Origin of the sequence: Photobacterium iliopiscarium, from assembly GCF_003026395.1 — a bacterium.
GTDB classification, from domain to species: domain Bacteria; phylum Pseudomonadota; class Gammaproteobacteria; order Enterobacterales; family Vibrionaceae; genus Photobacterium; species Photobacterium iliopiscarium.
On the sequence record NZ_PYOO01000015.1, the window covers coordinates 1 to 57,671 of the forward strand.

Genomic DNA, 57,671 nt, shown 5'->3' on the forward strand with positions numbered 1-57,671 from the left:
CTGACGGCGGCGTTGACTACTCATTTGAGTGTATCGGTAACGTTAATGTTATGCGTTCAGCACTTGAGTGTTGTCACAAAGGTTGGGGCGAGTCAGTGATCATCGGTGTTGCTGGTGCAGGTCAAGAAATCTCTACCCGTCCATTCCAACTAGTGACTGGTCGTGTATGGCGTGGTTCTGCATTCGGTGGTGTTAAAGGCCGTTCAGAGCTTCCAGGTATCGTTGACCGTTACATGGCGGGTGAATTCAAGCTTGATGATTTCATCTCATTTAACATGGGCCTAGAAGACATCAACAAGTCTTTTGACCTATTACACGAAGGTAAGAGTATCCGTACGGTTATTCACTTCGATAAGTAAGCTTTCCTAAAATAAGCTTTATTATAATAACGTCATAAAAAAATGCGCAGAGCGCCTACACTCTGCGCAGCTTTAACGAGAGACTAAATCCAATGCCTTTAGAAAATATTAGTTGTAACAAAAGCGCTGGCGGCTGGCATAAGCAATATACGCACCGTTCAGAAGTCCTAAATTGTGATATGCGTTTTGCTATTTACCTGCCACCACAATGTGCAGCAGGACAAAAAGTACCCGTTATTTACTGGTTATCAGGCCTAACATGTACTGATGAAAACTTTATGCAAAAAGCAGGTGTACAACGTATGGCTGCTGAGTTAGGTGTCGCTATTGTTGCTCCAGATACTAGCCCTCGTGGCGAAGGTGTTGCTGACGATCCACAAGGCGCTTATGACTTTGGTCTTGGTGCTGGTTTCTATGTTAATGCAACAGAAGCTCCCTGGAACCGTCATTACCATATGTATGATTACATTGTGAATGAATTACCAACATTGATTGAAGCACACTTCCCAGTGACAGCTCAGCGTGCAATCAGTGGTCACTCAATGGGTGGACACGGTGCATTAATGATTGCTTTACGTAATCCTGAACGTTATAGCTCAGCGTCAGCATTTAGTCCTATATCGAATCCAATGAATAGTGCTTGGGGCCAAAAAGCGCTTACTGGTTATCTTGGTAGTAATACTAAAAACTGGAAGCAATATGATTCAAGTGAATTGATGCGTATTGCTGAAGTTAAATTACCAATGTTGGTTGATCAAGGCACGCACGATAACTTCTATAATGATGGTCAGCTTCGTACTGAAACCCTTGTTGCAGCAGCGGAAGCAAATAGCTACCCACTAGAAGTGCGTATGCAAGATGGTTATGACCATAGCTACTACTTTATGGCATCATTTATTGAAGATCATTTACGTTTCCACGTTGATAACTTTAATAAATAACCGCTAATTTATTAAACTCCTTTTTTGCAGACAGGGTTTAATAAGACACAAAAAGCCTCAAACAGTTTACCTGTTCGAGGCTTTTTTTCGTTAACGATAATTATTTATTAATACTCACTATCGTTATTCAGCTCTAATTATTTACATACTGTAAGTGTAAGGCGCTTGAACACCTAGAGGAATGCCTAGGGTCCAGAATACTAATAGGAAGATAGTCCAACCAATTAACATTGCAATTGAGTACGGCATCATCATTGACGCTAAGGTACCAATACCTGAACTCTTAACATAACGTTGCATGTAAACCACCACTAATGGGAAGAACACCATCATTGGTGAAATAATGTTAGAGACAGAGTCACCAACACGGTAAGCCGCTTGAGTTAATTCAGGTGAAATACCTACAGCCATTAACATTGGTACCATGATAGGACCAATCAATGCCCACTTAGCAGACGCTGAGCCCACCAATAAGTTAACACTGGCTGTTAGTAAAATCATACCAACGATGGTGACTTGACCCGGTAAGTTCATTTGTTGCAATAATTGCGCACCAGAAAGTGCTAATAGCGTACCTAAGTTTGATTGCGTAAACGCCACCAAGAACTGAGCAATAAAGAACACCATTACCATAAAGCCAGCCATACCCGCCATGGTAGTCGACATCGCTTTAATCACATCACCGCTTTGCTTAAATGTACCTGCAACTTTACCGTAGATAATACCGGGAATAACAAACAGAATAAAAATCAACGGTACAATAGATTGCATTACTGGTGCATTAAAGGCAGCAACTTCACCCGTTGGCGAACGTAATGGCGATGTTTCAGGCCATAGAGCAGCAACTAATAGCATGATACCCACAACCATTGTCCAACCAGCGTATGAGAATGCTTTACTTTCTAATGGAGTAAAAGAACCCATATCAGGTGCTTCTTCTGCATCTTCATCAATCGCTGTTTTTTGTAAACGAGGCTCAATTACTTTATCGGTGATGTACCAGCCAATACCCACAATAATGAACGATGATAGACCAGTGAACATTAGGTTTGCTAACGGGTTAACAATGTAAGTTGGATCCATGATGCGTGCAGCTTCTTGGGTAAAGCCCGCTAATAATGGGTCGATACCAGAAGGAATAAAGTTAGCAGAAAAACCACCAGAAACACCAGCAAACGCCGCTGCAATACCCGCAAGAGGATGACGACCAGCAGCGTGGAAAATGATACCACCAAGAGGAATAACCAACACATAACCTGCATCAGCAGCAGTGTGCGATACAATTGCCACTAAAATAAGCATCGGCGTAAGTAGCTTAGCTGGCGTAACATTTAGCATCTTTTTTAGGCCAGTATTAATAAAGCCTGACGCTTCAGCAACACCAACACCTAACATAGCAACTAATACAATACCTAATGGCGCAAACCCAGTGAAGTTTTTCACCATGTTCGCCAAGAAACTTGCCATCGCATCGCCAGTCAGCAAGTTATTAACGTGTACCACATCTTTCGTCACTGGGTGCACAAGACCAAAATCAAACTGTGATAACACAGCCGAAAGAATCCAAACAGTTACTAACCCCCAAAAGAACAGTAATGCGGGATCAGGTATTTTATTACCTGCACGCTCAATACCATTTAAAAACTTGTCCATCGCACTCGTAGATGGAGGTGGTGCTTGCTTCAGTGTTTTTTCGTTCATGGTAATTCCATGTCCTTATGCTGGTTATGTTTGCTATGCGGATCTACTTACATATAGTCGATCTCATTTTTTGTCCAAATCAAATATGAATATTCGCTGAACGATCGTAATGAAATTACCACAACAAACAGTGTTATAAACCTACTAATAACACCTACTAACCACTACATATTGTAACCAATCATTAATACGACACTTACAAAAAACATAATTCAAACAAATGAGTAACAACTAACAAATAGAAAGATAAATCTTACTTTAATAGCATTAAATAGCAGCCATAAAAAAAGCACCCGTAGGTGCTTTTTATTATTCAATTAGTACTAATAAACCTGTAATTATTCCCACTCAATCGTTGCGGGTGGCTTACCAGAAATATCGTAAACAACACGTGAAATACCATTGACTTCATTGATGATACGGTTCGATACTTTACCTAAGAAATCATAAGGTAAATGTGCCCAATGCGCGGTCATAAAGTCGATAGTTTCTACCGCACGTAGCGATACAACCCAATCATACTTACGGCCATCGCCCATCACGCCCACTGAACGTACAGGTAAGAACACAGTAAATGCTTGTGATACTTTATTGTAAAGATCAGCGTTATGTAGCTCTTCAATGAAGATTGCATCTGCGCGACGTAGTAAGTCACAGTATTCTTTCTTTACTTCGCCTAATACACGGACACCTAAACCAGGCCCAGGGAATGGGTGGCGGTATAACATGTTATAAGGCAAACCAAGTTCTAGACCGATCTTACGTACTTCATCTTTAAATAATTCACGCAATGGCTCAACTAAGCCCATTTCCATATCATCTGGCAAACCGCCAACGTTATGGTGTGATTTAATCACGTGCGCTTTACCTGTTTTAGATGCTGCTGATTCGATCACATCAGGATAAATCGTACCCTGTGCTAGCCACTTAGCATTTTTTAATTTCTTTGATTCTTCATCAAAGATATCAACGAACACATGACCGATGATCTTACGTTTAGCTTCAGGCTCATCAATACCTGCAAGTGCATCTAAGAAACGATCTTCAGCTTTAACATGGATGATTTTCAGACCAAAGTCATCACCAAACATGTCCATAACTTGTTGGCCTTCGTTAAGACGAAGTAAACCGTTATCAACAAATACACATGTTAGCTTATCGCCAATCGCGCGGTGAATAAGCATTGCAACCACTGATGAATCAACACCACCAGACAGACCAAGGATAACTTCATCGTCACCGACTTGCTCTTTGATACGTACAATTGCATCTTCAATAATATTGGCTGAAGTCCATAGCTTTTCACAGCCACACACATTCATCACGAAGTTTTCAATTAACTTCATACCTTGACGCGTATGCGTTACTTCTGGGTGGAATTGCACCCCGTAGAAGCGTTTTTCTTCATTTGCCATCGCAGCAAATGGACAGGTATCTGTTTCAGCAACTTTAATGAAATCCGCTGGAATTTCGACAACTTTATCGCCGTGGCTCATCCATACATCAAGTAATGGCGTACCATCAGCAGCAACCGCATCTTGAATATCGTTTAAGAAAGCAGTCTGCTCAACAATCTTAACTTGCGCATAACCAAATTCACGCTCATCAGAACCTGCAACTTTACCACCCAGTTGTTCTGCCATAGTCTGCATGCCGTAACATACACCAAACACAGGAACACCCGCTTCAAATACATACTGTGGTGCGCGAGGAGAACCCGCTTCAGTTACGCTTTCAGGACCACCAGAAAGAATAATACCGTTTGGATTGAAATCACGGATATCAGCTTCATCAACATCCCAGCTCCAAAGTTCACAATAAACGCCGATTTCACGGATACGACGGGCAATTAACTGAGTGTATTGCGAACCAAAATCCAAAATAAGAATACGTTGGTCATGAATATTTGCGGTAGTGGTCATTATAGAACTATCTCAAAAATTGAATGTATTGGGGGCTATATCTAGCCCCGATTTTATCTAACTTCGCAACTTAGGCAATCGTTTTCGTTCAACGAATACTGACTGCTTGATAATTAAGCTGTACGGTAGTTAGGCGCTTCTTTTGTGATCATCACATCATGTACGTGTGACTCTTTCATGCCTGCGCCTGAAATCCGTACAAATTCAGCTTTAGTGCGTAAGTCTTCAATTGTTGCAGAGCCTGTTAGACCCATGCTTGAACGTAAACCACCCATTTGCTGGTGAACGATTTCTTTCATCAAACCTTTGTAAGCAACACGGCCTTCAATACCTTCAGGTACAAGCTTATCTGCTGCGTTATCTGATTGGAAATAACGGTCTGAAGAGCCTTTTGACATTGCGCCAAGTGAGCCCATACCACGGTATGATTTATAAGAACGGCCTTGATACAGTTCAACTTCACCCGGTGCTTCTTCAGTACCTGCGAACATTGAGCCAACCATTACACATGATGCACCCGCAGCAATCGCTTTACATAAATCGCCAGAATAACGAATACCGCCATCAGCAATAACCGGAATACCGTATTGATCAGCCACTGATGCAGCTTCTGAAATCGCAGTAATTTGTGGAACACCCACACCAGTAACAATACGTGTAGTACAGATTGAACCAGGGCCGATACCCACTTTAACAGCACTTACGCCAGCTTCAATTAATGAGCGAGCACCGTCTGCGGTTGCAACGTTACCGCCAACAATAGGAAGATTAGGAAAAGCGGCACGTGTTTCACGAATACGTTGTAAAACGCCTTCTGAATGTCCGTGAGATGAATCGATAAGTAATACGTCAACACCCGCTTCAACCAATGCCGCAACGCGTTCTTCATTACCCGCGCCAGCACCAACAGCAGCACCAACACGTAAACTGCCACGCTCATCTTTACACGCGTTTGGTTTACGTTCTGCTTTTTGGAAGTCTTTCGCAGTGATCATGCCTTTTAGACGGAAATTATCGTCAACTAACAGTACTTTTTCAACACGGTACTGTTGCATAATCGCTTCAACTTCTTCGCGAGATGCACCTTCTTTTGCTGAAGCTAACTTCTCTTTAGAAGTCATTACTTCTTCAACTTTAATTGAAAGGTCAGTAACAAAACGAACATCACGGCCAGTAATAATACCAACTAATTCATTGTTATCTGCAACCACAGGATAACCTGCAAAACCATTTTCTAAGGTCAGACGTTTAACATCTGCGATAGTGTTATTTGGTTTAACTGTAACAGGTTCTGCAACAACGCCTGCTTCGAACTTTTTAACCATGCGAACTTCAGCCGCTTGTTGTTCGATAGACATATTCTTGTGGATAAAACCAATGCCGCCCTCTTGAGCAAGTGCAATGGCTAGGCGACCTTCAGTCACTGTGTCCATAGATGCTGATAGCATAGGAATGTTAAGAGCAATCTCTTTCGTGAGACGAGTGCGCAGATCGGCAGTGTTAGGTAGGACTGTAGAATGAGCAGGAACTAGTAATACATCATCAAACGTCAACGCTTCTTTTTTAATTCGTAACATGCAATATCTCACACCAATTTAAAGGTTTACAAAGAAGATTAAAATATTGCGAACGGATTATACGTATGAAGCAATCGTTTGGCTAGAATTATTTTATTTTTTTTAATTGACAAAAAACATTTGCTGAGTAGTATATTTCGGTTAACTATCCGGTGATGCGGTCGACGAAATACGGCCAAGATCTGTCCATTGATCTGCGTGGGCGTTTTTCGTTCTATTTGATAGTTTTTTGACCGCCTGCCGCCATTCATTCGTTAGCAGGTACTTCCTTCGTGACTCTATTCGCTTCTCAAAGCCAATCCAACGATCGTATCTACACCGTTTCCAGTCTCAATGCACAAGTCCGTCTAATCCTTGAAAATGAAATGGGGATAGTATGGCTCGTCGGTGAATTATCAAATTTTTCGATGCCGGTTTCTGGTCATTGGTACTTCACCCTTAAAGATTCTCGCGCTCAAGTAAAATGTGCGATGTTTAAAGGTTCTAACCGCCATGTCACCTTTAAGCCCGGCAATGGCAATCAAGTTTTAGTTAAAGCGCGCTTATCTATTTATGAGCCTCGCGGTGACTATCAGTTGATCATTGAAAGCATGCAACCTGAAGGTGATGGGCGTTTACAGCAACAATTTGAACAACTCAAAATGAGCCTTGCTGCTGAAGGTTTATTTGCTCAATCATTGAAAAAACCATTACCACAACAACCCCAACGTGTCGGTATTATTACCTCTAAGACCGGTGCCGCTTTGCACGATATTCTGCACGTATTAAAACGTCGCGACCCAAGTTTAGCCGTGGTTATTTATCCTACAATGGTGCAAGGTGATGGTGCCGCCATATCAATAGCTCAAGCGATTGGACGGGCAAATTCACGCCAAGAATGTGATATTTTAATTGTTGGTCGAGGGGGCGGTTCATTAGAAGATTTATGGGCATTTAACGAAGAAATTGTTGCACGAACCATTGCAGCAAGTCAGATTCCAATCGTCAGTGCTGTTGGTCATGAAGTCGATGTCACTATTGCTGATTTTGTTGCAGATATGCGCGCGCCAACACCATCCGCTGCGGCTGAATTGGTCAGTCGGGATAACAGCAGTCAAACGGATAAAATTAAACATAAACAGCAACAATTACACCATGCTATTCAATTTTATTTAGCCGAAAAAAAACAGTATATTAATCAGCTTAATCATCGTTTAGACCGCCAACATCCACAGCTACGTTTAAATCAACAGCAACAACACTTAGATGATATAACTCGTCGCCTACAGCAGATTATGCTGAAAAAGATTCAAATACAGCAACAACGTATTACTCAAAACCAATATAAATTGTCACTTCATTCACCACAGCAACGTCTGCAACACAACACAACCACACTTATTAATACTAAGCGACGTTTATTGGATGCAATGGATCGTAACCTGTTAAATGCTCAGCATAAATTATCGCTAGCTGCCGAAAAATTAGATACCGTAAGCCCATTAGCAACACTTAATCGTGGTTATTCGATTACGCGTGATGATAAAGGCAATCTCATTCGCCATTGCGATCAGGTTAAAGCGGGCGATCAACTGATCACAACCGTTACTGATGGTAAAATCTATGCCACTGTAAACAACGGCTAATAACTCGAAGTTAATGATATTTCCACGCCGCAATATTATTTTATTGCGGCGTTACGGCATCAAAGCCTAATCTGTGACTTTGTTAAATACGATTTTTACACGTGATTTTGATTTTAACTCATTACAATAATTGCAAAAATAACTCGCAGACCCACATGCTTGTAACTTCTCTAATTGTTCAGAACAATCAGGACAAAATGCTGTTTTAGTCACTGCTTGTTGGCAATAATCACAAAAATATTTCTGATCTTTCCAACTTAATTCACTCTCACATTGTGGACAAGTATTTTTAATCACTCTTTTTAACTCCTAAATGAATTTGTTCTAGCATGCAAAATTATTGCGTTAGATGCTACTAAAATTAAATATCACTTTTTAAATATTTAGCACAATCCATAACTAATACTTCGCTATTTTCTCGATTAGTCTTTGTCATAATAGCACCATGATCCCTAATATGATCACCACCCTTATGGGTGATCATTGTGTTTATTAAACTTGATCAGCGATCAGCTCTCAAAAGAATATTTATCAATACACATCCCGAAAGCATAAGTTACATATTCTGCATATGGATTTTAAACAGCATAATAAACTAGTTAATCTGGATTAATTCGTAACGATCCAATATTTAATAAAATGAGATCAGACGGGAAAATAGGTGAATATACTAATTTTAAAATACCTTTTTAATCAGTTATATCATAATACTTCTCATTATAGTGTAGAACGCCAGATAACAATCTTTCCCTTAACAATCTAAAAAATAAGATATTACACCTATAAAAAAATCGCCCGTAGACGATTTAAATATCATGAACACATTGTTCTTTATGCCACAACGGCCGTCGTTATCATCACTAATTGTTGATCAGAGATAACTTCAAACTTTACCGTTAACGCAAGATATTCTGCTAATGAGGTCGCATGCGTTCCACCACAGGGAATTTCAATGATTCCCTCATCACCAAGATCACATTGCCAATAACGAGAATCTGTTAATGCATCACCTTCACGACGCATCACTATTGGTGTCGCTAAAGCTATCCATAATGCCAATTGTTGGTTAATTTTAACGGTTATTTGTTCAATATCCGCGATCATTTCAGCACTATTAAGTCCACGCTTACGCAAAGTTTTACCTAATCGATAATGATCAGTATTACAATTTTCACTCGCAATGCTCTTTTCTTGCGCGTAACTATGGAAATCGTAATAGCCAAGCTCATCACGTCGACTTGAATCTTTCCGCCAAAAATCACTATGTAGCACTTTATTTAATGCTAATGATGATAAATGACCACCACTGTGACCACGGCTTAACCCCTGTTGATACGCTTTATCAACCACCAGTGTTACCTCTTCAGCAACACAAAGAGCAAACGGTAATGCTAGATGATGAACCACAACAAACACCCAACCATCAGTATCACGTTTAACCGGAATATCACTCGCGATATATAATTGCTGCGTGGCTATTTCTATCGCACCTACAACACAATCTGTCACAGTATAATGCAGGGATTGATAAATTAATTCACCACGATCAGCGGGATGATCTGGCCAAATATGGCTTACAGGATGAAAGGGGGTTTGCTCAACAACGATCCACGTGCCGCCATTTTTAGCAGCAACAGCACAAACAACGGCACTGTTTACTTGCCAGACATTTTGAGTAAAAAGTACTTTTGTTGGCGTAATAATCGTTGGCATAACAATTGTTGGTGCAACAGCAACCATGCTATTTTCCTTATAAAAAAGCCCAACACAATGGCTGGGCTTTTACATCAAGAGACAATACACTCTATCGCTAAATTACTTACGACGATCGTGTAGAGCACTGGTTAAGCGCTTACGCTGACGTTCTTGAGAAACAGTCAACTTTTGCTTTGTTGTTTCAAATGGGTTCTCACTATTCTGGAATTGAATTCGAATAGGTGTACCCATCATTTCTAATGACTTACGGTAGTAGTTCATCAGGTAACGTTTGTAAGAACTAGGAAGATCATTTACTTGGTTACCGTGAATTACAATAATTGGTGGGTTATAACCACCAGCATGGGCATATTTTAGTTTCACACGACGGCCACGAATCATTGGTGGCTGGTGATCATCTTGTGCCATTTGCATAATACGGGTTAGCAAAGATGTACTGATACGTTTAGTTGCTGACTTATATGCTTCAATAACTGATTCATATAAATGGCCAACACCGGTACCGTGTAGTGCAGAAATAAAGTGAATACGCGCAAAGTCAACAAAACCAAGACGACGATCAAGTTCAGATTTAACACGCTCTTTAACGTCGTTATCTAAACCATCCCACTTATTAACAGCAATCACTAATGAGCGACCAGAGTTCAGTACAAAACCAAGTAAACTTAAGTCTTGATCTGAAATATTTTCGCGGGCATCAATCACTAACAACACAACGTTAGCATCTTCGATAGCTTTCAATGTTTGAATAACAGAAAACTTCTCAACCGCCATACTCATGTTCTTACGGCGACGAACACCTGCGGTATCAATCAATACATACTCTTGACCATCACGTTCCATTGGAATGTAAATAGAGTCACGAGTGGTTCCCGGCATGTCGTAAACAACAACGCGTTCTTCACCTAAAATACGGTTAGTCAACGTTGATTTACCTACGTTAGGACGACCAATGATAGCCATCTTAATAGGTTGTTCTTGTAGACGTTTATACGCAGCTTCAGCATCTTCTTCAGAAAGGTTTGCTTTCTCGATGTCTGCAACTGAGGTTAAGTCTTCAATACTCAACTCACCATCTTCTTCGCCATTTGCAGCCGCTAACTCTGCATTTAACTTATCAGAGAATGGTGCTAATGCACGTTCCATTAGCGCGGTTACGCCACGGTTTTGGGTTGCTGCAATTTGGAACATCGCATCAACGCCTAAACGCCAAAATTCAGCACACGCCGTATCAGGGTCGATACCATCTACTTTGTTAACCACTAAAAATGTTGGTTTTTCACGGCTACGAAGGTGTTTTGCAATTGCTTCATCAGAAGATGTTAATCCAGCACGACCATCAACAAGAAACAGTACAACATCCGCTTCTTCGATTGCCGCTAATGACTGCTCAGCCATTTTAGTTTCAACACCTTCCTCAGTGCCATCAATACCACCGGTATCAATAACAATAAATTCGTGCTCTTCTAACTCAGCTCTACCGTATTTACGATCCCTAGTTAAACCAGGAAAGTCTGCAACAAGTGCATCCCTCGTGCGGGTAAGACGATTGAACAACGTCGATTTACCCACGTTAGGGCGCCCGACAAGGGCAACAACAGGAATCATAACTACCTCTTATTTTTCATAGTCTTAATTGACATTTCACCGTTTATTTTTGTCTCAAATAAGCATATTTACTTATCTTCATCCGACAATAATATACACAACGGATATAACAACAACGGCTCCAACTGCATAAGACAGCTGGAGCCGACAAATTAATCTAGTGACAGTATACCGACTTATTTCGATATTTGCATTTTGTTGATTTCGCCATCACGAGTAACAACAATAAAGCCGTTATCGTCAAGTGCTACAGGCGGAACAGCAATACCGCTACCATCAATCGATTCTTGTGAAACAAATTCACCTGATTGAGTATCCAACCAATGTAGATACCCTTCAGCATCACCCATCACTAAATAGCCATCAATAACAGCTGGCGCACTCAGTTGACGGTATTGAAGATCTTTATTTTGCCATAGCTCAGTACCACTACGGGCATCAACTGCGACGATATGATCTTTTGCTGTTACTAAGAACAACTCATTGCCATCAACCACAAAATTTGTTGCTGATGAATAATTACGTTTCCACGCAATTTGACCACTGCGAAGATCAATTGATACTAATGAACCATTATAGCCGATAGCATATAAACGATCGCCAGAAATCACAGGGGCGGCATCCACATCCACTAAACGATCAATTTCAGTTGAACCTTTAGGTGTTGAAATGGTTTGCTGCCAAAGTACACGGCCATCATTTAAGATTGCACCTTCTAAACGACCATTTGATAGTCCCCAGAAAACACCACCCGAAATTGCAACCGGAGAACTGGTACCACGTAATGTTAACGTTGGTATCTCATTGCTAATTTGCCATTTACTCTTACCGGTATCAGCGTTAAGCGCCTCTAGCATACCACTGCTGGTATTAACAACCACAATACCACTATCAACTAATGGCTTTGACAAGACTTCGCCAGCAACTTTAGCACGCCAAACTTCTTTACCCGTTTCAGCATCTAATGCAATAACATCAGCATTTTCTGTACCGATAAAGATTTTTCCTTCCGCTAAAACTAAGCCTCCAGAAATTTTAACGCTGGTCTCTTTTTCTAAATCATTTTTCCATAACACTTTACCGTTGCTAGGATCTAAAGCTTCAACCAAACCATTACGATCGGCGACAAACACTTTATTCTGTCCAACAACTGGCGTTAGTTTTGAATAGTAACCAGAAACACCATCACCAACGCTACGACTCCAATCTGTTTTTGGCGTAAAAGTATTGTCTACTTTAGGCAATGGCGCCATATGAATAGAGTCAACTTCACTCGCACAACCAGATAACACACTCACCGCAATTGCTACGGCTAAAGCTCGTTTTAACACCTTATGCATTATGTTCGCCTTATTGAGCTAAGTCATTAAGCTTCATCTGCAATGCTGGTGATGAACCATCTTGCTGAGCTTCTATGTATGCGTCACGTGCTGCTTGAATATCGCCTTTTTGCAGCAAAATATCACCACGTAATTCAGCAATATTTTCATTCCAGCTAGGGATCGTTACTTTTTTCAACTCAACTAAAGCTTCATCAAATTTTTGCTGTTCTGCGTAAATACGTGCTAAACGCGTTACGGCTAATGGCAAAATAGCATTATCTTTAGTGTTATTGATCACCCAATTTAGTTGCTCAATCGCACCATCAAGATGATTATTTTCAACTTGAACTTTCGCTAATTGTAATGCAGCAAGAACAGCATATTGACTGTCTTTGTTCGCTTCAATGAACGTTTGCGCTTCAGTGACAGCAGTTTTACTATTATTGTCGAGAGCTGTAACTACTTGAGTATAGGAGTCTGATGCTAAATGCTTAGCAGTATGGACTTCAGACTGGTAATAACGCCAACCTAATAGACCCCCTAAACCAATTACGGCGCCTAGAACAACGGCTTTGCCGTTATCTTGCCACCACGATTTTATCGCTTCAACCTGTTGTTCTTCTGTGGCGTAGTCGTTCACTTCCTGTCCTCTCTTAAATCAATGCTGCCAGCTTTGCGGCAACCTCATCCTGTGCCATGGTTGTTTGTTCACCGCCATGTAGATCTTTAACCACAACGGTGTTTTCTGCCATTTCATTTTCACCAAGAACCAATGCAATTGCTGCACCTACGTTATCAGCACGTTTAAATTGCTTTTTAAAATTACCACCACCAAAGTTAGACATAATGCGTAACTGAGGTAGTTGATTACGTAATTTTTCTGCCAGCATCATACCAGCTGCTAATGTTCCTTCACCTGCTGTTACCATGTAAACATCAACAGAACGACGTACATCGTCTTGCTCTAATGCTTCCATTAGCAATACCAGACGTTCAAGTCCCATTGCAAAACCCACTGATGAGGTTGCTTTACCACCTAGTTGTTCAACTAGGCCGTCATAACGACCACCACCACATACTGTACCTTGTGCACCTAAGCTATCAGTGATCCACTCAAATACAGTACGGTTATAATAATCTAAACCACGTACAAGACGTTCATTTACTTGATATTTGATGCCAGCAGCGTCTAATAGTTCACATAAACCAGTAAAATGTTGCTGTGATTCTGGATCTAAGTACGCAGAAAGCATTGGCGCATCAACAAGAATTTCTTGAATTGCAGGATTTTTAGTATCTAAAACACGTAATGGATTAGTGTACATGCGACGCTTAGCATCTTCGTCTAATACGTCCATATGCTGCTCAAGGAACGCAATCAATGCAACACGATATTCTGCACGCGCTTGCAGTGAACCAATAGAGTTTAACTCTAGACGAACATGATCATTAATACCAAGCTCACGCCATAAACGCGCCGTCATCATTATAAGTTCAGCATCAACATCAGGACCATCAATACCGAACACTTCTACACCTACTTGGTGGAATTGGCGGTAACGGCCTTTTTGTGGACGCTCATGACGGAACATTGGACCCATGTACCATAGGCGTTGTTCTTGGTTATAAAGTAGACCATTTTCAATGCCAGCACGGACACAACTTGCAGTCCCTTCTGGACGTAATGTTAAGCTATCACCATTACGATCTTCAAAAGTGTACATTTCTTTTTCAACGACATCAGTGACTTCACCGATCGCACGTTTAAACAAATGTGTCGACTCAACAATTGGCATACGTATTTCATTGTAACCATATGCACTGATCACTTGTTTAACAGTACCTTCGACTTTTTGCCAAAGTGGAGTTTGTGTTGGAAGGCAATCGTTCATGCCTCGAATTGCTTGAATTTGTTTCGCCACGATTATTCTCAGTTTTCGATGGGGATTTAAATCGAATATATAATTTATTGCAGAAATAGTGAACCACACTGTCACAATAACAGCATGGTTTTTGCTATTTTATCTTATTGAGTAATATCAATACGGTTTTTTAGGTCTAACATTGAGGCTTTTGCACGGATTTTCGCCTCAAGTTGATCAATGACGTTATCGTTATCAAAACGCTCTTTTTGACGAATACCATCTTCATAGAAAGCACTCTTACGATTACCGCCAGCAATACCTAGGTGTGATGCTTCTGCTTCACCAGGACCATTAACCACACAGCCAATGATAGAAACATCCATCGGAGTAACAATATCTTCTAGACGTTGCTCTAATGCATTAACGGTTGCGATAACATCAAATTCTTGACGAGAACAGGTTGGACACGCAATAAAATTAATGCCGCGTGAACGAATACGTAATGATTTTAAAATATCAAAACCGACTTTAATCTCTTCAATAGGATCTGCGGCTAATGAAATACGTAAGGTATCACCAATGCCTTCGGCAAGTAGCATACCTAAACCTACCGCAGATTTAACAGAACCAGCACGTGCACCGCCCGCTTCAGTAATACCTAAATGCAATGGCTGTATAATTTGCTTCGCTAACTGACGATAAGATTCAACCGCTAAAAACACATCAGAAGCTTTCACGCTCACTTTAAATTGGTCAAAGTTAAGTCGATCTAAAATTTCAACATGGCGCAACGCTGATTCAACCAATGCAGCAGGAGTGGGTTCACCATATTTTTGTTGAATTTCTTTTTCTAACGAGCCGCCATTAACGCCAATACGAATAGGGATATTATTATCACGTGCACATTCAACGACCGAACGAATACGATCTTCACGACCAATATTGCCGGGGTTAATACGCAAACAGTCAACGCCGTATTCAGCTACTTTTAGTGCAATGCGATAATCAAAATGGATATCAGCAACCAATGGTACATTGACTTGTTGTTTGATCAACTTAAACGCTTCAGCAGCATCCATTGTCGGTACGGAAACACGAACAATATCGGCCCCTACTTTTTCCAATGCACGAATTTGAGCGACCGTTGCATCAACATCAGTCGTTAATGTGTTAGTCATTGATTGAACGGCAATTGGAGCGCCATCGCCAATAGGGACATTACCGACATAAATTCGGCTTGATTGGCGACGTATAATGGGTGATTCGTTATGCATGTATTATCATTCTCTATTACTGCGGCAACGTTAACGTTATAGGTCGACCCGCTGGATAACGACTAAGATCGAAAGGTTGCCCTTTAAGTTCTATTTTAACGGCACTTGGTGCGCCAAGTCGAACTCGAAATGGTGCCTTGCCATTAATATCAAGTGTTTGACCTGAGGTCTTAATACCACTTTCGAGACGCTTACCATTAGCGTCACGAATATCAATCCAACAATCAGCCACAAAAGTTAACTGTAATGCAGGCGCAGCTTCAACATCGGTTGTTATCGCTGGCGTTACTGCCTCGGATACCGTTGTTTCAGCGACTGTTGCTGTAGTTGCAGCAACAGGCTTAACCGTTGTTGTAGCAACATCGGTTATCACGGCTGGCGCTGGTAAAGCATCAGGATTAACTGGCGCTGTAATAGCAGCAGAAGCCGTTGATGGCGTACCATCCGTTACCGTTGTAGTGGCTGTATCAACAACCGTTGGTGATACTACCGTTGCCGCCGATGCAATAGTGTCAGTTGAAGGGGTTATTCCTTCAACCTTAGCAACATCAACGACTGGCGTTATATCTTGCTCTAAATGGCTATTTTGCCACCACCATACAGCGGTCACACCAACAAAAATCACCGCTAGAATCCATGTTAACCCCATTATACGGCTATCATGTGCTTCACGGTTAGTACGACGTGAGAAACTTTGCATTTCTTGAGCTTTAGGTTTCGAATGACCGTAGTCATCTAATAAAGCGACAACAGCAACGTCATCGAGCCCAACATACTTTGCATACGATCTCACATACCCTCGAGTAAACGTGGATATTTTTTCACTATCAAAACAGTTACTCTCAATATCATTAATCACCGACAAACGTAATCGTAGTCGATTGGCGATATCTAATTGCGAGTACCCAAGTTGCTCACGAGCTTGACGAAGCATATCGCCAGGTCGTGCAACATTATCTGGTTGTGGTGAATCGTTATGTTCAGTATTCATTGGCTAGATAATTCTGATATTGCTTAGAATTAGGGAATTGTTCTTTTAATAAGTTAGCGTATTTATTGACCAAAGTTAACCGTCCATTTTGGTTTTCTAACTGAATCAGTAACAGCAAACTGTTTGCTGTATATCCATATCGCTTATTAAATTTAAACAACCGTACGCGAGCATCTTTATAATTATTAGCCTCTAATTCTAGCTGCGCCAGTTGTAACATTGATTTTGGACGATATGGATCATGTGAAAGTGCTTTTTCAAAATAATCTATCGCTTGTACATCATCGCCTTGTTTACGGCTACATAAACCTGCGTTTTCATAACTTGCTGAAATAAGATAATAGTAAGGTTGATTAATCGCTTTAACAAACGTACTAATAGCTTCATCATAACGCCCTTCGCTACATAAAAAGGCCCCATAATTATTAAGAACATCACCATTTTTAGGTGCGTCTCTTAACGCTCTTTTATACATCTTTTCTGCCGATTCTTGTTCACCAACCTTTTGATAATAATAGGCCATCGCATTTTGGACGCGGTAATAATCTGGCGCATAAGCTAATGCTTGCTCCAAATTTTCCCGCGCACGTTGCCATTGGCCTACTTGTAAATAATTTAACCCTAATGTCATTCGAGCTTCAGCAGCCTCAATGGCATTAAATTGTTCAGCGTTATCTTCTACCGTCACAGTGGCACACCCGGCCAACAATAAACAAGAAAATAATGGATACTTTATCCATCCTATCATTTTACTCACCTTAACATCCGTGTTAAACCGCGAAGTGGTTATAACTGCTAATCTAATTAAAGGGTTTTAACGGCAATAGACTCACCCATTGGTAACTTAGCCTGAGTGCGTTTAGTACGATCAATAACATCACCGACTAATTGGCCACATGCAGCATCAATATCATCACCACGTGTTTTACGTACAGTTACCGTATAATCATACTCCATTAGAGTTTTCATAAAGCGATCTATACGTGAATTACTAGGTTTTTTATACGGTGAGCCAGGATATGGATTAAATGGAATCAAGTTGATTTTAGCTGGAGTATCTTTTAATAAACGACCTAGCTGACGCGCATGTTCCATATCATCATTAACATGATCAAGTAACACATATTCAATCGTTACACGACCACGATTAGCGTTAGTTGAATCAACATAACGACGCACAGCATCAAGGAAAGTTTCAATATTCCAACGATCATTGATCGGCATAATTTGCGAACGTAGTTCATCTGTTGGTGCATGCAGTGAAATAGCAAGAGCCACATCGATAGTACCGATCATTTGCTCTAAACCTGATACAACACCAGATGTTGATACCGTAACGCGACGCTTAGATAAACCAAAACCTAAATCATCTAGCATAATTTCTAATGCTGGAATCAGGTTCTTCATATTCAATAATGGCTCACCCATACCCATCATTACGATATTAGTAATAGGACGACGGCCGGTTTCTTTTTGAAGACCAATTTCTTTCGCTGCACGCCACACTTGACCAATAATTTCAGAAACACGCAGGTTACGGTTAAAACCTTGTTGGCCTGTTGAACAGAATTTACATTCTAATGCACAGCCTACTTGAGAAGAAACACACAAGGTTGCACGATCTTCATCAGGGATATAAACCGTTTCTACGTCTTGATCGCCAACACGCATCGCCCATTTGATGGTGCCATCATTTGAGTATTGTGCATTAGAGACTTCAGGTGCACGAATTTCAGCAACACGCTGCAATTTTTCACGCAACTTTTTGTTGATATTGTTCATTTGATCAAAGTCATCACAACCGAAATGATAAATCCATTTCATTATCTGATCTGCTCGAAATGGCTTTTCATTTAGCTCTTCGGCAAAGTATTTACGCAGACCTTTGCGATCGAAATCTAGCAGATTAATTTTGACAGTTGTCATCGGTTGGTGCCTCACTAAAAATGACTATTGCTGCGCCTTTATAACTCGGAGATCTGCAAATGGCAGCCTCATCGTAGTTATCAGGGTTTAAGGCGCGAAATTGTACAGCCTTTAGGCGCGGGTTTCCACCCGTTCAATGTATGGTTATTTTAGCGATGATAACAATCATGAGACTTAAAATAATAAAGGGAAGCTTTAGCCTCCCCTTAGTATTTGGTATTGCTTATTTTTTCAACTATTAATCATTACTCACTACGCGGGCATAACTCATCAGCGGCAAAAAAGTAGCTGATCTCACGCTCTGCCGATATCGGGCTATCAGAGCCATGAACGGAGTTGTAACGTAAACTAAGTGCAAAATCAGCACGAATAGTGCCACATGCCGCTTCTTGTGGATTCGTTTTACCCATCAATTCTCGATAACGAACAATCGCATTATCCCCTTCAAGCACTTGTACCATCACAGGACCTGAAGTCATAAAATCAACCAATTCATCATAGAAAGGTTTGCCTTCATGTTCAGCATAAAACCCTTGAGCTTGAGTTTTAGTTAACTGCAACATTTTAGCTGCAACAATTTTTAAGCCTGCATTTTCGAAACGTTGATAAATAGCGCCAATTAAATTTCGTTTAACAGCATCCGGCTTTACGATTGAAAACGTTTTTTCTATTGTCATTATTATAATTTCCTTTTGAGTCTAGTTGCCGTCCATTTACTTAGTATCTACTTATAAACTGTATGACTTACAGTAATAATGCCGCAATATTTGCAATACCTAAGCCCGTTGCACCGACGGCCCAACGTGGATCGGCACTATCACGATAACATGCAGCCAAATCAAAATGAATCCAACTGCAATTATCTGTATCAACAAAGCGCGATAAAAAACCAGCAGCATTAGATGCACCGCCCATACCACCCCCTTTTTGAACACGACTGTTGGCGGTATCTGCAAACGCAGACGGACAGTAACCTTGATGCCATTTTTCAAGCGGTAATGGCCATGCAGGTTCATTCACTAATTCTGATAACTGTTGTGCGCGCGCTAACAATGCTTTATCAAACCCAAAAATGGCATTGTAGTCACCACCAACCGCCATCATAGCGGCACCCGTTAACGTCGCTGCATCAATAATTAACGGCGCTTTAGTTGCTGATGCCATTAATAAACCATCAGCAAGTACCAACCGCCCTTCGGCATCAGTATTGACAATTTCGACTGATACGCCATTGCGATACGTTAGCACATCGCCTAATTTATAAGCATCGCCTGACACCATATTTTCAGCGCAACAAAGAATTAATTTGACTCGCTGTGTTAAACCTTGTGCAATGGCGTACCCTAATGCAGCAGTAACGGTTGCAGCGCCCCCCATATCGCACTTCATACTAACCATGCCCGCACTGGGTTTTAAGCTATAGCCGCCGGAATCAAAAGTGATCCCTTTACCCACTAAGCAAGCACTGACTGGCGCATCAGGATCCGCACTAGGATTATAATCAACGCTCAGCAATACCGGTGAATGCTGACTACCACGACCGACACTGTGAATACCAATCCAACCATCAGCAAGCAATTCATCACCGCTAATCATCTCTGCACTAATATGATCTCCGCCAATTTCAGTCAAAAAACGCACCGCAGCTTTTGCTAACTGCTGCGGATATATAGTATCAGAACCGGTATTGATGATTTTTCGCGCCCAATCATGGCTATGTCGACGCGCATTTAACAGTTCAAGCTCGTCTTCATCAATTGACGCCCATTTAATGGTGACGGTTTCCATTGTGGCGGCAAAACCACAATAAAATGCCCATTGACGTTCATAATTCCAACCATCGCCACTTAAACTCACCGCTTCAACACCTTGCGCTTGAAGTTGTCGACCGCCTTGTTGAATACGACGAAAACTAAAGGCATCATCGTAATGCACAGTGACATTGTCGGCTTGATAACTAATCAATGCATTAACGCCCCAAGGCGCATTCGCGGGTAGGTTTGATAATTTTACTGTCAACATTATTGATAACCTCTTGTTTTATTTATAGTCTATATTTTTCAATTGACGTAATTTTAAATATAAAAAAAGCCCTCTTAAACGATTTTAACTAAAAATAAAATCATTAAGAAGGCTTACTATTATTGCTCTATATTATTGAGCGAGAATACGGGCTAAGGTTTTAACACCCATACCTGTTGCGCCTGCCGCCCACTGATCATTACCGCTCTTACGGTAAGTACCACTGGCATCAATATGCATCCAGCCTTGCTGATAATCATCAACAAAATATGACAAGAATGCCGCCGCAGTACTTGCTCCTGGCATAAAATCACCATTAGAGATATTGGCTAAATCAGCAAAATTTGAGGGTAACATTTTACGATGAATCTCAGCTAAAGGCAGTGGCCACATACCTTCACCTTCGTGTTCTGCCGCTGCTAATGCCTGACGAGATAAGATAGGATCGAAACTCAATAATGCATGGTAGTCATTACCTAACGCCATTTTTGCAGAGCCTGTTAATGTCGCACAATCAATGATCAACTCAGGATGTTGGCTATTGGCATACATCAGACCATCAGCTAGCACTAATCGTCCTTCAGCATCAGTATTTAACACTTCAACGGTTTTACCATTTTTATATTTAATGATATCGCCTAATTTTAATGCACGGCCTGAAATCATATTTTCAGCACAGCATAGAACTAATTTAATCCGCTTATTAAGTCCACGCGCCATTGCCAATGCTAAACCACCCGTAGCTAATGCTGCGCCACCCATATCGGCTTTCATTGTTGCCATTCCCGCAGAAGGCTTAATGCTATAGCCGCCGGAATCAAAAGTAATACCTTTACCAACAATACAAGCAAAAACAGGCGCATCAGCATCGCCAGTAGGATTGTAATCTAAACGTAGCATCGCTGGACGGTGATCTGAACCACGACCGACAGCATGAATGCCATTCCAGCCTTCATCCAATAGATCATTACCTTTAGTGATTTTATACGTCACATATTCAGGTGCTAATGACTTAATAAACTCAGCAGCGCGGGCTGCAAGTTGTGAAGGCGCAACCACATCAGCAGGTTGATTGATAATATCACACACCCAATGAATGGTTTTAATGCGTGCTTGTAGCTCAGCCTCATCGGCGTCATTCAACGCTTCCCAAGTCACATTATTATCAACTTTAGGATTACGGTAACCTTGTAAGAATGCCCAAATCGCAGCGAGATCCCACTCAGATCCAGTCAGGGTAACCTGCTTAATGCCTTGTGAATCTAAACGACGGCCTGCACGTTGAATATCACCTAACATATCGCTCGCAGTGACATGAATGATGGTTCCTTCGGCATTAAAACTCACTAGCGCATTTGCACCCCAGTGACTATCCGCAACGTGATGAGAAAGAAATACTGACATCATGGTAGACATTGATAAACTCCTTGATAAATACCACACAGTCAAAGCCATTAAATAAAGCTGATTACTGCGTCATTGTTATACTATTTTTTATAACTAATAAGACTATGCCCATCACCCTTGCGAGGCAACAATAAAACAGGCTTTTTGGTGGTTGCCATTATTGTTCATCAATCCAGCACATTTGCACTGCTTCTAAAATTTTCTCATTACAGTGATCGATTTCATCGTCAAATTCATCCAGAGCGATGATCCAATCTCTTAGATCGGTAAACCGCACTTGGGTTGGATCAACTGTCGGATATAGTTCAATCAATTCAATGGCAATATCACGTGAATCAATCCATTGTAAACTCATAATAAATCCTCACTTTTTGAATAGAAAATAACAACCTAATCTAACCGTAACGCTGTAAGTCGCGATCCCTCTAATCAACAGGTAAAAAAATAGGCCACCATCATGGCGACCTATCTTAATAGTTAATTATTGGGCTTCGGAAGCAAGATTGACGGTATAACGTGGAATATCGACCACTAAGTCTTCATCGGCAACTCGAGCCTGACAACTTAAACGAGATTCTGGTTCAAGTCCCCATGCTTTATCTAGCATGTCATCTTCAAGTTCATCACTCTCTTTTAGAGAATCAAACCCTTCACGAACGACAACATGGCAGGTAGTACACGCACAAGATTTTTCACACGCATGCTCAATTTCAATACCATTGCGCAATGCAACATCTAGGATAGTTTCGCCAGCTTGCGCTTCTAAAATTGCGCCTTCTGGACAATGTTCTTCATTAGGTAAAATTATAATCTTAGGCATGCCTAAACCTCATCAATAGACTGACCAGCTAACGCTCGACGAATAGATTGATCCATTCGACGTGACGCAAATTCTTGGCTGGCCTTATCAGTTTTCTTAATACCTGCTTCAATGGTACGAGCGTCGCCACTCTGACGTAATTGAACCAGTTCCATCATTACAGTTTCTAATTCTTCGCGTTCTTGAGCCGTTAACAAGGTTTCGCCATCTGTTGCCAGCGCAGCTATCAATCCTTCAAGTACACGATCGGCTTCTACTTGTTGTTCCGCTAATGCACGTGCATCTTTGTCATCTTGAGCAAATGTCATTGAATCGCGTAGCATAGTTGCAATTTCATCATCAGAAAGACCATAAGATGGCTTCACTTGAATCGATGATTGCACACCGCTGCTTTTTTCCATTGCCATTACCGATAATAAGCCATCAGCATCAACTTGGTACGTCACACGAATATGTGCAGCTCCAGCGGCCATTGGTGGAATACCACGTAAAGTAAAGCGGGCGAGTGAACGGCAATCGCTCACCATCTCACGCTCACCTTGAACGATATGAACAGACATTGCTGTTTGACCATCTTTAAACGTAGTAAATTCTTGGGCGCGAGCAACTGGCAGCGTGGTATTACGAGGAATGATTTTTTCAATCATGCCCCCCATGGTTTCAATGCCTAATGACAATGGAATCACATCTAATAACAACATATCTGCATCGGGTTTATTACCCACCAGAATATCAGCTTGAATAGCCGCACCGATGGCGACCACTTGATCAGGATCGATAGAAGTTAATGGTGTTTTACCAAAGAAGCTTCCCACCAATTCACGGACTAACGGGACGCGAGTTGAGCCGCCAACCATGACGGTTTCAATTACATCATCAATAGTAATATCTGCATCTTTTAATGCACGACGACAAGCAAATAAGGTTTTCTTTATTAATGGCGTAACTAACCCATTGAATTGGTCTCGTGTGATTTCACCCTGCCAACCTAATACATTCATTGTCACGCTATCAGCATCACTCAATGTCACTTTTGCTTGTTGAGCAGCATCTTGTAATTCACGGCGTTGTTGTGGAGTTAGTGTCTCGATTAATTCCGCTTGAAGTAAGACCCAGTCAGCAATCAGCTGATCAAGATCATCACCGCCTAATGCAGAATCACCACCTGTCGCAAGAACTTCAAATACGCCTTTAGATAGACGTAAAATCGAGATATCAAACGTACCACCACCAAGATCATACACCGCTATCACGCCTTCTTGGCCTGAATCGAGGCCATACGCAATCGCAGCTGCTGTTGGTTCATTAAGTAAGCGCAAAACATTTAGATTAGCTAACTTAGCGGCATCTTTTGTGCCAGCACGCTGCGCATCATCAAAATAAGCAGGAACGGTAATCACCACGCCTTCAAGATCGCCACCTAAACTTTCTACTGCACGCTGACTTAATGATTTTAAAATTTCAGCGGATACCTGCACAGGGTTCATCGTTCCCTGGCGAGTCACTAGCTGTGGTAAGCCATTTTCTGATGCGGTAAATTGATAAGGCAATTGTGGGTAACGTTGCTCAATATCAACCAATGATCGTCCCATCAGACGTTTTACCGATAGGATAGTATTAACAGGATCACGTTGTGCATAAGCACGTGCGGCATCACCTGTCACAACATGCTTTTCAGCATAATGCACCACTGAGGGTAAAATTGAACGCCCTTCAGCATCTTTCAATGTTTCTGCAACACCACTACGCACGGTTGCAACTAATGAATTTGTCGTCCCTAAATCAATGCCGACCGCTAATTTTTGTTGATGCGGTGCTGCGCTTTGACCGGGCTCGGAAATCTGTAAAAATGCCATTATCGTTCCTGTCTAAATAACGCAAGTGCTGATTAGTCGAATAATGATTCTTCAAGACGTTCGACTTCATCACGCAACTTAACAATAAACTTTAACTTACGTACTGCATCCGCAGCTTCAACCCAATTTTCTTGGCTCAATAAATCGGCCAGTTTGTTCAACTGTGCCTTATACATCGTTGTAGCCTGTTGTTCAAAATCAAACAAAGCTGTTTCAGGATCAGCACAATCAGAAATAACTTCAAGCGCTTCACGCAGTTCCATTTGCTGCATCAAGAAATCCATATCTTGCAGCGTCTTTTGCTCACCACGAATATCTTCATCGCGTTCAGCAAGCATATATTCAGCACGAGAAACAGGATTCTTTAATGTTTGAAAGGCGTCGTTAATCTGAGCGGCTTTTTGTACCGACAATAATCGGTCACGCTCAGATGCAGTAGCAAAGTTATCAGGATGAAATCGACGTTGTAATTCGCGGAATTGTGTTGCTAATAAGCCGCCATCAACATCAAATTGAAACGGTAATCCAAATAATTCGAAATGATTCATAATCGCAACCATATATAAAAAATAAACCTGACAACTCACTCGCCATAATGGCGGCCAGCAGCCAGGTTTAATAAAACACTATGAGCAATTATACGTTGAAGCTTTCACCACAACCGCATTCGCTTGACACGTTAGGGTTGTTAAACTGAAAACCTTCATTAAGGCCTTCTTTGGCAAAATCAAGCTCGGTACCATCAAGGTAAACCATACTTTTTGCATCAACGATAATTTTTACACCTTGTTCTTCAAAGACTTGATCCCCTTCGTCAAGATCATCGACGAACTCAAGGATATACGCCATACCCGAACACCCTGAAGTGCGAACCCCGAGGCGTAAACCAATGCCTTTGCCTCGGTTAGCTAAAAAAGTCGATACGCGACTAGCTGCCGCTTCAGTGATAGTAATGGCCATACTTCAAACCTCAGAAATTATTTTTGTTCGTGTTTCTTTTTATAATCGCTAACTGCTGCTTTAATTGCATCTTCTGCAAGAATTGAACAGTGAACCTTAACCGGTGGTAACTCAAGCTCTTCTGCAATCGCAGAGTTCTTGATTGATGCTGCTTCGTCTAATGTTTTACCTTTCACCCATTCAGTGATCAGTGAACTTGATGCGATAGCAGAACCACAACCATATGTTTTAAACTTTGCATCTTCAATAATGCCATCTTCAGATACTTTAATCTGAAGCTTCATTACATCGCCACAGGCTGGTGCACCCACCATACCGCTACCAATGCTTTTATCGTCGTTGTCAAATGAACCCACGTTACGCGGATTTTCATAATGATCGATGACTTTTTCACTATATGCCATGATAAATTCCCTCGAATAATGTCTAACCGCAGATTAGTGGTGTGCCCACTCAACTGTATTTAAATCAATGCCTTCTTTGAACATATCCCAAAGAGGTGACATTGCACGTAGCTTATCTACTGCTTGTTTAATTTGAACAACTGCATAATCAATTTCTTCAGCGGTAGTAAAACGACCAAAAGAGAAACGGATTGAACTATGTGCTAGTTCATCATTTAGGCCTAATGCACGCAGTACATATGATGGCTCTAAGCTCGCTGATGTACATGCAGAACCTGATGATACGGCAAGATCTTTCAATGCCATAAGCAATGACTCGCCTTCAACAAACGCAAAACTAATGTTTAGGTTAGTTGGAATGCGGTGTTCCATATCACCATTGATTGACATCTCTTCGATGCCTTCAAGGCCTTTAAGTAGACGCTCACGCATATCAACAGCGTGTTGGTAATCTTGTGCCATCTCAAGCTTAGCAATACGGAATGCTTCACCCATACCCACAATTTGGTGAGTCGGTAAAGTACCAGAACGGAAACCACGTTCATGGCCGCCACCGTGCATTTGTGCTTCAAGACGAATACGAGGCTTACGACGCACATACAGTGCACCAATACCTTTAGGACCGTAAATCTTATGCGCTGAGAATGAAATTAGATCGACTTTCGTTGTTTGTACATCAATCGGCAGTTTACCCGCTGATTGTGCTGCATCAACATGGAAAACAGTCTTATTTTCACGACAGATTTCGCCGATAGCTGCAATATCTTGAATAACACCAATTTCATTATTCACATGCATAATAGAAACCAGCACAGTATCTTCACGCATTGCGTCGCGTAGTTTAGCCAAATCAACAAGACCATTTGATTCAGGCTCAAGGTAAGTTACCTCATAACCTTCACGCTCTAATTGACGACATGGGTCAAGAACCGCTTTGTGCTCAGTTTTACACGTAATAACATGCTTGCCTTTCTTGTGATAGAAATGCGCAGCACCTTTAATGGCAAGGTTATCAGACTCAGTCGCACCTGATGTAAAGACAATTTCACGTGGATCAGCATTAACTAACTCGGCAATATACTCACGAGCAGCATCAACTGCTTCTTCAGCTTGCCAGCCATAACGATGTGAACGTGACGCTGGATTACCAAACGTACCATCCATAGTTAAACACTGAACCATTTTCTCAGCAACACGAGGATCTACCGGGCAAGTTGCAGAGTAATCAAAATATATTGGCAGTTTCATTTTCTTCTCCGAAAACACGAACGTCTGGTCTCTAGGAGCGGACATCGACACCGATAGGGGCGCTGTCGTGTGATTTTTTATTTGCAAATGATGGCTGATTATTACTGCGTAGAATTACATCCTGACGATCAGCAATAACTTGTACATCATTATCCTTCATCAACTCACCAAGAGTGATGTTATTCAAAAATCCGCTGATACGATCACTTAAATCATGCCATAGAGTGTGAGTTAAACAGCGCACTCCGCCTTGGCAGCCGCCTTTCCCTTGGCACTTAGTTGCATCAACTGATTCATCAACCGCAGCGATAACCATACCGACAGCGATATTGCTAGCATCTTCACCCAAGCGATAACCACCACCAGGACCACGAACACTTGTTACTAAGCCCGCTTTACGAAGACGCGAAAAGAGTTGTTCTAGGTAGGACAGTGAGATCCCTTGACGTTCTGAAATATCAGCCAACGGTACTGGTCCATTATGTGAGTGCAATGCTACATCTAACATTGCAGTCACTGCATATCTTCCTTTTGAGGTCAACTTCATAACATGGCTACCTACTTGAATGTATACAAGTAGTCTCTCATACCCGACTAATTTGGTCAAGTATTTAACCCACTAAAACAATGGGTCTTTCGCTAACTTGCGACCACGGTTATTTATTGTTCTTCTCTAAGGTTTCAATTGTCTTTTCTATTGATGATAAAATACCACGTAAAATATTTAACTCTTGTTGCTCAGGGCGAGCACGAGTAAACATACGGCGCAATTTTACCATCACCATACCGGGATGATTCTTATTGATAAACCGAGTTTGGGTGGTTACTTTTTCAAGATGTTCGTAAAACATTTCAAGCTCATTGGCGCGCGGATATTCATCCACAACTTGAGTTGATTGATGTTTAGTCGCATTAAGATACGCCATACGAACTTCATAAGTTATTGTTTGTACTGCCATCGCTAAATTTAATGAGCTATATTCAGGATTCGCCGGAATATAAACGTGGCAATGACATTTTTGTAATTCTTCATTGGTGAGGCCGATACGTTCACGACCAAATAAAATGGCTACCGGATGTTGCTCTGATTCAGCAACCACTTTAATGCCATTTTCACGTGGATCTAATTGTGGCCATTCTAAAGTGCGAGAACGTGCACTTGAACCAACAACTAAACCGCAATCAGCAACGGCTTCATCTAATGTTTTTACAATTTTAGCGTTCTCAACTACATCTGCTGCACCTGCCGCTAAAGCAATTGTATGACTATCAATTTCGCACGCGGGATCAACAAGAACAAGGTTGGTTAACCCCATTACTTTCATTGCGCGAGCAGCTGAACCGATATTTCCAGGGTGTGACGTGCCGATGAGGACAACGCGAATTTTATCTAACATGATGTCGCTATATTCCAGTCTAATTTAACGCTCAGAGATAGTAGCACAGCCATCACAAAAATGAAGAAAACATGTCTATTTGATGAACGTTATTACCTATTACTGCCATCAATAAATAAAATTACGCTATTTTCGTTTTTTCCAGATCCGCTAACGTCGAAAAAATAACCACTTCCTTTTTTTTATAGCTCTGTTATACTCGCCGCCGCTTTTTATGTTCTTTAACATCCGTTGGGAAAATCCTATGCATCCGATGCTTAATATTGCCATTCGCGCTGTGCGAAAGGCTGGTGACCATGTCATTAAATCTCTAGAAAAACCTCAATCTATTGAGGTTGCTAATAAAGGTAATGATGTTGTTACCAATATCGATCTTGAAGCAGAAGCTATCATCATCGAGACAATCCGTAAATCTTACCCTGAGCACTGCATTCTTGCAGCTGAATCTGGTACGAAAGAAGGACGTGACAAAGAGTGTCAGTGGATTATTGACCCAGTGGATGGCACCATGAACTTTGTTCGCGGTTACCCTCACTATGCAATTTCTATCGCTCTACGTATGCGTGGCCGTACAGAAGTTGCAGCAGTTTACGACCCAGCTCGTAACGAACTATTCACAGCTACTCGTGGTTCAGGCGCGCAACTTAATAGCCTACGTCTACGTGCATCACAACCTCGTGATCTAACAGGTACTGTTTTAGCAACTGGTCTTCCTTTTGCTGCTAAACAACACGCTGAAAGCTACCTAAAAATCCAAAATGCTTTATTTGTAGAATGTGATGACATGCGTCAATCAGGTTGTACTGCATTGGATCTTTGTTACCTAGCTGCTGGCCGTGTTGATGGCGTGTTCAAACTAGGCCAAAAGCCTTGGGAACTTGCTGCTGGTGAATTAATCGCGCGTGAAGCTGGTGCTATCTGTGCTGACTTTACGGGTAACACTAACTACCTAGTTTCTGGCAACATTGTTGCTGGTAACGCACGTGTAGTTAAGCCAATGCTTGCTAAAATCCGTGAATTCGGTAGCGATGCTCTGGCTAAGTAATCTTTGATTACTACTCGAAAATAAAAACGCCCTGCTGATTTCCACCAGCAGGGCGTTTTTGTTTCTATCACTATCAACATCATCAACCTCTGTGTTATTTCGCCTTATTCCAAAATACCCACACACTTTCTATTCGTGACTCTTTTCACCCCGATTCTTCATTCCCCCCTCTCTTTTATTTATAACTTCACGTAAAACGCAACGAAAAAATATAAAATTTAATCATGTAGTTACTACAATCATTATGCTTTCCACATAAAAAAACGGAGCCAAAAGACTCCGTCTATTTATTTTTCACAATGCGTACATTATTTACTGTTATGGCATTGCATCAAGTTCTTCGCCTTCTTTCTCTACTGGCGTTGGCATTAAGTGCTCACGGGTAATACCCAATTTAAGCGCTAACGCGGATGCCACATAGATTGAAGAATACGTACCGATAGTAATACCCAGCAATAAAGCTAATGCAAAACCTTGAATCATCGCACCGCCTTTTAAGAACAAGGCAATGACAACAAACAAAGTGGTACTCGAAGTAATTAATGTTCGACTTAATGTTTGAGAAAGTGAACTATTCATAATTTCTTCAGCAGTTTGCTTACGCATCTTACGGAAATTTTCTCGAATACGGTCAAACACCACGATAGTATCGTTAAGTGAGTAACCCACTACCGTTAGCAATGCCGCCACAATAGTTAAATCAACTTCAATTTGTAATATCGAAAAAATACCAACGGTAATGATAATATCGTGTGCTAACGATAACACCGCACCAGCAGCTAAACGCCATTCAAAACGCACCGAGACATAAAGTAGAATACAAAGTAGTGCAATTAAAATTGCTAAACCACCCGCTTCTGCCAATTCATCGCCCACATTAGGACCAACAAATTCCACTCGGCGCATTTCAACTTGCTGACCCGTTCCGGTTTTTAAAGCATCAATGATCTGGTTGCCCAGAACTTCGCCTTTAATACCATCACGAGGTTGTAGTCGTACCATAACATCGCGTGCAGTACCAAAATTCTGTACAATTGCATCGCCAAAACCTGACTCTGCTAATGATTCTCGAATTAAAGGTAAATCCGCCGGATTTTTAAAGCTCACTTCAATTAGCGTACCGCCAGTAAAGTCTAAGCCCCAATTCAAACCTTTGGTTGATATTGTCGTAATAGAAGCAATAATCATCATTAACGAGAAAATAAACGCTAACTTTGACCAACGCATAAAGTCAGTAACTTTATCTGTATTCAATAATTGTTTCATTTATGCGTCCTCCTAAATTGACAACTTATCTACGCGTTTGCCGCCATAGACTAAGTTAACCACAGCACGAGTACCGACAATCGCAGTAAACATCGACGTCAAAATACCGATCGATAATGTCACAGCAAAACCTTTAATTGCACCTGTACCAACAGCAAACAAAATAATCGCTGTCATTAAGGTGGTGATATTGGCATCGGCAATGGTACTAAACGCATTGGCATAACCTTGTTGAATCGCTTGCTGAGGACTTCGCCCATCACGTAACTCTTCACGAATACGTTCAAAGATAAGCACGTTAGCATCAACCGCCATACCCACCGTTAATACAATCCCGGCAATACCTGGCAAGGTCATGGTTGCACCTGGGATCATCGACATTATGCCAATAATTAACACTAGGTTCATCATCAATGCTAAGTTCGCGATCAAACCAAAACCACGGTAATACAATAAGGTAAATAGCATTACAGCGACCATGCCCCAGATACACGCCTGAATACCCATATCGATATTCTGTTGACCCATAGATGGACCAATGGTGCGTTCTTCAACAATGGAAATCGGTGCAATCAACGCACCTGCACGTAATAACAATGCAAGGTTGTGCGCTTCTGGCTGTGAATCAATGCCTGTAATACGGAAGTTACGTCCAAGTGCCGTTTGAATGGTCGCTTGGTTAATCACTTCTTCGTGTTTTTCAAGAATGACTTTACCTTCAGAGCTACGATTACCGCTGTCTTTGTACTCAGTAAATACGGTGGCCATTAATTTGCCAACGTTATTACGTGAGAACGCCGTCATTTTGCTGCCGCCTTCGGTATCAAGCGAAATATTCACCTGAGGACGTCCATATTCATCAGCACTTGATGTCGCATCTGTAATATGAGAACCCGCCAAAATAATACGCTTTTTCAATACCGCAGGACGACCATCACGGGTCATCTTAACTTCACTGCCCGCAGGAACTCGTCCCGCAGCAGCAGCCGCAAGATCAGCATTACTATCAACTTCACGGAACTCAAGCGTCGCTGTTGCGCCTAAAATTTCTTTAGCACGCGCAGTATCTTGAACACCCGGTAGCTCAACCACAATACGGTTAGCACCTTGGCGTTGTACTAATGGTTCGGCAACGCCTAATTCATTAACACGGTTACGTAAAATCGTAATATTTTGATCAACAGCATAATTACGAATTTCTTGAAGACGTGCTTCAGAGAAACTAGCGATTAATACAAAACGTCCTTTCGCGTCACTTTCAGTAAAGATCATATCGGGATGAAGAGGCTCTAATACCGCTTTTGCCTGCTCAAGTTGAGCCGCATCACGTAAACGTATAGAAACCGTTTCTTTACTTTTATCAATGGCACGATAACGAATTTTATCTTGGCGTAGTTCAGTTCTGAATGTTTCTTCTTGCTGACCTAATAGCTTTTCCATCGCTGCATCCATATCCACTTCCATAAGGAAATGAACACCACCACGCAAGTCTAAGCCAAGCTTCATCGGTGTAGCACCAATAGCTTCTAACCAAGAGGGTGTTGAGGGTGCAAGATTGAGTGCAACAATATATTTGTCGCCTAACTCACTATTAAGAATATCGCGGGCACTAATTTGAATATCAGTATCTTTAAAACGGACCAATATAGAGCCATTTTCAAATACAACTGATTTATAGGGGATATTGTTCTTTTTTAAATCTTCGGTGACAGTATCCAAAGCGGTCATAGTAACTGAGGCGCCACGCGCCCCAGTTATTTGAATCGCTGGATCTTCACCGTATACGTTGGGAAGTGCATAAAGCAAACCTATAATTAGCGCGAACAACACTAACAAGTTCTTCCACAGAGGGTATCGGTTAAGCACTGCTATGATCCTTCAAAGCGAATGTTTTTTATAGTCTTATAAAGACTTCATTGTGCCTTTTGGCAAAACGGCTGTAATGAAGTCTTTTTTAATAGTCACTTCAGTATTGTCGTTTAGCGCAATAACAATGTAATCACTTTCAGATGAAGACTTTGTAATACGACCTAAAAGACCACCGTTTGTCATTACTTCATCGCCTTTACTCATCGAGCTCATTAGCGTTTTGTGTTCTTTAACACGCTTAGCTTGTGGACGGTAGATCATGAAGTAAAAAATTACAGCGAACAGACCCAGCATAATGAATAACTGGTATGGTGAACCTTGAGAAGCACCTTCAGTTGCAGCATGTGCTTGAGAGATAAAAAAGCTCATTTATAACGTCCTCGATTTATTATGATTTATACAATTTGTAATGGTGGAACTTCACGGTCACGACGCGCGTAGAATTCTTCTACAAATGCATCGAAACGATCTTCTTCAATCGACTTACGGATACTTGCCATTAAGCGTTGGTAGTAACGTAAGTTATGAATAGTATTTAAGCGTGCACCTAGAATTTCATTACATTTGTCTAGGTGATATAGATACGCTTTTGAATAATGACGACAAGTGTAACAGTCACACTCAGGATCTAGTGATGTCGTATCTGTTTTATGTTTCGCATTACGGATCTTGATCACACCACCAGTTACAAACAGGTGTGCATTTCGTGCATTTCGCGTTGGCATTACACAGTCAAACATGTCGATACCACGACGTACGCCTTCAACTAGATCTTCCGGCTTACCTACACCCATAAGGTAACGTGGTTTGTCTTCTGGTAATTTTGGACAAGTATGCTCAAGAATACGGTGCATATCTTCTTTAGGCTCACCAACCGCTAAACCACCAACCGCATAACCATCAAAACCAATCTTGGTTAGACCTTCAACTGAAACATCACGAAGATCTTCATATACGCCACCTTGTACGATACCAAATAGTGCATTTGGATTTTCTAGCTCATCAAAATGGTTACGACTACGTTGAGCCCAACGAAGTGACATTTCCATCGACTTCTTAGCTTCATCATGAGTTGCTGGGTATGGTGTACATTCGTCAAAGATCATCACGATATCAGAACCAAGATCTTTTTGAATTTCCATCGACTTTTCAGCATCCATGAAAATTTTGTCACCATTAACAGGGTTACGGAAATGTACGCCCTCTTCAGTGATTTTACGTAATGCACCAAGACTAAATACTTGGAAGCCGCCTGAATCGGTTAGAATAGGACCTTTCCATTGCATAAAGTCATGCAAGTCACCGTGCATCTTCATTACTTCTTGACCAGGACGTAACCACAAGTGGAACGTATTACCAAGAATGATTTGCGCACCTGTTTCTTCAACTTCTTCAGGTGTCATACCTTTAACAGTACCGTAAGTACCTACTGGCATAAATGCTGGTGTTTCGACCGTACCACGTTCAAACTGCAAGCGACCGCGACGTGCGCGACCTTGAGTTTTATCTAATTCAAATTTCACAAGACCTCCAAAAGCCAGAGAAACAATCTGACGATATTCCCATCATGGGATTAAGCCCCACAGGCTATTGCCTGATCAGCCACAAAAATAATGGTCGTTTATAACGGCCATTGTCGCTCTCTACATTAGGGTTATCGTAAATAGGCATAACCATAAAGTGGAGCAAAAATGCTTTTATTCTGTTGTAAATACTACATAAATAAATTTATATCATGTAGCAGAGACAACAAAGGCCGCAATTGTAACAAAAAGCAGCCTAAATACTTAATTTTTAATAAGTGTTAACGTTATCGGTATCACACATTTTTACGGGTAATAAACATCGAATCGCCATAACTAAAGAAACGATATTGATTAGCCACTGCTTGATGATAAGCATTCATGGTGTACTCATAACTAGCAAATGCACTCACTAGCATAATCAGTGTCGATTCAGGCAAATGGAAATTAGTAATTAATACATCCACTAACTGGAATTGATACCCAGGGAAAATAAAAATTTCTGTATCACCAAAAAAAGGTTTTAGCTCAGTACCCTTCTTAATCGCATCTTGTGCTGCACTTTCTAGTGAGCGTACTGATGTTGTACCAACCGCAATAACACGGCCGCCATTAGCACGGGTTTCATTAACCGCAGTAACAACCTCTTCAGGCACTTCAACATATTCAGAATGCATGTGGTGATCATTAATGTCATCAACACGTACAGGCTGGAATGTTCCCGCACCAACATGCAAGGTCACAAAGGCAAAATTAACGCCTTTCACTTTTAGATCAGCCATCAGCTTCTCGTCAAAGTGTAAACCCGCAGTAGGCGCTGCAACTGCACCCGGTTTAGCGTTATAAACCGTTTGGTAGCGCTCTTTATCTGCATCTTCGTCTGGACGATCTATGTACGGTGGTAATGGCATATGCCCCACCTGATCTAAAATCTCTAAGACGGTTTTATCGCTGTTAAAACGAATTTCAAATAACGTATCGTGGCGAGCAACCATTACCGCAGAAAACTCACCATGTTCACCTAATAACAATTCCATACCAGGCTTTGGTGGTTTAGATGCGCGCACATGAGCAAGAATGGATTTATCATCCAGCATTCGCTCAACTAACACTTCAATTTTACCACCAGACGCTTTATGACCATACATACGCGCAGGAATAACACGGGTATTATTAAAAACCAATAAATCCCCAGCCTCGACCAGATCTAACACATCTTTAAAACCTTTATGTGCTAATTCACCAGTGTTGCCTGTCATATGTAGCAAACGACTCGCGGTACGTTCAGGTTGTGGATAGCGAGCAATTAGCTCATCTGGTAACTCAAAATCAAAATCAGAAACTTGCATCGTAATACGCCTTAAATAACAGCAAGCGGGCATTATACTTAACTCCACCAAAGATGCGAAACCCCGTAGCAATTAAAGCATAGATTCCATCAAAAAATGATCGCCATCCCCGTTACTCAGTCTTGATTGAATAATTAAAGATGCCGTTTAATCATTCATGATATGTGAAATTTATGACCACCGTCATAGGATAATCACCCATAATTCGCTACATTCAAAAGAGTCAATTACGAATAATATCTTAGCGATTAGATAAAAGACGGAGGTTTCTATGTTTACTGTTGCCGATATGATGACACTAAAGCCGCATACATTGTCACGCAATGACACCTTATTTGATGCCAAAGAAATGATGCAAACCCAGTCTATTCGTCACATCCCCATTACTGACCATAATCATCACTTATTAGGCTTAATTTCTCAGCGAGATGTTCTTGCCGCTCAAGACTCTAATTTAAAATCAGTGATTACCAACCCTTGTTACTCACCACTAGAAGTCTTACTCGAGCATTGCATGAACCGTAATATTTTTAGTGTCGATAGCCATGCAGGCCTTAAAGAAGCGGCGCTGTATATGCAAAAAAATCAAATCGGTTGTTTGCCTGTACTTGAAAATAAACAACTGGTAGGAATTATTACAAATAGTGATTTTGTTGCAATTGCGGTGACATTGTTAGAAATGCAAGATGAAGTAGATCCTATAGAACAAGACAACCTTGATGAACTTGATGATATCGATATAGCCCGTGACTTATAACAGCCACTAAAAAGGGAGCATCATGCTCCCCTCGATAGATTAATTTCCGTAGATAATACGTTTACTTAAACTGTTCTTCTTCAGTTGATCCTGTTAAAGCCGTCACTGACGAATTACCACCTTGAATAGTATTGGTCATAGTATCAAAGTAGCCAGTACCCACTTCTTGTTGATGAGCAACAAAAGTGTAGCCTTTATTCGCCGCTTCAAACTCAGGACGCTGTACTTTTTCAACGTAATGACGCATCCCTTCACCTTGTGCATAAGCATGAGCAAGTTCAAACATGTTGAACCACATATTATGAATACCCGCGAGCGTAATAAACTGATACTTATAACCCATGTCCGCTAATGCTTGTTGGAATTTAGCGATAGTTTCAGCATCAAGGTTCTTTTCCCAATTAAACGACGGTGAACAGTTATAGGCTAATAACTGATCAGGGTATTGCTCATGAATCGCTTCAGCAAATTTACGCGCTTCTTCTAAACATGGCTTGGCAGTTTCACACCAAATTAAATCCGCATAAGGTGCATATGCCAAACCACGCGAAATAGCCTGATCAATCCCCGCACGAACACGGTAAAAACCTTCGGCAGAGCGATCGCCAATAATAAAATCTTTATCATATAAATCACAATCTGACGTTAACAGATCTGCCGCATTCGCATCAGTACGTGCAATCACTAACGTTGTCGTTCCCGCCACATCAGCCGCTAAACGTGCTGCCACTAACTTTTGCACCGCTTCTTGGGTTGGGACTAATACTTTACCGCCCATATGACCACATTTTTTCACTGATGCTAATTGATCTTCAAAGTGCACCCCAGCCGCACCCGCTTCAATCATATTACGCATCAATTCATACGCATTTAGCACCCCACCAAAACCCGCTTCTGCATCAGCGACAATCGGCAAGAAATAATCAATGCCATCAGAGGGTGAGCCACCATTAGACCATTGAATTTGATCTGCACGACGAAAAGAATTGTTAATACGCTTTACCACCGCAGGTACTGAATCTACTGGGTATAAAGACTGATCAGGGTACATCGCTGAGGCGGTATTATTATCGGCTGCAACTTGCCAACCCGATAAATAAATCGCTTCAATACCGGCTTTTGCTTGTTGAACCGCTTGCCCACCTGTTAATGCACCTAAACAGTTAACATAGCCTTTTTTAGCACTACCATTAACCAATTCCCATAATTTATCAGCCCCGCGCTGAGCTATAGTGTTTTCAGGAATAAACGAACCACGAAGATTAACCACTTCTTCTGCGGTATAAGTACGTTTAACGTGTTTCCAGCGTGGATTTTCAGCCCAATCTTTTTCTAAGGCTGCAATTTGTTGTTGGCGAGTTAATGTCATCATAATATCCCTCTAATCACTTGGCGGTAATCCGTTATTACACTAAATAGTCATAACCTTTTAAGGTCAGGAAGTTGTCTAACTCATCACTAGTGGCTAAGTGCGACATTAAATAGGTAGCCTCATCAAAACGTCCATTTTCAATTCGCTCTTGGCCTAACTCTTGTTGCAATACTTGCATTTCTTCAGTCAACATTTGTGCAAATAAGGCTTTAGTAACCACTTGACCATTAGATAAAGTCTTACCGTGTTTTATCCATTGCCAAATTGAGGCACGTGCAATTTCCGCGGTTGCCGCATCTTCCATTAAACCGTAAATAGGCACACAACCATTACCTGAAATCCATGCTTCAATATATTGCACCGCCACTCGAATATTATGCCGCATACCCACTTCGGTTCGTTCACCATCACAAGGGGCTAATAATTCAGCCGCAGTAATAGGCGCATCGTCTTCTCGACTAATATTTAATTGATTAACACGCTGATCGAGCACTTCATCAAAAATAGCGCGCGCAGTATCGGCTAACCCGGGATGAGCAACCCATGTGCCATCGTGACCATTGTTGGCCTCAAGTGTTTTGTCCGTTTGAATCTTATTTAATACCCATGCTTGTTGCTTGGGATCTTTCGCTGGAATAAATGCCGCCATACCGCCCATTGCTAATGCACCACGACGATGACAAGTACGGACTAATAACCGTGAATAAGCATTAAGAAATGGTTTTTCCATGGTCACCACTTGGCGATCAGGTAAAATACGATCAGGGAAATTACGTAAGGTTTTTATATAACTAAAGATATAATCCCAACGTCCACAATTAAGGCCAACAATATGTTCTTTAAGACTAAATAATATTTCATCCATCTCAAACGCGGCCGGTAACGTTTCAATCAAGACCGTTGCTTTAATAGTACCGCGCGTTAACCCAAATTGGTCTTCGGTAAAACTAAACACATCACTCCACCATGCCGCTTCTCTAAAACTTTGTAGCTTAGGCAAATAGAAATAAGGGCCGCTGCCTTTGGCTAATAACGCTTGGTGGTTCAAATAAAAATACAGTGCAAAATCAAGTAAAGCTCCCGGAATTGGCTGCCCATTCCAGAGTATATTTTTTTCAAGTAAATGCAGACCACGAACACGACAAATCAATACCGCAGGATCATCATCAAGCTGATATAACTTACCTGTTTTAGGATGGGTATAACTGATGGTGCCATTAACTGCATCACGTAGATTCTGATGACCATCAATAATCGCATTCCACGACGGAGAAAATGAATCTTCAAAGTCTGCCATAAAGACTTTTACATTGGCATTTAGCGCATTAATGACCATTTTACGATCAACGGGACCTGTGATTTCAACGCGACGATCTTGTAAATCATGAGGAATATTTTGTATTTTCCACTCCGACTCTCTAATCGCCTGAGTCGTAGGTAAAAAATCAAGAAGTTGGCCACGATCAATGGCTAATTGCTGCAATTCACGAGCCTCTAATAATAACGGAACGCGTTCAGCAAATCGTTCAACTAACTGCGCAATAAACAATAAAGCGTCAGTCGTTAAAATCTGTTGTTGATGCTCCGTCAGAGGTTGTGGCAGAAATAACTGGGAATGAGCATTGGCTTGAATGGCTGTGTCTGTCATATAGCACCTCCAGCATGTAACTTAATCACTACTTTTATCAATAACAAAAGTAATGATTCCCTGTTGAATTATCTTAAGCACATGTTTACGTTGCCGTAACCTCGCGCATAATGCAAATAACACCAAATTCACGCATCGCCAAAGGAAAAACAAAAACCTTTAAATTTATAGAGTTACAAAAGATGTATACCTGTGCAATCTCCTTAATTCTTAACAATCTTAGCAATTAACTCGGAATTTAGATTTATCCATAAACAATACTTTTTTGTATCTATTTACGTAATTAAATTACAAAGCATCATTTTAAAATCATTATTTAAAAAAGTGTTTTAAACAAACTGTTATATTTATATGCAACATAACAGTTTGATTAATAAAATATTAAGTCTTATTCAAAAGAAAAAATCAAATAATTAAAAATAATAACTAACAAAATAATTACGACGTTAATTTGCACGCAGAAATAAATTAAACCAACAAAACAGTAAGTTATAGATAATTCACTCGATAATATAATATTTTAATTATTATTGAAAAATTGATATTTTCAACTAAAAACAACGTAAAATAACGATCGTGGATATAACACTAATAAAAAAACCTGAACAACGATAATAACCACATTAATATTACCGCGGGTTATTGATCATTACTTCAGGCTTCTTGTACGACAATAATAACGAAAAAAGGCTTATAATAAGCTTTTAACTATTTCGCCTAATTTTTCAAATGTTGCAACACGGCTTGACGTCGGCCGCCATACTAAACCAATCTCACGATAAGCATCTTTACCTGGTGGCTCAATAACGACCAAATTTTGGTTCTCTAAAATGCCATGTTTAATTGCCATCTGTGGAATAAACGTTGTGCCTAAACCATTAGCAACCATTTGTACCACGGTATGTAAACTCGTGGCTGTAAATGGATTGATTTTTTCTTTCGCCGTCAATTGACATGCCGATACTGCATGTTCAGTTAAACAATGCTCTTTCTCTAATAAGAACACTGACTTATCAGGTAAATCTGCATAGTGTAGCGGCATCGTTACTGAAGATGCTTGTTGTTTACTGATCACCATCTTAAACGCATCGCGTCCAACCACTTTGCTAGCCATACCATGGATATCAACGGGTAATGCTAAAATTAACACATCCATTTCACCATGTTGCAGCGCTGCTAATAAATTGGTGGTGGTATCTTCCCGCAATAATAAATTCAATTTAGGGTATAACGCATTCACCTGCTGCACTAAACCACACAGCAAAAATGGCGCAATAGTTGGAATACAGCCGACCCGTAATGGCCCTTCCATACCATCACCGCAGCAACGAGAAAGCTCGATCAAGTCACGACTGCACGCTAATAATTCTCGTGCTCTTTCTACCACTTGTTCTCCCATTGATGTAAACACTAAGGTTTTAGCCTTTGTATCCCGTTCAACAAGATGGCAGTCGAGTAACTCCTCAAGATTTTGAATACCAGAACTTAATGTCGACTGGCTCACAAAACACCGTTTAGCTGCTTCGCCAAAATGGTGTGTTTCCGATAGAGTAACTAAATAATGTAGCTGTTTAAGTGATGGAAATTTATTCATCGTATTTTTCGATTACTTTAATCTGTTTATTCCGCTTTTTTCAATTTAACAGTTTCGCTATAGTTTGTCCCGTCCAAGTATGGAGCTGACCCAAAAAGGTTAGCAAACCCCAATATTTAAGGAGCACCAAAATGGTACTAGTAGGTCGTCAAGCACCAGATTTTACTGCTGCAGCTGTTCTCGGTAACGGCGAAATCGTTGATACTTTCAACTTTGCAGAATTTACTAAAGGTAAAAAAGCAGTAGTTTTCTTTTACCCACTAGACTTCACTTTCGTATGCCCATCTGAGCTTATTGCTTTTGATAAGCGCTTTGAAGATTTCCAAGCGAAGGGTGTAGAAATTATTGGTGTTTCAATTGATTCACAGTTCTCGCACAACGCATGGCGTAACACTGCTATTGAAGATGGCGGTATCGGTCAAGTTAAATACCCACTAGTTGCTGATATTAAGCACGAAATCTGTAAAGCTTACGATGTTGAGCATCCAGAAGCGGGTGTTGCTTTCCGTGGTTCTTTCCTTATCGATGAAGACGGCATGGTTCGTCATCAAGTAGTTAACGACTTACCATTAGGTCGTAACATCGATGAAATGCTACGTATGGTTGATGCATTGAACTTCCACCAGAAGCATGGCGAAGTATGTCCTGCGCAGTGGGAAGAAGGTAAAGCAGGTATGGACGCATCACCAAAAGGTGTAGCGGACTACCTATCAGAGCACACTGCAGACTTAGGTAAGAAATAATTACCTACTAACACCACGCTCACGGTGTTATGAATTGCATTAGTGCTACATAGAGCCAAAGTCAGCTCAAATAAAAATATAATGAGGCCCGGAATATACCGGGCCCTTTTTTTATCTCGCGTTTACCACGTTATTTCATTTTCAACCAACCGCACATTATCAATCACCGCTGTTCGCCCCCTCTGCAATAATCTTCTACACTGAACACCCTCTTAAATACCATACTGTTAATAATCAATGACTATTCAACTTGAAGTTTGTATCGATAATCTTGAATCGCTTCATAATGCGCAACAAGCAGGCGCAACCCGTATCGAACTGTGCTCATCGTTAGCGCTTGGTGGACTCACACCTAGCGCTGGATTTATGTCTGCCGCCGCTAAATATGCCACCATTCCTGTTTATGCGATGATTCGCCCGCGCCAAGGTGATTTTTTATTCAGCAGTGACGATGTTGAAATAATGCTGGCAGATATTTTTGCTGCTAAACAGGCAGGATTACAGGGAGTCGTTGTCGGCGTATTAACCGCACAAGGCTTAGTGGATAACGACATTCTTACGAGTCTCGTTAAACAAGCCCAAGGAATGGGGATCACCTTTCATCGCGCCATCGATCAATGTGTGGAGCCAATGGCAGCACTTGATACGATTATGGCGGCTGGCTGTGAACGCATTCTCACTTCTGGTTTACAAGCCAATGCTTATGACGGTATTAGTATGATTAACCAAATGCATCAACACTGTGGTAATCACTTGAAAATTATGGCGGGCGCGGGCGTCAATAGTCATAACGTGCGTGACATCATTGCTCGAACAGGCATCAACGAGATCCACCTTTCGGGTAAAACCACGCGTCCAAGTCATATGATTACAGTTGCAAAACAAGCGCATATGGGTAGCGCAGACATTGACGATTTCGCCATTCCAATCACGGGAATCGCAAATATAGCGGCAGTGGTGGCTCAACTTAAGCTGTGATAATCATTACCACCACCAACAAAAACGGGACGTATCATCTTATTTAAGATCATCACGTCCCTTTTTGTTTTTACGATATCGCTTAATTTTAGTGTCGCTACAACATCAGCAATGTTTGTTGCTAAAGCATATTTTTAATGTCTTCAGGGTTAGTGTGGCGAATATCTTTGCCCTGTACAAAATAGATAATATATTCACAAATATTTTGGCAGCGGTCCCCCACTCGTTCAATGGATCGCGCAGCCCACATTACCTTCATCACATTCGGTATTGAATTAGGATCTTCCATCATATAAGTCATTAATTGTCGTATGATCGCTTCATATTCACGATCAATACGATCATCTTCTTGATACACTTCAATCGCCGCTTTTACATCCATTCGGGCAAAAGCATCTAAGGTTTCGTGCAACATTCGCACCGCGTGTTGACCTAACGATTCCAGTGAAACTAATAAGTTATATTGCTTATTGGTGAAATTTTCCGACGCCACTTTTGCAATACTTTCAGCAACATCACCAATCCGCTCTAAATCAGTAATGGTTTTAATAATCGCAATCACTAACCGTAAATCACTGGCGGTCGGCTGACGCTTGGCAATGATACGCGTGCAAGCTTCATCAATGGCCACTTCCATCGCATTGACTTTATGATCGTCTCTAATCACCCGCTTGGCTAATTCTTCATTTTGTTTATGTAATGCTTTTAAGCTATCTGCTAACTGCTGTTCAACCAAACCACCCATGGCTAACACATGGGTTCGAATACTTTCTAATTCATGATTGAACTGACCTGAAATATGACGGCCAAGGCTAATTGTATTTAACATGCTGTCGATCCTTAACCATAACGCCCTGTAATATAATCCTCAGTACGTTTTTCTTTGGGAGTGGTAAATATATCATTGGTACTGGTATATTCCACTAGCTCACCCATATGCATAAAAGCGGTTTGATCGGAAACTCGCGCCGCTTGCTGCATATTATGAGTAACGATGATAACGGTATATTTTGCTTTAAGCTCATTAATCAACTCTTCAATGGTCAAGGTTGATATCGGATCCAAGGCTGATGTTGGCTCATCTAATAATAAAATCTCAGGTTCAATCGCTATTGCCCGCGCGATCACTAATCGTTGTTGCTGACCGCCTGACAAACCAAATGCATTCTCATGCAACCGCCCTTTTACTTCATCCCACAATGCCGCTGAACGCAGTGAACTTTCAACCGCATCATCAAGCACGCGGCGATCGTTGATCCCTTGCAATCGCAGTCCGTAAACAACATTTTCATAGATTGATTTAGGAAAAGGATTGGGGCGCTGAAATACCATTCCGACTTGACGCCGCAGCGCTGCAACATCAACCTTTTTATCATACACATTCTGACCATGAAGCATGACTTTACCGTCAATATGACAGCCATCAATCAGATCATTCATGCGATTAATACAGCTCAATAACGTTGATTTACCACACCCTGAAGGACCAATAAATGCAGTAACTTGGCCTTTAGCAATCCGCATATTGATATCAAATAATGCCTGCGTTTGACCATAATGGAGGTTTAAACCTTCTATCGACAATGCGGTTTTATCTTCGGCTAATAGCGATAAATCTAATGGCTCAAATAACCCCATTGGTGGGTGGTCAGTAAAGAGCGAACGATCGTTATACATAGTTGTTCTCATCTTATTGATACTTAGGGTTATTGCTCTAAAGCGCGGAATTTTTCCCGAAGGTGATTACGAATCGCAATAGCCGTTAAGTTTAAACTAATAATAACCGTGACTAATAGAAACGAGGTTGCGTACACTAATGGGCGCGCAGCTTCAACATTAGGACTTTGAAAGGCAACATCATACACATGAAATCCTAAGTGCATGAATTTTCTATCTAAGTGTACATATGGAAAATGCATATCTAACGGCAAGGTCGGGGCCATTTTCACTACCCCCACCAGCATTAATGGCGCTACTTCCCCTGCCGCCCGAGCAACAGCAAGAATCAATCCTGTCATGATAGCTGGGCTCGCCATCGGCAATACAATGCGCCATAAGGTTTCCGCTTGTGTCGCGCCAAGTGCTAACGAACCATTACGTACCGAGCTTGGAATACGGGCTAACCCTTCTTCGGTTGACACAATAACTACCGGTAAAGTCATGATAGCGAGTGTTAATGCTGACCATAAAATCCCCGGTGTACCAAAGGTCGGGGTCGGCAATTGAGCAGAGAAGAACACATCATCAATAGTGCCGCCAACCATATAGACAAAGAAGCCTAATCCAAACACACCATACACAATTGACGGTACGCCCGCGAGATTGATCACCGCAATACGAATTAAATTTGTAAACCGATTATTACTGGCATATTCATGTAAATAAACCGCAGCAAGTACCCCTAATGGTGTCACCATGATACTCATTAATAACACCATAAACACCGTACCAAAGATGGCTGGAAACACACCGCCTTCGGTATTTGCTTCACGTGGTGCTTCAGATAAAAACTTATAAACTTGATGACCCCAATGTTGTACTTTTTCAAGCCACGACAAATTATTGGGTTGCCACATATCCAACACTTGCATCATCGGAATCGTAACATTAGCGCCACTTTGATCGCGTAACACTAGCGCGTCAGTGTCTAATTGCCCTTGTAATGCAAATAGTCGATTTTCAATGTTTTTATAAATCGTATTGTAATTGGCTTGCTCACGATCGATACGTTGTCCATCCGCCACAGTGAGCTTACCGCGTAATTCTAAGCGGCGTTTTTCAATGCGTAACCGTTCTAAATGCCAGTTAATATTGGCAATCTCATTATTTTGTAAAGATCGCAATTCCGAACGGACTTTATTGGCTTGTGCTAACGCTACAGTAAGTTGAGATAAAGGTTGAGGTTCACCGCCTTCAATTACACTGACTGGGTAGCCATAGAACTTACCATTACTTTCACGATCAACCACCGCAATATTATTGGCGATTTGCTGATGAATGATTTGAGTGCTTAATACGGTTAAGAAATCGAGTGTACCCTGACCACGATTACCGGTTTTAATTAAATAACGCGGCACACTGTCTTCAGTAAATTGACTAACATCGACACCCGCATCTGCCAATTGATCCACCGGTACCATAGTACGTTGATAGAGTTCACCAATAACGACTTGCGGTTTACCATTGAGATTAACATCAAACTGATACACGGGTGCGGGCCAAAAATAACTCAAGCCTTTATAGCCAATTAATAACAATAAACTGAGTACAGCAACCAAGCTCAAGCTGACGGCACCCGCGGTTAACCAAATCCATGGCGAACCAGATTTAAACCATTTAATCATTGCTGTATCACTTATTATAACGAACTGTATTTTGCACGTAGTCGTTGACGAACAACTTCAGCAATCGTATTAAATACAAAGGTAAATACAAACAGTACAAAGGCGGCCAGGAATAACACTCGATAATGCGAGCTACCCACTTCTGATTCGGGCATTTCAATAGCGATGGTGGCTGCTAAAGTACGTAACCCTTGCAGTAAGTTCCAATCCATAACAGGGGTGTTGCCCGTTGCCATTAATACAATCATGGTTTCACCGACTGCGCGCCCAAGTCCCATCATGATCGCAGAAAAAATACCGGGGCTGGCAGTGAGTAACACCACTTTGGTTAAAGTCTGCCATTGGGTTGCCCCTAAAGCTAATGAGCCTTTGGTCAAATGCGCTGGCACTGAGAAAATAGCATCTTCGGCAATAGTAAAAATCGTCGGAATAACCGCAAACCCCATCGCGATACCAACAATAAGCGCATTACGCTGATCATAACCGATACCTAAATGGTTATTTAAATAGCCTTGTAAATCACCATTAAAAAACTGCGTTTCAATCCACGGGCTTAAACCAAAACAACCATAGGTTACCGCTATAATCACAGGGATTAACAAGGCAATATGAAAACCATTGGGAACACGTGATCGCCATTGTCCTGGCAACATTGACCAACTCCAACCAACCACAATAATAGCCAACGGTAACAACACAATTCCAAGCGCTATACCTGCTAAATATTGCTCAACAATAGGCGCTAACCATACCCCCGCTAGAAATCCCAAAATAACGGTAGGTAAGGCTTCCATCAATTCAACCGTAGGTTTGATCACCCTTCTGACTTTATTTGACATAAAATAAGCAGTATAAATCGCGCCAGCCAATGCTAATGGAATCGCAAAAAACATCGAATAAACCGCCGCTTTCAGCGTACCAAACACTATAGGTACTAAGCTTAATTTCGGCTCAAATTCATCACTGGCAGAGGTGGATTGCCACACATAATCAGGCTCAGCATAACCTTCATACCATACTTTTTGTAATAACGATGATAACCCAATATCGGGATGCGCATTTTTAACTTGGTAACTCTGCAATTGCCCATTATCGAGCGTTACTAATAAATTCGCTTTAGGAGAAATGGCAATATCAGTCGGTACTTTAGTGAAGACTTTATCTTTGTATATAACTTTACGCTCGGCAGTGTAATAAGCCGAGCTCGTGCCGTCTTTCTGAATCGCAAAAAAGCCTTTACGGTAATATTCAGGCACAATTTTAACTAATGGGCTGGCCGAAAAATGAAACGTTCTGACACTGATTAACTGACGCTTTCCTTGTTTTACCACTTCAAACCATTGCGAAATCGTATTATCAGAATTGGTAATCAATAATGAATTTGCGCCAGACAACAGGGTAATCGAGACTGGCTTACTGTTACCTGTAGCAATATTTTCAATTTTACGCAGAAAAGCCGTGTTAGCGGTTAACTTATATAAATATAAATTGGATCCACTCAACACATACAGCGTCTTACCATCTGGGGTTAATTGAAAATCATCAATTTTAGCGGGAGTATTAGTAATCTCAAACCGCTGCTGTTGCCATCCATTCGCCCGTTGCACCACATTTTCGGGCAGTAATAAGCTCAACCCATAAAGATGATTAGTCGCCGTTTTACCGACCACAATAGTACGATCATCACGCCCAGAAATAGCTAATTGCGTGATGGTCTCTCCTGTGGGAGCAAGTGCTAATGGCGTTTGACCAAAAGGATATTGAATGCTGGGTTGTAAGTGCTTATTTGCCTCAGAAAAAGTAAGTTCAAACGCAGGTTTAACGATCTTAACCTGTCCTTGTGCCGTAGCATAAGCCACCATACCATCACGCGGCAAACTCACCGCATACGCAGTCGGATTTTTAATGATCGTCTGTTGTTTTAGTATGGTTGCTGATGGCGATGGTGAGTGTAGATCGACAAAAATAACCTTACCATCGTGACTAAAACGATAAGCAATCTTATTACTGTCATCAACCCCTAACAACGCTGTTTTGCTGGTTACAGATAATGATAAGTGCTGTTTAGGATTAACAGCAACAGATGAGAAAATAGGCACAATCACATACAGTAAATAAAAGAAAATCAGCATCAAGGTGATCAAAACAAAAATACCACCCGCCGTCACGCCGACGCGAGTTAATTGATCTTTACCTCGACGAAAACGATTTTCTTTCCTTAGTAATGTGCTGGCGTTTGCCATTATGACCTCTAACCTATTTATACGCTCAAAAGTGTATTGCTATTTAATGACAGATTTATGACAAAGACCATTGTGATGATGATTTGAGTTGGCTAAACCGTATTTTACAGCCATGCTTAAAAACAACCACTCTAATAAACACCATCATCATGTTATAGCGACAAGGACTGACCTAATGAAACAACTGATTGTGACCATTATTGGTAAAGACAAACCAGGGCTTGTAGAGCAGTTATCCGATACCGTCTATTTTAATCATGCCAATTGGCTCAGCAGTTCACTTAGCCAACTTGGCGGGCAGTTTGCAGGAATAATACAAATAGACGTTGCAACGGAACACTTTCAATCACTTCGCCAAGCATTAACTGACATTGAAGCATTACACATTCACATCGTAGAAGATCACACTCAAACCGTGACCACTTATGTCACTCAACAGCTTACCGTAACAGGTAATGATCGTCGGGGCATAGTAAAAGAAGTAACACGCCATTTAGCTCAACTTGGCGTCAATATTGCCAAACTTAAAACCAACACCCAAAGCGCACCTAACTGGGGTTACCCTATTTTTGTGGCTGAATTTCAGTTACACACTCCCCTTGAAATCAGTGCAGCCATGATTCAACAACAATTAGAACAGTTAGCTGATGATTTAACTGTCGATATTGATACACTTAGCTAAATCAATCAGGTCGCTTACATTAAAGCAATGTAGCGCGAATCGTGCTGCTTTAACATGCCATGGTAAACATCTGTGATAAATAAGAACATTTAACCATGCTACACAATGTCGGTTTTACGCTGTTTTAATAACAATTAAGAGTAACCGCGCTGTTGGCTGATTTCATTACACTTTTAACAAAATAGACATGTTCTATTTTGGCTATTCTAGCGGATGAAAACATATTAAAACGAGGCTTATAACCTCGATTTTAAATGAAGCTCATACGCGTAATGCGGATTAGATGCATACTGTTAAATACAGCCATTTCTAACTCAAAGTCATACTACGAGCTGAGTGATCGTATTTGTGGTCTTAAAATCGTTTCTAGGGGCTATTTAACGGGTATTTGGGTCATGTCAGACTGATAAGCGATTTATGGCGAGATTGATTGATGAAAACGGACAGATTTAAAATAAATATATTTCTAGGGGTTTTGCCTAAATTTAGATTTATTTTAAATCTAAGGTGTAAGGTCGCTTATCGCGGCCTTTGTTGTATCTGGACGTTACAGCGTACCTAATTATATTAAAATGCATATTGTTTAATATAGTTATTTTTAGAGAGTAATATAAACACATATAAGATTGTTAAATGTGATTTATGTATTTAGGAGGGAACATGGCGACAATATTCGCGTTCGTTAAGTTGTTTGAGAAGAAAGAACATGCAGAAGATTTCGTGAGCGGGAAATTGTTCATGAATACAATTAAATCATTTAAAGAATATCGAGATGAATCTGGAGAATTAAGAGGAGATGATCATGAAGGCATCATTGCTATGTATCAGCCTAGCCAGCTTGGTGACATAACGTTTGGTGAGATTTCAATTCCATCCTCCGAACTAGCTAGCCCGATTGTTGTTCATGGTGATCATTTATTATCTCAAAATGTTTTTTGTCTCTATTCATTAAATAGTCGGGGCCATGAATCTATCTCTGCTGACACTATTAAAGAATTTAAAACGACTCTAGAACTTCATAAATCATGCTTTGGGTTAGGAAAGTATTGTGTTGTCGTAATCAATGTAACTGAATTTATAGATCGCTGTAAGATAGCAATAGAAACTCTAGAACTTCAAGGAAGTTGGGGGTTAGTAGATTACTTTAATGAACATGAGTTCCATGGCTCTATGCCAGAAGATAGCTTGGGTTATCAAAAACGTAGTATGTTCAGAGAGCAAAGAGAGTATAGGATTAAAATCGATACTAGGCAGAAAAATCCAAATTATTATATCTTAGATGTTGGGGATTTATCCGACATTACAATGCTTACAACTCCCGAAGAGTTTAATGAAAAAATAGAACTTAAATTACCAGATGGAACAAGTGCATAAGAGGGAGTTGAATCGGTGATTTTACAAGTTGTATCTGTAACATGAATTTCCGCAAGGTCGCTATTGGCGACCTTTATTATATCTGGACGTTAGGTGGTCTCGGGTCACACAAGATGTATACTATTTCCTAATAGTTAACAACCTTAATAGAGCAAATAATCTATCCAATTTCTGTCCAAAAATAAGTTAAGTTTGCTAGTACGCATAAATAGATTTGATGTTAAATGACCGCCCATCGAGGCGGTTTTTTGGTATTTGTAGGTTAGTTTGTAATTTGTTATAGTTTAACTACAATGTAGTTACTGTGTAATTATGAGTTATCTACAATTTGAGTGGGATCCGAATAAAGCGGAAAGTAATATTCGAAAGCATGGCATTACTTTTATAGAGGCTGAATCAGTTTTTAGTGATGAATGTGCTCGTGTGATACCTGACCCTGACAGCTCATATGGTGAAGAACGCTTCATCATTATGGGGTTGAGTGAAAAACATAACACTCTCGTTGTATGTCATTGCTATAGAGGTGATGACGAAAGGATTCGAATTATTTCAGCTCGGAAAGCAGAAAAACGAGAACGTAAACAATATGAGGAGTTTCGTTATGCGTGATCAATATGATTTTTCAAACTCAATGGCTAATCCATACGCGAAAAAAGTAAAGAAGCAGATCACTATTCGACTCGATGATGATGTGGTGACTTACTTTAAAGATTTATCTGAAAAGAATGGTATCCCATACCAAAACTTAATTAATCTTTACCTAAAAGATTGCGCATCAAAAAATAAAGAATTAACAATGGATTGGCAGTAAAATCTTACAGTAAAGGTTGCTCATATGTAGCGGCCTTTTTTATGCCTGGTTGATACGATTTAGCGCTGTTAATACGCATAAAGATCTAATATGTTAAATACCGTCCAATTTAAGGCGGTATTTTTGCATGTGAGGTAGATTTAAAATAAATGTAACATTAGTTACGGTATTTTACCGTAACTACAAAAAAGGCGATTAAGATGGCTAACGCATTAAAAAATGAGCGTTTTAAAGATCACCTGTAAAAGATAATTACACAGAATTATTTACAGGGTCTGTAGATTCAATTAATAAGTACAACCCGCACGAATAGACATAAGCTCTAATGCCCATACAAGACATCAAAATCAGGAATGTTCTGCTCCCAAATAGGCAAATCTTCGCCAACAATTGACTTTAGAATCTCGATAAATCGCTTCGTTTTAATAGGTGCATCTCGATGTGGGTACACCGCATAAATAGTTCCAAAATCATCAATATTCAAATGAGTCATAATAGGTATTAGTTTGCCTTCAATGATCTCATCATTAAGCATTTGCGCAGAAACAACCGCCAATGTATTTCCCGCCAATACACTTTTGACCATCATTTCTACATCATTAACTTTATAAATAGCATTAAGCTTAAATTGATGTTCGTTTTTATTTTCATCAAGATAGTTAAATTTATCAATTAATAATCCCGGTGCCGAATAAATGGTTGCGGGTAACGTTTCTAATCTTTTAATTGTCTCTATTTTTCCGTGTTGTTTAATAAAATCAGCAGAAGCGACAATTAATAAACGACTTCGAGCAATCTTTCTTGATATCAAGCTGGAGTTTTTAGCCTTACCAATTCGAAACCCAATATCAAAACCTTCTTGCACTATATCAACCATTCTATCTTCTAATCTAAGTTCACACTTCACATCAGGATATTGATGCTGAAAAATAGAAATCGCGTCTTGTACATATTGACGACCAAACATCATAGAACTGGTGATCTTCAATGTTCCTTTGGGCTCTGAACGATAATTTTGAGTTAAGCGATGAGTATTTTCTAATAGTTCTCGCAATTGCCGCGCTTGATTTACCATTTCACTACCAACAGCGGTTAATGATAACGAACGCGTAGTACGATTAAGTAATCGAACTCCCAGCTCCTTTTCTAAACGGCTTATCTGTTTTGATATTACAGAGCGATCTATATTTTTCTGCTCTGCCACATTAGTAAAAGAGCCCTGTTCTGTCACTTCAAGCAATAATAATAAACGTTCAGAAAAATCCATATAAGCCTTATGAGAATAAAGAAATAAGCCATCGGTGCAATATTAGCATCAATCTTATGCTCATAACGGTGTTTTTCTCATCTAATGGATTGCTTATAGTTAACTCAATGACGAAAAGGAAGTCATTTAACGTTACCGTATTTAGCGAGCCTAGTAGGCTATTTAGAGGAAATTATTATGAAAACACTATCAATTACTAGCCAAGGTGGTATCGCAACAGTAACCATCAACAATCCACCAGTGAATGTATTAACTATTGATCTAATTAACGAAATTAATGCGTTTGTACTTTCCTTAAAAGACGACCGAGATACAAAAGTGGTTGTATTTAAATCACTGCACGAAACGTTCTTTTTAGCACACCTTGATCTTAATGTGATTAACGGTACTCAAGGTGGACAAGCAGCTTCTATTGAGTTCAATCACATGATAATGAACATCAAAGCGATGAAACAAGTCTCTGTTGCCGTGGTTGATGGCGTAGCTCGTGGCGGCGGTGACGAATTTGTAATGGCATGTGATCTTGCTTATGCCACTGAAAATGCAGCATTTGCTCAACCAGAAATTCACGTCAATATTCCAACTGGCGGCCAAGGTGCGGTTCAATACGCAAGAAGAATGGGCAAAAACAAAGCATTACAAGCGCTATTATTAGGTAACGACTTCACTGCACAACAAGCTGAAAAACTAAATATTATTACTCAGTTTGTGCCTAAAGCAGAAATGAATGCCTTTTTAGAAATGACACTTGACATCATTAGCAGCTTAGAAATTCGTGATATCGTGATGTACAAAGAAATCATCGCAGCGTCAATTACAGACGAAACCGCAGGCGCAGAGCTAGAGTTACGCTACTTTTTAGAGCGTGCAAAAGAAGAAAAAACCGCGATGATTATCTCTACATTTCTAAAACATGGCGGACAAACTGAGCGTGAAGCAAAAGATATGCAAGGTATCTTTATGGACACAGCTGCCGAATTATCAAAATAATAGAAATAAATAACGCCCTGAGTAAATCTCTTTATTCAGGGTGGTTTCTATTACCACGCAAATTACTGCCATTTCTCTTCAGATCATTTATTGGCTGTTCCGTAAATAAATTTCATATTAACGCGCCGCAACAACCTAACATCAACCTCAATCTTTCAGCCCCAATTTCATCATGTTTTCATTCACAATCGCGACAGGTAATGGAATATAACCGTCTTTTTGCACTATATTCTGACCATCACTGGATAAAATAAAGCGTAAGAATTCTTGCTCCATCGGTGCTAAAGCTTTGTTGGGGTGTTTGTTGATATATAAATACAAATAGCGTGATAGTGGATAATTACCGTTGATAGAATTCTCTACCGTGGCTTCAACATAATCAGAGCCTTCACGGGCAACAGGAATAGCGCGTATCCCCGTGGTCTTATAGCCAATACCTGAATAACCAATCGCATTGAGCGAGGTTGAAACAGACTGCACTACCGAAGCTGAGCCCGGTTGTTCATTAACGTTATTACGAAAATCGCCACGACATAAAGCACGCTTTTTAAAGTCACCATAAGTGCCAGATACAGAATTACGACCAAATAATTGAATATTACGCTGCTGCCAACTATTGGGTAAGCCTAGTTGTCCCCATTGAGTAATTGGATCCAATGCGCCACAACGTAAGGTACGCGAATATATTGCATCTAGCTGCTCAAAATTGATGCCTTTAAGCGGGTTATCTTCATGCACAAACACGGCTAACGCATCCACCGCCACTTTAATTGCGGTTGGTTTATAGCCGTATTCTTTTTCAAATGCTTCAACTTCTTTGGTTTTCATTAAGCGACTCATTGGCCCTAATTGTGCCGTCGCTTCCACCAGCGCAGTCGGTGCTGTTGATGAACCAGATGCTTGAATTTGAATATTAACGTTTGGATATTGACGTTTAAAAGCCTCTGTCCAATAGGTCATTAAGTTAGCTAGCGTATCCGATCCCACCGACGATAAATTACCCGAAATTCCGCTCACTTTAGAATAAGGTTGTAACTGAGTATCGACCTCGGCTATCGAGGTCGTCGCTGCCATAACAGGCGCTAATGCCATCAAACTCCACACACTGAGCCCGCTCATGGTTGTGGTGATCATTTTTATTAGTGGTGACATTAGCATTAGGTATCCTTACCTTTTATTAGTGATCATTAGTCGCGGTATGTGGCAATGCAGTATCAACCACTAATCGACTTGGCAACGTGAATGAGAAGGTACTGCCCTTATCAATCTCGCTCTCTATTTCTAGATGTGCGTCGTGGTGACTGAGTGCATGCTTAACAATGGCGAGCCCTAAACCACTGCCGCCAGTTTCACGAGAACGGGCTTTATCAACTCGGTAAAAACGTTCCGTTAAACGGTGAATATGTTGCGCCTCAATACCTTCACCACTGTCAGTCACTTCTAATCGTGGCCCTGTTGGTGAGCGATACCAACGCACATGAATAGCGGCATCATTCGGAGTATGTTTAACCGCGTTATAAACCAAGTTTGAAATGGCACTGCGAAGTTGATCATTATCGCCAAAGACTTTTAAGCTGCTATCAACCTCAAAGGTAAATGACTGATCTTTATTACTACTGAGTGACATCGCTTCTTTTTCTAAAATATCAAGCATCGCAGGCACATCGACCATTTCTTCTAGTTCAATCGTCGGTGCAGCTTCAATTTTAGATAACGTTAATAACTGCTCAACCAGCGCATTCATACGCGCTAATTGTTCGGTCATCACGCCATGAGCGCGATCCCACATTGGTCCCATTAGCATTTCAGGATCTTGTGCCATTTCAAGATACCCTTGCAAGACGGTCATTGGGGTGCGTAGTTCATGGGACACATTGGCAAAGAAATTACGGCGCATGCCTTCCAGTTGTTTTAACTGTGACACATCGCGCACTGCCATCAGATATTCGCCCTCGGTGTAGCGCATGATCCGTAATTCTAGAGTACGGTCATAGTTCATCGGTGAGGTTATTTCTAATGGGGTATCAAAAGCTTGACGAGAAAGGTAGCGTACAAAATCGGGGCTGCGTAACAAATTACTGATAGGTTGACCGCTATCATCAGGCCAGCGCAAACCTAATAATTGTTGGGCTAATTTGTTGCACCACACAATATTACCTTCGCTACGAAACACCACCACCGCATCGGGCAATGATTCTGCACCATTACGGAAACGACGAATTAAGGTAGTTAGTTCTTTGCGGCGGCGACGATTACGCTGTTGTAAGCGATAAATACCATTAAATAGTGGCTCCCAACTGCCAGAGCCAGAAGGCGGCGTTAAGCTACGATCTTTCCATAACCAATTCGACATTTTAAGTTGATTATGAAAATGCCACCCCAGTTGGATCCAACTCGCGATCAATAAAAACCACGGTAAGTAGCCAAAAATAACGCCAAGTATAAGCCAAGGTAGATAAAATAATATCAGCTCCCCAACCAACTTTTTCCATGTCAATCTTTCCACATGTTTACTCCTAACAGCAACGGAGTAACACAGTGGTTCCGTTACGCTATTTTTCTATTCGATAAAACCAACACAACCTTCATTGTTATCATAGGCGCATGATAATAATGAAGGTAACGAGTTTGCCACGGCTGATAAGCACAATGGAATATTTACATGCGGGTTGAAAAACGGTATCCCGCCCCACGAACCGTTTGAATCATCTTATCGTGACCATCATTCTCAAGTGCTTTACGTAAGCGACGAATATGGACATCAACAGTGCGATCTTCAACGTAAACATTGGTGCCCCACACATTGTTCAACAGTTGCTCACGGCTATAAACGCGCTCTTGATGAGTCATAAAAAAGTGCAACATCTTAAACTCAGTCGGCCCCATGTCGAGTGGCTCATCGGCTGAGGTTACGCGATGTGAAACGGGATCTAATTTCAATCCTTGAACGTCAATCACATCATCTAAAGCCGTTGGTGAAGCGCGACGCATAACGGCTTTCAAACGTGCCATTAACTCTTTAGGTGAAAACGGTTTAGTGATGTAATCATCCGCACCCACTTCAAGACCACGTACTTTATCTTCTTCTTCACCACGGGCGGTTAGCATCACCACTGGAATTTGGCGAGTCAATTCATCACGCTTGAAATGCTTAATCAAGTTAATGCCAGAGCCTCCAGGTAACATCCAATCCATTAAGATCAACTCAGGATACGGCTCACACATTTTTTCTAATGCACTATCGTAATCTTCAGCTTCTATTGCTTGATATCCATTTTGCTCTAGGACAAAACACAACATTTCGCGAATCGGTGCTTCGTCTTCTACTACAAGAATCCGTCTTGCCATAATAAAATCTACCTAGTCGTTTGTTTTCTCTGACATGCATCATTATGTGTGTTCATTATGACACTTTTGTGACTTTTTCAGATAAAGATGATTTTAATAGAATCAATAACAATCGCTTAAAATACGTTTGCTATTTGATTCTACAACAAAAATAACCCAACACTTAATGGCAATATAATTACCCTTTTATGATGATTTGGCTACGTCCACCGCCTATGGCTTCAACCGCAACTTGCACGCCAATTCGCTCAACTAAGGTGCTAACATGCGAGATAACCCCAATCTGACGCCCATCCGCTTGCAAAGCATCTAAGCAGGCTAATGCCATCTCTAAACTATCAGGATCAAGCGTACCAAAACCTTCATCAATAAACAGTGAACCGAGCTGGCGCGTATCAGCCGCAAGTGAGGCTAACGCTAATGCTAACGACAACGACACCAAGAAACTTTCGCCACCAGAAAGCGATTCCACACTGCGGACTTCATCGCCCATATCATGATCGATAACTTGCAATGCTAATGGGCTA

54 protein-coding genes (1 of these 54 running past the window's edge) are annotated in these 57,671 nt (G+C 40.9%); 12 read left to right on the plus strand and 42 right to left on the minus strand.

Annotation, left to right across the window (positions count from 1 at the left end; translation table 11 throughout):
• On the plus strand, positions 1 to 359 hold a 359-nt coding region (locus C9J51_RS16510), incomplete at its 5' end, for a zinc-binding dehydrogenase (RefSeq protein ID WP_146144940.1).
• 92 nt (positions 360 to 451) lie between these two features.
• Positions 452 to 1,300 carry an S-formylglutathione hydrolase gene (gene fghA, locus C9J51_RS16515; RefSeq protein WP_045040613.1) on the plus strand — a complete coding sequence of 283 codons (849 nt, stop codon included), beginning with the start codon at positions 452 to 454 and terminating at the stop codon, positions 1,298 to 1,300.
• A 141-nt stretch (positions 1,301 to 1,441) separates the two neighbouring features.
• Here the strand turns inward: fghA and C9J51_RS16520 are convergent, their stop codons facing one another.
• The 3 genes from C9J51_RS16520 to guaB all read right to left on the minus strand — a co-directional run bounded on the left by C9J51_RS16520 (position 1,442) and on the right by guaB (position 6,500).
• Positions 1,442 to 3,001, minus strand: a complete 1,560-nt coding sequence (locus C9J51_RS16520) for an AbgT family transporter (RefSeq protein ID WP_045038988.1) — start codon at positions 2,999 to 3,001, stop codon at positions 1,442 to 1,444.
• A 338-nt stretch (positions 3,002 to 3,339) separates the two neighbouring features.
• Positions 3,340 to 4,923, minus strand: a complete 1,584-nt coding sequence (gene guaA / locus C9J51_RS16525) for a glutamine-hydrolyzing GMP synthase (RefSeq protein WP_045037111.1) — start codon at positions 4,921 to 4,923, stop codon at positions 3,340 to 3,342.
• Between the two features lie 113 nt (positions 4,924 to 5,036).
• Positions 5,037 to 6,500 (minus strand): IMP dehydrogenase, encoded by a 1,464-nt coding sequence (guaB, locus tag C9J51_RS16530; protein WP_045037112.1) that lies wholly within the window; start codon positions 6,498 to 6,500, stop codon positions 5,037 to 5,039.
• A gap of 272 nt (positions 6,501 to 6,772) precedes the next feature.
• Here guaB and xseA point away from each other — a divergent pair, with 272 nt between their 5' ends.
• Positions 6,773 to 8,125: an exodeoxyribonuclease VII large subunit gene (xseA, locus tag C9J51_RS16535; protein ID WP_045040614.1), complete on the plus strand. Its 1,353-nt coding sequence runs from the start codon at positions 6,773 to 6,775 to the stop codon at positions 8,123 to 8,125.
• A 66-nt stretch (positions 8,126 to 8,191) separates the two neighbouring features.
• Here the strand turns inward: xseA and C9J51_RS16540 are convergent, their stop codons facing one another.
• The 22 genes from C9J51_RS16540 to trmJ form a co-directional block, all read right to left on the minus strand.
• On the minus strand, positions 8,192 to 8,422 hold the full coding sequence (locus C9J51_RS16540) for a zinc ribbon domain-containing protein (protein WP_045037114.1): 231 nt from the start codon (positions 8,420 to 8,422) through the stop codon (positions 8,192 to 8,194).
• A gap of 534 nt (positions 8,423 to 8,956) precedes the next feature.
• Positions 8,957 to 9,865: an alanyl-tRNA editing protein gene (locus C9J51_RS16545; protein WP_045040615.1), complete on the minus strand. Its 909-nt coding sequence runs from the start codon at positions 9,863 to 9,865 to the stop codon at positions 8,957 to 8,959.
• A gap of 75 nt (positions 9,866 to 9,940) precedes the next feature.
• Entirely contained in the window at positions 9,941 to 11,449 is a 1,509-nt protein-coding gene (gene der, locus C9J51_RS16550; RefSeq protein WP_045037116.1) for a ribosome biogenesis GTPase Der, read from the minus strand.
• 176 nt (positions 11,450 to 11,625) lie between these two features.
• Positions 11,626 to 12,789 (minus strand): outer membrane protein assembly factor BamB, encoded by a 1,164-nt coding sequence (gene bamB, locus C9J51_RS16555; RefSeq protein WP_045040616.1) that lies wholly within the window; start codon positions 12,787 to 12,789, stop codon positions 11,626 to 11,628.
• A gap of 10 nt (positions 12,790 to 12,799) precedes the next feature.
• Positions 12,800 to 13,411 (minus strand): YfgM family protein, encoded by a 612-nt coding sequence (locus C9J51_RS16560; RefSeq protein WP_045037118.1) that lies wholly within the window; start codon positions 13,409 to 13,411, stop codon positions 12,800 to 12,802.
• A 13-nt stretch (positions 13,412 to 13,424) separates the two neighbouring features.
• Positions 13,425 to 14,693: a histidine--tRNA ligase gene (gene hisS / locus C9J51_RS16565; protein ID WP_045037119.1), complete on the minus strand. Its 1,269-nt coding sequence runs from the start codon at positions 14,691 to 14,693 to the stop codon at positions 13,425 to 13,427.
• A gap of 104 nt (positions 14,694 to 14,797) precedes the next feature.
• Entirely contained in the window at positions 14,798 to 15,910 is a 1,113-nt protein-coding gene (gene ispG, locus C9J51_RS16570; protein ID WP_045037120.1) for a flavodoxin-dependent (E)-4-hydroxy-3-methylbut-2-enyl-diphosphate synthase, read from the minus strand.
• A gap of 16 nt (positions 15,911 to 15,926) precedes the next feature.
• The gene (rodZ, locus tag C9J51_RS16575; RefSeq protein WP_045040617.1) at positions 15,927 to 16,901 is read right to left on the minus strand and encodes a cytoskeleton protein RodZ; all 975 of its coding nucleotides are present in this window, start codon (positions 16,899 to 16,901) and stop codon (positions 15,927 to 15,929) included.
• On the minus strand, positions 16,891 to 17,649 hold the full coding sequence (gene pilW, locus C9J51_RS16580; RefSeq protein WP_045037122.1) for a type IV pilus biogenesis/stability protein PilW: 759 nt from the start codon (positions 17,647 to 17,649) through the stop codon (positions 16,891 to 16,893). Before pilW ends, rodZ begins: the two co-directional genes overlap by 11 nt.
• Positions 17,650 to 17,705: 56 nt before the next feature.
• Positions 17,706 to 18,827: a bifunctional tRNA (adenosine(37)-C2)-methyltransferase TrmG/ribosomal RNA large subunit methyltransferase RlmN gene (locus C9J51_RS16585; protein WP_045037123.1), complete on the minus strand. Its 1,122-nt coding sequence runs from the start codon at positions 18,825 to 18,827 to the stop codon at positions 17,706 to 17,708.
• A 245-nt stretch (positions 18,828 to 19,072) separates the two neighbouring features.
• Positions 19,073 to 19,504, minus strand: coding sequence for a nucleoside-diphosphate kinase (gene ndk / locus C9J51_RS16590; RefSeq protein ID WP_107250717.1), 432 nt, complete (start codon positions 19,502 to 19,504; stop codon positions 19,073 to 19,075).
• A gap of 67 nt (positions 19,505 to 19,571) precedes the next feature.
• Positions 19,572 to 20,849, minus strand: a complete 1,278-nt coding sequence (gene pepB / locus C9J51_RS16595; RefSeq protein WP_045040619.1) for an aminopeptidase PepB — start codon at positions 20,847 to 20,849, stop codon at positions 19,572 to 19,574.
• Positions 20,850 to 20,981: 132 nt separating this feature from the next.
• Positions 20,982 to 22,265 (minus strand): aminopeptidase PepB, encoded by a 1,284-nt coding sequence (pepB, locus tag C9J51_RS16600; protein ID WP_045040620.1) that lies wholly within the window; start codon positions 22,263 to 22,265, stop codon positions 20,982 to 20,984.
• Between the two features lie 148 nt (positions 22,266 to 22,413).
• Positions 22,414 to 22,611 (minus strand): Fe-S cluster assembly protein IscX, encoded by a 198-nt coding sequence (iscX, locus tag C9J51_RS16605; protein ID WP_045037127.1) that lies wholly within the window; start codon positions 22,609 to 22,611, stop codon positions 22,414 to 22,416.
• 126 nt (positions 22,612 to 22,737) lie between these two features.
• The gene (fdx, locus tag C9J51_RS16610; protein WP_045037128.1) at positions 22,738 to 23,076 is read right to left on the minus strand and encodes an ISC system 2Fe-2S type ferredoxin; all 339 of its coding nucleotides are present in this window, start codon (positions 23,074 to 23,076) and stop codon (positions 22,738 to 22,740) included.
• Positions 23,077 to 23,078: 2 nt separating this feature from the next.
• The gene (hscA, locus tag C9J51_RS16615) at positions 23,079 to 24,932 is read right to left on the minus strand and encodes a Fe-S protein assembly chaperone HscA (RefSeq protein ID WP_045040621.1); all 1,854 of its coding nucleotides are present in this window, start codon (positions 24,930 to 24,932) and stop codon (positions 23,079 to 23,081) included.
• A 32-nt stretch (positions 24,933 to 24,964) separates the two neighbouring features.
• The gene (hscB, locus tag C9J51_RS16620; protein WP_045037174.1) at positions 24,965 to 25,480 is read right to left on the minus strand and encodes a co-chaperone HscB; all 516 of its coding nucleotides are present in this window, start codon (positions 25,478 to 25,480) and stop codon (positions 24,965 to 24,967) included.
• 88 nt (positions 25,481 to 25,568) lie between these two features.
• Positions 25,569 to 25,892 (minus strand): iron-sulfur cluster assembly protein IscA, encoded by a 324-nt coding sequence (gene iscA / locus C9J51_RS16625; RefSeq protein ID WP_036795847.1) that lies wholly within the window; start codon positions 25,890 to 25,892, stop codon positions 25,569 to 25,571.
• Positions 25,893 to 25,909: 17 nt separating this feature from the next.
• A complete protein-coding gene (gene iscU, locus C9J51_RS16630) occupies positions 25,910 to 26,296 on the minus strand; it encodes a Fe-S cluster assembly scaffold IscU (protein ID WP_045037130.1) in 387 nt (128 codons plus the stop codon).
• Between the two features lie 33 nt (positions 26,297 to 26,329).
• The gene (locus C9J51_RS16635) at positions 26,330 to 27,544 is read right to left on the minus strand and encodes an IscS subfamily cysteine desulfurase (protein WP_045037131.1); all 1,215 of its coding nucleotides are present in this window, start codon (positions 27,542 to 27,544) and stop codon (positions 26,330 to 26,332) included.
• Between the two features lie 31 nt (positions 27,545 to 27,575).
• Positions 27,576 to 28,091, minus strand: coding sequence for a Fe-S cluster assembly transcriptional regulator IscR (gene iscR, locus C9J51_RS16640; protein ID WP_045037132.1), 516 nt, complete (start codon positions 28,089 to 28,091; stop codon positions 27,576 to 27,578).
• Between the two features lie 109 nt (positions 28,092 to 28,200).
• Positions 28,201 to 28,941 (minus strand): tRNA (cytosine(32)/uridine(32)-2'-O)-methyltransferase TrmJ, encoded by a 741-nt coding sequence (gene trmJ, locus C9J51_RS16645; protein WP_045037133.1) that lies wholly within the window; start codon positions 28,939 to 28,941, stop codon positions 28,201 to 28,203.
• Positions 28,942 to 29,185: 244 nt separating this feature from the next.
• Here trmJ and suhB point away from each other — a divergent pair, with 244 nt between their 5' ends.
• Positions 29,186 to 29,986 (plus strand): inositol-1-monophosphatase, encoded by an 801-nt coding sequence (suhB, locus tag C9J51_RS16650; protein ID WP_045037134.1) that lies wholly within the window; start codon positions 29,186 to 29,188, stop codon positions 29,984 to 29,986.
• A 318-nt stretch (positions 29,987 to 30,304) separates the two neighbouring features.
• Here the strand turns inward: suhB and secF are convergent, their stop codons facing one another.
• The 5 genes from secF to queA form a co-directional block, all read right to left on the minus strand.
• A complete protein-coding gene (gene secF, locus C9J51_RS16655; RefSeq protein ID WP_045037135.1) occupies positions 30,305 to 31,252 on the minus strand; it encodes a protein translocase subunit SecF in 948 nt (315 codons plus the stop codon).
• Positions 31,253 to 31,264: 12 nt separating this feature from the next.
• Positions 31,265 to 33,118 carry a protein translocase subunit SecD gene (gene secD, locus C9J51_RS16660; protein WP_045040622.1) on the minus strand — a complete coding sequence of 618 codons (1,854 nt, stop codon included), beginning with the start codon at positions 33,116 to 33,118 and terminating at the stop codon, positions 31,265 to 31,267.
• A gap of 36 nt (positions 33,119 to 33,154) precedes the next feature.
• A complete protein-coding gene (gene yajC / locus C9J51_RS16665) occupies positions 33,155 to 33,490 on the minus strand; it encodes a preprotein translocase subunit YajC (protein ID WP_045037137.1) in 336 nt (111 codons plus the stop codon).
• Positions 33,491 to 33,516: 26 nt separating this feature from the next.
• Positions 33,517 to 34,644 (minus strand): tRNA guanosine(34) transglycosylase Tgt, encoded by a 1,128-nt coding sequence (gene tgt / locus C9J51_RS16670; RefSeq protein WP_045037138.1) that lies wholly within the window; start codon positions 34,642 to 34,644, stop codon positions 33,517 to 33,519.
• 296 nt (positions 34,645 to 34,940) lie between these two features.
• A complete protein-coding gene (gene queA, locus C9J51_RS16675; protein WP_045040623.1) occupies positions 34,941 to 35,993 on the minus strand; it encodes a tRNA preQ1(34) S-adenosylmethionine ribosyltransferase-isomerase QueA in 1,053 nt (350 codons plus the stop codon).
• A 271-nt stretch (positions 35,994 to 36,264) separates the two neighbouring features.
• On the opposite strand from queA, the gene C9J51_RS16680 reads away from it, so the two are divergent.
• Positions 36,265 to 36,750 carry a CBS domain-containing protein gene (locus C9J51_RS16680; protein WP_045037140.1) on the plus strand — a complete coding sequence of 162 codons (486 nt, stop codon included), beginning with the start codon at positions 36,265 to 36,267 and terminating at the stop codon, positions 36,748 to 36,750.
• 61 nt (positions 36,751 to 36,811) lie between these two features.
• Here C9J51_RS16680 and aceA read toward each other — a convergent pair whose 3' ends face one another.
• The 3 genes from aceA to C9J51_RS16695 form a co-directional block, all read right to left on the minus strand.
• Positions 36,812 to 38,119, minus strand: a complete 1,308-nt coding sequence (gene aceA / locus C9J51_RS16685) for an isocitrate lyase (RefSeq protein ID WP_045037141.1) — start codon at positions 38,117 to 38,119, stop codon at positions 36,812 to 36,814.
• A gap of 37 nt (positions 38,120 to 38,156) precedes the next feature.
• Entirely contained in the window at positions 38,157 to 39,770 is a 1,614-nt protein-coding gene (gene aceB, locus C9J51_RS16690) for a malate synthase A (RefSeq protein WP_045037142.1), read from the minus strand.
• A 691-nt stretch (positions 39,771 to 40,461) separates the two neighbouring features.
• A complete protein-coding gene (locus C9J51_RS16695) occupies positions 40,462 to 41,364 on the minus strand; it encodes a hydrogen peroxide-inducible genes activator (RefSeq protein WP_045037143.1) in 903 nt (300 codons plus the stop codon).
• A 131-nt stretch (positions 41,365 to 41,495) separates the two neighbouring features.
• Between C9J51_RS16695 and C9J51_RS16700 the strand changes: the two genes are divergently transcribed.
• Both C9J51_RS16700 and C9J51_RS16705 read left to right on the plus strand, forming a co-directional pair.
• Positions 41,496 to 42,107 carry a peroxiredoxin C gene (locus C9J51_RS16700; protein ID WP_045037144.1) on the plus strand — a complete coding sequence of 204 codons (612 nt, stop codon included), beginning with the start codon at positions 41,496 to 41,498 and terminating at the stop codon, positions 42,105 to 42,107.
• 237 nt (positions 42,108 to 42,344) lie between these two features.
• On the plus strand, positions 42,345 to 43,085 hold the full coding sequence (locus C9J51_RS16705) for a copper homeostasis protein CutC (protein ID WP_045040624.1): 741 nt from the start codon (positions 42,345 to 42,347) through the stop codon (positions 43,083 to 43,085).
• A 121-nt stretch (positions 43,086 to 43,206) separates the two neighbouring features.
• Here the strand turns inward: C9J51_RS16705 and phoU are convergent, their stop codons facing one another.
• From phoU to C9J51_RS16725, 4 genes are read right to left on the minus strand one after another with little or no spacing between them, the layout of a single operon-like run.
• Positions 43,207 to 43,914, minus strand: a complete 708-nt coding sequence (gene phoU, locus C9J51_RS16710) for a phosphate signaling complex protein PhoU (RefSeq protein WP_045037146.1) — start codon at positions 43,912 to 43,914, stop codon at positions 43,207 to 43,209.
• A gap of 11 nt (positions 43,915 to 43,925) precedes the next feature.
• On the minus strand, positions 43,926 to 44,762 hold the full coding sequence (pstB, locus tag C9J51_RS16715; protein WP_181314829.1) for a phosphate ABC transporter ATP-binding protein PstB: 837 nt from the start codon (positions 44,760 to 44,762) through the stop codon (positions 43,926 to 43,928).
• Between the two features lie 29 nt (positions 44,763 to 44,791).
• Complete coding sequence (pstA, locus tag C9J51_RS16720; protein ID WP_045040625.1) at positions 44,792 to 46,429, minus strand: phosphate ABC transporter permease PstA; 1,638 nt, start codon at positions 46,427 to 46,429, stop codon at positions 44,792 to 44,794.
• A 14-nt stretch (positions 46,430 to 46,443) separates the two neighbouring features.
• Complete coding sequence (locus tag C9J51_RS16725; RefSeq protein WP_045040626.1) at positions 46,444 to 48,672, minus strand: ABC transporter permease subunit; 2,229 nt, start codon at positions 48,670 to 48,672, stop codon at positions 46,444 to 46,446.
• Positions 48,673 to 48,847: 175 nt separating this feature from the next.
• On the opposite strand from C9J51_RS16725, the gene C9J51_RS16730 reads away from it, so the two are divergent.
• The 4 genes from C9J51_RS16730 to C9J51_RS16745 all read left to right on the plus strand — a co-directional run bounded on the left by C9J51_RS16730 (position 48,848) and on the right by C9J51_RS16745 (position 51,539).
• The gene (locus tag C9J51_RS16730) at positions 48,848 to 49,354 is read left to right on the plus strand and encodes a glycine cleavage system protein R (RefSeq protein WP_045040627.1); all 507 of its coding nucleotides are present in this window, start codon (positions 48,848 to 48,850) and stop codon (positions 49,352 to 49,354) included.
• A 660-nt stretch (positions 49,355 to 50,014) separates the two neighbouring features.
• The gene (locus C9J51_RS16735) at positions 50,015 to 50,728 is read left to right on the plus strand and encodes a hypothetical protein (protein ID WP_045040628.1); all 714 of its coding nucleotides are present in this window, start codon (positions 50,015 to 50,017) and stop codon (positions 50,726 to 50,728) included.
• Positions 50,729 to 51,040: 312 nt separating this feature from the next.
• Entirely contained in the window at positions 51,041 to 51,337 is a 297-nt protein-coding gene (locus C9J51_RS16740; RefSeq protein WP_045037152.1) for a BrnT family toxin, read from the plus strand.
• The gene (locus C9J51_RS16745) at positions 51,330 to 51,539 is read left to right on the plus strand and encodes a BrnA antitoxin family protein (RefSeq protein WP_045037153.1); all 210 of its coding nucleotides are present in this window, start codon (positions 51,330 to 51,332) and stop codon (positions 51,537 to 51,539) included. The genes C9J51_RS16740 and C9J51_RS16745 overlap by 8 nt, the downstream gene beginning before the upstream one ends.
• A 322-nt stretch (positions 51,540 to 51,861) precedes the next feature.
• Here C9J51_RS16745 and C9J51_RS16750 read toward each other — a convergent pair whose 3' ends face one another.
• Positions 51,862 to 52,806 (minus strand): LysR family transcriptional regulator, encoded by a 945-nt coding sequence (locus tag C9J51_RS16750; RefSeq protein WP_045040629.1) that lies wholly within the window; start codon positions 52,804 to 52,806, stop codon positions 51,862 to 51,864.
• A gap of 177 nt (positions 52,807 to 52,983) precedes the next feature.
• On the opposite strand from C9J51_RS16750, the gene C9J51_RS16755 reads away from it, so the two are divergent.
• Complete coding sequence (locus tag C9J51_RS16755) at positions 52,984 to 53,796, plus strand: enoyl-CoA hydratase/isomerase family protein (RefSeq protein WP_045040630.1); 813 nt, start codon at positions 52,984 to 52,986, stop codon at positions 53,794 to 53,796.
• A 147-nt stretch (positions 53,797 to 53,943) separates the two neighbouring features.
• Here C9J51_RS16755 and C9J51_RS16760 read toward each other — a convergent pair whose 3' ends face one another.
• From C9J51_RS16760 to C9J51_RS16775, 4 genes are all read right to left on the minus strand, one after another.
• Positions 53,944 to 54,888, minus strand: coding sequence for a PstS family phosphate ABC transporter substrate-binding protein (locus C9J51_RS16760; protein ID WP_280124469.1), 945 nt, complete (start codon positions 54,886 to 54,888; stop codon positions 53,944 to 53,946).
• An 85-nt stretch (positions 54,889 to 54,973) separates the two neighbouring features.
• Positions 54,974 to 56,302 (minus strand): phosphate regulon sensor histidine kinase PhoR, encoded by a 1,329-nt coding sequence (gene phoR / locus C9J51_RS16765; protein ID WP_045040631.1) that lies wholly within the window; start codon positions 56,300 to 56,302, stop codon positions 54,974 to 54,976.
• 152 nt (positions 56,303 to 56,454) lie between these two features.
• On the minus strand, positions 56,455 to 57,144 hold the full coding sequence (phoB, locus tag C9J51_RS16770) for a phosphate regulon transcriptional regulator PhoB (protein ID WP_045037157.1): 690 nt from the start codon (positions 57,142 to 57,144) through the stop codon (positions 56,455 to 56,457).
• Positions 57,145 to 57,322: 178 nt separating this feature from the next.
• Positions 57,323 to 57,671 carry the final stretch of an AAA family ATPase gene (locus C9J51_RS16775; protein WP_045040632.1) on the minus strand. The gene runs 3,449 nt beyond the window's last position, so the window shows 349 of its 3,798 coding nt (coding positions 3,450-3,798); the start codon falls outside the window, past its right edge; its stop codon occupies positions 57,323 to 57,325.

Coding starts and splice junctions, on each gene's coding strand:
- fghA (WP_045040613.1), top strand. CDS start 452: ATGCCTTTAGAAAATATTAGTTGTAACAAAAGCGCTGGCGGCTGGCAT.
- C9J51_RS16520 (WP_045038988.1), bottom strand. CDS start 3,001: ATGAACGAAAAAACACTGAAGCAAGCACCACCTCCATCTACGAGTGCG.
- guaA (WP_045037111.1), bottom strand. CDS start 4,923: ATGACCACTACCGCAAATATTCATGACCAACGTATTCTTATTTTGGAT.
- guaB (WP_045037112.1), bottom strand. CDS start 6,500: ATGTTACGAATTAAAAAAGAAGCGTTGACGTTTGATGATGTATTACTA.
- C9J51_RS16545 (WP_045040615.1), bottom strand. CDS start 9,865: ATGGTTGCTGTTGCACCAACAATTGTTATGCCAACGATTATTACGCCA.
- der (WP_045037116.1), bottom strand. CDS start 11,449: ATGATTCCTGTTGTTGCCCTTGTCGGGCGCCCTAACGTGGGTAAATCG.
- bamB (WP_045040616.1), bottom strand. CDS start 12,789: ATGCATAAGGTGTTAAAACGAGCTTTAGCCGTAGCAATTGCGGTGAGT.
- ispG (WP_045037120.1), bottom strand. CDS start 15,910: ATGCATAACGAATCACCCATTATACGTCGCCAATCAAGCCGAATTTAT.
- rodZ (WP_045040617.1), bottom strand. CDS start 16,901: ATGAATACTGAACATAACGATTCACCACAACCAGATAATGTTGCACGA.
- pilW (WP_045037122.1), bottom strand. CDS start 17,649: ATGATAGGATGGATAAAGTATCCATTATTTTCTTGTTTATTGTTGGCC.
- C9J51_RS16585 (WP_045037123.1), bottom strand. CDS start 18,827: ATGACAACTGTCAAAATTAATCTGCTAGATTTCGATCGCAAAGGTCTG.
- ndk (WP_107250717.1), bottom strand. CDS start 19,504: ATGACAATAGAAAAAACGTTTTCAATCGTAAAGCCGGATGCTGTTAAA.
- pepB (WP_045040619.1), bottom strand. CDS start 20,849: ATGTTGACAGTAAAATTATCAAACCTACCCGCGAATGCGCCTTGGGGC.
- pepB (WP_045040620.1), bottom strand. CDS start 22,265: ATGTCTACCATGATGTCAGTATTTCTTTCTCATCACGTTGCGGATAGT.
- iscX (WP_045037127.1), bottom strand. CDS start 22,611: ATGAGTTTACAATGGATTGATTCACGTGATATTGCCATTGAATTGATT.
- fdx (WP_045037128.1), bottom strand. CDS start 23,076: ATGCCTAAGATTATAATTTTACCTAATGAAGAACATTGTCCAGAAGGC.
- hscA (WP_045040621.1), bottom strand. CDS start 24,932: ATGGCATTTTTACAGATTTCCGAGCCCGGTCAAAGCGCAGCACCGCAT.
- hscB (WP_045037174.1), bottom strand. CDS start 25,480: ATGAATCATTTCGAATTATTTGGATTACCGTTTCAATTTGATGTTGAT.
- iscA (WP_036795847.1), bottom strand. CDS start 25,892: ATGGCCATTACTATCACTGAAGCGGCAGCTAGTCGCGTATCGACTTTT.
- iscU (WP_045037130.1), bottom strand. CDS start 26,296: ATGGCATATAGTGAAAAAGTCATCGATCATTATGAAAATCCGCGTAAC.
- C9J51_RS16635 (WP_045037131.1), bottom strand. CDS start 27,544: ATGAAACTGCCAATATATTTTGATTACTCTGCAACTTGCCCGGTAGAT.
- iscR (WP_045037132.1), bottom strand. CDS start 28,091: ATGAAGTTGACCTCAAAAGGAAGATATGCAGTGACTGCAATGTTAGAT.
- trmJ (WP_045037133.1), bottom strand. CDS start 28,941: ATGTTAGATAAAATTCGCGTTGTCCTCATCGGCACGTCACACCCTGGA.
- suhB (WP_045037134.1), top strand. CDS start 29,186: ATGCATCCGATGCTTAATATTGCCATTCGCGCTGTGCGAAAGGCTGGT.
- secF (WP_045037135.1), bottom strand. CDS start 31,252: ATGAAACAATTATTGAATACAGATAAAGTTACTGACTTTATGCGTTGG.
- yajC (WP_045037137.1), bottom strand. CDS start 33,490: ATGAGCTTTTTTATCTCTCAAGCACATGCTGCAACTGAAGGTGCTTCT.
- queA (WP_045040623.1), bottom strand. CDS start 35,993: ATGCAAGTTTCTGATTTTGATTTTGAGTTACCAGATGAGCTAATTGCT.
- C9J51_RS16680 (WP_045037140.1), top strand. CDS start 36,265: ATGTTTACTGTTGCCGATATGATGACACTAAAGCCGCATACATTGTCA.
- aceA (WP_045037141.1), bottom strand. CDS start 38,119: ATGACATTAACTCGCCAACAACAAATTGCAGCCTTAGAAAAAGATTGG.
- aceB (WP_045037142.1), bottom strand. CDS start 39,770: ATGACAGACACAGCCATTCAAGCCAATGCTCATTCCCAGTTATTTCTG.
- C9J51_RS16695 (WP_045037143.1), bottom strand. CDS start 41,364: ATGAATAAATTTCCATCACTTAAACAGCTACATTATTTAGTTACTCTA.
- C9J51_RS16700 (WP_045037144.1), top strand. CDS start 41,496: ATGGTACTAGTAGGTCGTCAAGCACCAGATTTTACTGCTGCAGCTGTT.
- C9J51_RS16705 (WP_045040624.1), top strand. CDS start 42,345: ATGACTATTCAACTTGAAGTTTGTATCGATAATCTTGAATCGCTTCAT.
- phoU (WP_045037146.1), bottom strand. CDS start 43,914: ATGTTAAATACAATTAGCCTTGGCCGTCATATTTCAGGTCAGTTCAAT.
- pstB (WP_181314829.1), bottom strand. CDS start 44,762: ATGTATAACGATCGTTCGCTCTTTACTGACCACCCACCAATGGGGTTA.
- pstA (WP_045040625.1), bottom strand. CDS start 46,429: ATGATTAAATGGTTTAAATCTGGTTCGCCATGGATTTGGTTAACCGCG.
- C9J51_RS16725 (WP_045040626.1), bottom strand. CDS start 48,672: ATGGCAAACGCCAGCACATTACTAAGGAAAGAAAATCGTTTTCGTCGA.
- C9J51_RS16730 (WP_045040627.1), top strand. CDS start 48,848: ATGAAACAACTGATTGTGACCATTATTGGTAAAGACAAACCAGGGCTT.
- C9J51_RS16735 (WP_045040628.1), top strand. CDS start 50,015: ATGGCGACAATATTCGCGTTCGTTAAGTTGTTTGAGAAGAAAGAACAT.
- C9J51_RS16740 (WP_045037152.1), top strand. CDS start 51,041: ATGAGTTATCTACAATTTGAGTGGGATCCGAATAAAGCGGAAAGTAAT.
- C9J51_RS16745 (WP_045037153.1), top strand. CDS start 51,330: ATGCGTGATCAATATGATTTTTCAAACTCAATGGCTAATCCATACGCG.
- C9J51_RS16750 (WP_045040629.1), bottom strand. CDS start 52,806: ATGGATTTTTCTGAACGTTTATTATTATTGCTTGAAGTGACAGAACAG.
- C9J51_RS16755 (WP_045040630.1), top strand. CDS start 52,984: ATGAAAACACTATCAATTACTAGCCAAGGTGGTATCGCAACAGTAACC.
- C9J51_RS16760 (WP_280124469.1), bottom strand. CDS start 54,888: ATGGCATTAGCGCCTGTTATGGCAGCGACGACCTCGATAGCCGAGGTC.
- phoB (WP_045037157.1), bottom strand. CDS start 57,144: ATGGCAAGACGGATTCTTGTAGTAGAAGACGAAGCACCGATTCGCGAA.